Annotated in this window: 52 protein-coding genes (1 of these 52 cut by a window edge); 25 read left to right on the top strand and 27 right to left on the bottom strand. The window is 72.6% G+C overall.

All coding sequences use genetic code 11. The features are described 5' to 3' along the window. On the bottom strand, positions 1-105 hold the beginning of the coding sequence (locus ABZX22_RS41100; protein WP_354921317.1) for a BTAD domain-containing putative transcriptional regulator. Its footprint begins 3,138 nt before the window's first position; the window shows 105 of its 3,243 coding nt (coding positions 1-105); the start codon lies at positions 103-105; the stop codon falls past the left edge of the window. Positions 106-411: 306 nt separating this feature from the next. Next, positions 412-579, bottom strand: a complete 168-nt coding sequence (locus ABZX22_RS41095; protein WP_354921314.1) for a hypothetical protein — start codon at positions 577-579, stop codon at positions 412-414. A 465-nt stretch (positions 580-1,044) separates the two neighbouring features. Between ABZX22_RS41095 and ABZX22_RS41090 the strand changes: the two genes are divergently transcribed. The 4 genes from ABZX22_RS41090 (at position 1,045) to acs (ending at position 5,723) form a co-directional block, all read left to right on the top strand. Beyond that, positions 1,045-1,386: a metalloregulator ArsR/SmtB family transcription factor gene (locus tag ABZX22_RS41090; protein WP_354921311.1), complete on the top strand. Its 342-nt coding sequence runs from the start codon at positions 1,045-1,047 to the stop codon at positions 1,384-1,386. 68 nt (positions 1,387-1,454) lie between these two features. Next, positions 1,455-3,098: a SulP family inorganic anion transporter gene (locus ABZX22_RS41085; protein WP_354921361.1), complete on the top strand. Its 1,644-nt coding sequence runs from the start codon at positions 1,455-1,457 to the stop codon at positions 3,096-3,098. Between the two features lie 174 nt (positions 3,099-3,272). After that, positions 3,273-3,560 (top strand): hypothetical protein, encoded by a 288-nt coding sequence (locus ABZX22_RS41080; protein ID WP_354921308.1) that lies wholly within the window; start codon positions 3,273-3,275, stop codon positions 3,558-3,560. A gap of 57 nt (positions 3,561-3,617) precedes the next feature. Beyond that, on the top strand, positions 3,618-5,723 hold the full coding sequence (acs, locus tag ABZX22_RS41075; protein ID WP_354921305.1) for an acetate--CoA ligase: 2,106 nt from the start codon (positions 3,618-3,620) through the stop codon (positions 5,721-5,723). A gap of 124 nt (positions 5,724-5,847) precedes the next feature. Here the strand turns inward: acs and ABZX22_RS41070 are convergent, their stop codons facing one another. The 4 genes from ABZX22_RS41070 to ABZX22_RS41055 form a co-directional block, all read right to left on the bottom strand. Further along, on the bottom strand, positions 5,848-6,075 hold the full coding sequence (locus ABZX22_RS41070; protein WP_354921302.1) for a sialidase family protein: 228 nt from the start codon (positions 6,073-6,075) through the stop codon (positions 5,848-5,850). 54 nt (positions 6,076-6,129) lie between these two features. Further along, the gene (locus ABZX22_RS41065) at positions 6,130-6,570 is read right to left on the bottom strand and encodes a hypothetical protein (RefSeq protein ID WP_354921299.1); all 441 of its coding nucleotides are present in this window, start codon (positions 6,568-6,570) and stop codon (positions 6,130-6,132) included. 307 nt (positions 6,571-6,877) lie between these two features. Further along, positions 6,878-8,302: an NADP-dependent phosphogluconate dehydrogenase gene (gndA, locus tag ABZX22_RS41060; RefSeq protein ID WP_354921296.1), complete on the bottom strand. Its 1,425-nt coding sequence runs from the start codon at positions 8,300-8,302 to the stop codon at positions 6,878-6,880. Between the two features lie 57 nt (positions 8,303-8,359). After that, positions 8,360-9,049 (bottom strand): HAD family hydrolase, encoded by a 690-nt coding sequence (locus ABZX22_RS41055; RefSeq protein WP_354921293.1) that lies wholly within the window; start codon positions 9,047-9,049, stop codon positions 8,360-8,362. 84 nt (positions 9,050-9,133) lie between these two features. Between ABZX22_RS41055 and ABZX22_RS41050 the strand changes: the two genes are divergently transcribed. Beyond that, a complete protein-coding gene (locus ABZX22_RS41050; RefSeq protein ID WP_354921290.1) occupies positions 9,134-9,787 on the top strand; it encodes an NAD(P)H-binding protein in 654 nt (217 codons plus the stop codon). Positions 9,788-9,792: 5 nt separating this feature from the next. Beyond that, entirely contained in the window at positions 9,793-10,833 is a 1,041-nt protein-coding gene (locus ABZX22_RS41045) for an aldo/keto reductase (protein ID WP_354921287.1), read from the top strand. Here the strand turns inward: ABZX22_RS41045 and ABZX22_RS41040 are convergent. Next, the gene (locus tag ABZX22_RS41040) at positions 10,830-13,355 is read right to left on the bottom strand and encodes an ATP-dependent Clp protease ATP-binding subunit (protein WP_354921284.1); all 2,526 of its coding nucleotides are present in this window, start codon (positions 13,353-13,355) and stop codon (positions 10,830-10,832) included. The genes ABZX22_RS41045 and ABZX22_RS41040 overlap by 4 nt on opposite strands. Positions 13,356-13,502: 147 nt before the next feature. Here ABZX22_RS41040 and ABZX22_RS41035 point away from each other — a divergent pair, with 147 nt between their 5' ends. Then, on the top strand, positions 13,503-14,366 hold the full coding sequence (locus ABZX22_RS41035; RefSeq protein ID WP_354921281.1) for a hypothetical protein: 864 nt from the start codon (positions 13,503-13,505) through the stop codon (positions 14,364-14,366). Here ABZX22_RS41035 and ABZX22_RS41030 read toward each other — a convergent pair. Further along, positions 14,345-14,692: an MmcQ/YjbR family DNA-binding protein gene (locus ABZX22_RS41030; protein WP_354921278.1), complete on the bottom strand. Its 348-nt coding sequence runs from the start codon at positions 14,690-14,692 to the stop codon at positions 14,345-14,347. The genes ABZX22_RS41035 and ABZX22_RS41030 overlap by 22 nt on opposite strands. 52 nt (positions 14,693-14,744) lie before the next feature. Here ABZX22_RS41030 and ABZX22_RS41025 point away from each other — a divergent pair, with 52 nt between their 5' ends. Further along, complete coding sequence (locus tag ABZX22_RS41025) at positions 14,745-15,779, top strand: NAD-dependent epimerase/dehydratase family protein (protein WP_354921275.1); 1,035 nt, start codon at positions 14,745-14,747, stop codon at positions 15,777-15,779. A gap of 96 nt (positions 15,780-15,875) precedes the next feature. On the opposite strand, the gene ABZX22_RS41020 is transcribed toward ABZX22_RS41025, so the two are convergent. The 3 genes from ABZX22_RS41020 to ABZX22_RS41010 are packed head-to-tail and all read right to left on the bottom strand — an operon-like array spanning position 15,876 to position 21,391. Continuing rightward, complete coding sequence (locus ABZX22_RS41020) at positions 15,876-16,346, bottom strand: DUF6789 family protein (protein ID WP_354921273.1); 471 nt, start codon at positions 16,344-16,346, stop codon at positions 15,876-15,878. Positions 16,347-16,370: 24 nt separating this feature from the next. Next, positions 16,371-17,636, bottom strand: a complete 1,266-nt coding sequence (locus ABZX22_RS41015) for a M1 family metallopeptidase (RefSeq protein ID WP_354921270.1) — start codon at positions 17,634-17,636, stop codon at positions 16,371-16,373. Next, complete coding sequence (locus tag ABZX22_RS41010; RefSeq protein ID WP_354921268.1) at positions 17,627-21,391, bottom strand: Pls/PosA family non-ribosomal peptide synthetase; 3,765 nt, start codon at positions 21,389-21,391, stop codon at positions 17,627-17,629. Before ABZX22_RS41010 ends, ABZX22_RS41015 begins: the two co-directional genes overlap by 10 nt. A gap of 119 nt (positions 21,392-21,510) precedes the next feature. Between ABZX22_RS41010 and ABZX22_RS41005 the strand changes: the two genes are divergently transcribed. After that, positions 21,511-22,332: a methyltransferase domain-containing protein gene (locus ABZX22_RS41005; protein WP_354921265.1), complete on the top strand. Its 822-nt coding sequence runs from the start codon at positions 21,511-21,513 to the stop codon at positions 22,330-22,332. A gap of 6 nt (positions 22,333-22,338) precedes the next feature. On the opposite strand, the gene ABZX22_RS41000 is transcribed toward ABZX22_RS41005, so the two are convergent. Further along, positions 22,339-22,755, bottom strand: coding sequence for a hypothetical protein (locus ABZX22_RS41000; RefSeq protein ID WP_354921262.1), 417 nt, complete (start codon positions 22,753-22,755; stop codon positions 22,339-22,341). A gap of 74 nt (positions 22,756-22,829) precedes the next feature. Here ABZX22_RS41000 and ABZX22_RS40995 point away from each other — a divergent pair, with 74 nt between their 5' ends. Then, positions 22,830-24,059, top strand: a complete 1,230-nt coding sequence (locus tag ABZX22_RS40995; RefSeq protein WP_354921259.1) for a lanthionine synthetase LanC family protein — start codon at positions 22,830-22,832, stop codon at positions 24,057-24,059. A gap of 9 nt (positions 24,060-24,068) precedes the next feature. Here ABZX22_RS40995 and ABZX22_RS40990 read toward each other — a convergent pair whose 3' ends face one another. After that, complete coding sequence (locus tag ABZX22_RS40990; RefSeq protein WP_354921256.1) at positions 24,069-25,481, bottom strand: ATP-binding protein; 1,413 nt, start codon at positions 25,479-25,481, stop codon at positions 24,069-24,071. A 136-nt stretch (positions 25,482-25,617) separates the two neighbouring features. Here ABZX22_RS40990 and ABZX22_RS40985 point away from each other — a divergent pair, with 136 nt between their 5' ends. Then, the gene (locus ABZX22_RS40985; RefSeq protein WP_354921253.1) at positions 25,618-26,139 is read left to right on the top strand and encodes a hypothetical protein; all 522 of its coding nucleotides are present in this window, start codon (positions 25,618-25,620) and stop codon (positions 26,137-26,139) included. Positions 26,140-26,155: 16 nt separating this feature from the next. Here the strand turns inward: ABZX22_RS40985 and ABZX22_RS40980 are convergent, their stop codons facing one another. Both ABZX22_RS40980 and ABZX22_RS40975 read right to left on the bottom strand, forming a co-directional pair. Beyond that, entirely contained in the window at positions 26,156-26,902 is a 747-nt protein-coding gene (locus tag ABZX22_RS40980; RefSeq protein WP_354921358.1) for a nucleotidyltransferase domain-containing protein, read from the bottom strand. Further along, complete coding sequence (locus tag ABZX22_RS40975) at positions 26,902-27,588, bottom strand: nucleotidyltransferase domain-containing protein (RefSeq protein ID WP_354921250.1); 687 nt, start codon at positions 27,586-27,588, stop codon at positions 26,902-26,904. The genes ABZX22_RS40980 and ABZX22_RS40975 overlap by 1 nt, the downstream gene beginning before the upstream one ends. A gap of 145 nt (positions 27,589-27,733) precedes the next feature. Between ABZX22_RS40975 and ABZX22_RS40970 the strand changes: the two genes are divergently transcribed. Genes ABZX22_RS40970 through ABZX22_RS40960 form a run of 3 tightly spaced genes read left to right on the top strand, consistent with a single transcriptional unit; the run spans position 27,734 to position 30,457 of the window. Continuing rightward, positions 27,734-29,539, top strand: coding sequence for an AMP-binding protein (locus ABZX22_RS40970; protein WP_354921248.1), 1,806 nt, complete (start codon positions 27,734-27,736; stop codon positions 29,537-29,539). Between the two features lie 41 nt (positions 29,540-29,580). Further along, positions 29,581-30,213 (top strand): LysE family translocator, encoded by a 633-nt coding sequence (locus ABZX22_RS40965; protein ID WP_354921245.1) that lies wholly within the window; start codon positions 29,581-29,583, stop codon positions 30,211-30,213. Between the two features lie 10 nt (positions 30,214-30,223). Next, entirely contained in the window at positions 30,224-30,457 is a 234-nt protein-coding gene (locus ABZX22_RS40960; RefSeq protein WP_354921242.1) for a hypothetical protein, read from the top strand. A 16-nt stretch (positions 30,458-30,473) separates the two neighbouring features. Here ABZX22_RS40960 and ABZX22_RS40955 read toward each other — a convergent pair whose 3' ends face one another. From ABZX22_RS40955 to ABZX22_RS40945, 3 genes are all read right to left on the bottom strand, one after another. After that, on the bottom strand, positions 30,474-31,625 hold the full coding sequence (locus ABZX22_RS40955; RefSeq protein ID WP_354921239.1) for an MFS transporter: 1,152 nt from the start codon (positions 31,623-31,625) through the stop codon (positions 30,474-30,476). Between the two features lie 12 nt (positions 31,626-31,637). Next, positions 31,638-32,132 (bottom strand): FBP domain-containing protein, encoded by a 495-nt coding sequence (locus tag ABZX22_RS40950; protein WP_354921236.1) that lies wholly within the window; start codon positions 32,130-32,132, stop codon positions 31,638-31,640. Between the two features lie 183 nt (positions 32,133-32,315). Then, complete coding sequence (locus ABZX22_RS40945) at positions 32,316-33,047, bottom strand: SDR family oxidoreductase (RefSeq protein ID WP_354921233.1); 732 nt, start codon at positions 33,045-33,047, stop codon at positions 32,316-32,318. Between the two features lie 82 nt (positions 33,048-33,129). Between ABZX22_RS40945 and ABZX22_RS40940 the strand changes: the two genes are divergently transcribed. Beyond that, positions 33,130-33,708, top strand: coding sequence for a TetR family transcriptional regulator (locus tag ABZX22_RS40940; RefSeq protein ID WP_354921230.1), 579 nt, complete (start codon positions 33,130-33,132; stop codon positions 33,706-33,708). A gap of 103 nt (positions 33,709-33,811) precedes the next feature. Here the strand turns inward: ABZX22_RS40940 and ABZX22_RS40935 are convergent, their stop codons facing one another. Next, positions 33,812-35,518: an asparagine synthase-related protein gene (locus tag ABZX22_RS40935; RefSeq protein WP_354921227.1), complete on the bottom strand. Its 1,707-nt coding sequence runs from the start codon at positions 35,516-35,518 to the stop codon at positions 33,812-33,814. A gap of 167 nt (positions 35,519-35,685) precedes the next feature. Between ABZX22_RS40935 and ABZX22_RS40930 the strand changes: the two genes are divergently transcribed. Next, the gene (locus ABZX22_RS40930; RefSeq protein ID WP_354921224.1) at positions 35,686-36,156 is read left to right on the top strand and encodes a pyridoxamine 5'-phosphate oxidase family protein; all 471 of its coding nucleotides are present in this window, start codon (positions 35,686-35,688) and stop codon (positions 36,154-36,156) included. A gap of 45 nt (positions 36,157-36,201) precedes the next feature. Here the strand turns inward: ABZX22_RS40930 and ABZX22_RS40925 are convergent, their stop codons facing one another. Then, positions 36,202-36,963, bottom strand: coding sequence for an SDR family oxidoreductase (locus tag ABZX22_RS40925; RefSeq protein ID WP_354921221.1), 762 nt, complete (start codon positions 36,961-36,963; stop codon positions 36,202-36,204). Positions 36,964-37,062: 99 nt separating this feature from the next. Further along, entirely contained in the window at positions 37,063-37,506 is a 444-nt protein-coding gene (locus ABZX22_RS40920; protein ID WP_354921218.1) for a DNA-binding protein, read from the bottom strand. A 122-nt stretch (positions 37,507-37,628) separates the two neighbouring features. Here ABZX22_RS40920 and ABZX22_RS40915 point away from each other — a divergent pair, with 122 nt between their 5' ends. Beyond that, positions 37,629-38,933, top strand: a complete 1,305-nt coding sequence (locus ABZX22_RS40915; RefSeq protein WP_354921215.1) for an ion channel protein — start codon at positions 37,629-37,631, stop codon at positions 38,931-38,933. 282 nt (positions 38,934-39,215) lie between these two features. After that, the gene (locus ABZX22_RS40910) at positions 39,216-40,202 is read left to right on the top strand and encodes an NAD-dependent epimerase/dehydratase family protein (protein WP_354921212.1); all 987 of its coding nucleotides are present in this window, start codon (positions 39,216-39,218) and stop codon (positions 40,200-40,202) included. Between the two features lie 160 nt (positions 40,203-40,362). On the opposite strand, the gene ABZX22_RS40905 is transcribed toward ABZX22_RS40910, so the two are convergent. The 3 genes from ABZX22_RS40905 to ABZX22_RS40895 all read right to left on the bottom strand — a co-directional run bounded on the left by ABZX22_RS40905 (position 40,363) and on the right by ABZX22_RS40895 (position 43,463). After that, positions 40,363-41,073, bottom strand: a complete 711-nt coding sequence (locus ABZX22_RS40905) for an SRPBCC domain-containing protein (RefSeq protein ID WP_354921209.1) — start codon at positions 41,071-41,073, stop codon at positions 40,363-40,365. A gap of 98 nt (positions 41,074-41,171) precedes the next feature. Further along, on the bottom strand, positions 41,172-42,362 hold the full coding sequence (locus tag ABZX22_RS40900; RefSeq protein ID WP_354921206.1) for a sigma-70 family RNA polymerase sigma factor: 1,191 nt from the start codon (positions 42,360-42,362) through the stop codon (positions 41,172-41,174). A 102-nt stretch (positions 42,363-42,464) separates the two neighbouring features. Beyond that, on the bottom strand, positions 42,465-43,463 hold the full coding sequence (locus tag ABZX22_RS40895) for a helix-turn-helix domain-containing protein (RefSeq protein WP_354921204.1): 999 nt from the start codon (positions 43,461-43,463) through the stop codon (positions 42,465-42,467). A 108-nt stretch (positions 43,464-43,571) separates the two neighbouring features. Between ABZX22_RS40895 and ABZX22_RS40890 the strand changes: the two genes are divergently transcribed. Both ABZX22_RS40890 and ABZX22_RS40885 read left to right on the top strand, forming a co-directional pair. Then, entirely contained in the window at positions 43,572-44,438 is an 867-nt protein-coding gene (locus tag ABZX22_RS40890) for an NAD(P)-binding domain-containing protein (protein ID WP_354921201.1), read from the top strand. 177 nt (positions 44,439-44,615) lie between these two features. Beyond that, positions 44,616-46,895, top strand: a complete 2,280-nt coding sequence (locus ABZX22_RS40885) for an ATP-binding domain-containing protein (RefSeq protein WP_354921198.1) — start codon at positions 44,616-44,618, stop codon at positions 46,893-46,895. Positions 46,896-47,017: 122 nt separating this feature from the next. On the opposite strand, the gene ABZX22_RS40880 is transcribed toward ABZX22_RS40885, so the two are convergent. Next, on the bottom strand, positions 47,018-48,169 hold the full coding sequence (locus tag ABZX22_RS40880) for an MFS transporter (RefSeq protein WP_354921195.1): 1,152 nt from the start codon (positions 48,167-48,169) through the stop codon (positions 47,018-47,020). A 44-nt stretch (positions 48,170-48,213) separates the two neighbouring features. On the opposite strand from ABZX22_RS40880, the gene ABZX22_RS40875 reads away from it, so the two are divergent. Further along, entirely contained in the window at positions 48,214-48,591 is a 378-nt protein-coding gene (locus ABZX22_RS40875) for a MerR family transcriptional regulator (RefSeq protein WP_354921192.1), read from the top strand. On the opposite strand, the gene ABZX22_RS40870 is transcribed toward ABZX22_RS40875, so the two are convergent. Continuing rightward, positions 48,558-49,067 carry a MarR family transcriptional regulator gene (locus ABZX22_RS40870; RefSeq protein ID WP_354921189.1) on the bottom strand — a complete coding sequence of 170 codons (510 nt, stop codon included), beginning with the start codon at positions 49,065-49,067 and terminating at the stop codon, positions 48,558-48,560. The two genes, ABZX22_RS40875 and ABZX22_RS40870, sit on opposite strands and share 34 nt — an antisense overlap. A 112-nt stretch (positions 49,068-49,179) precedes the next feature. Between ABZX22_RS40870 and ABZX22_RS40865 the strand changes: the two genes are divergently transcribed. The 3 genes from ABZX22_RS40865 to ABZX22_RS40855 all read left to right on the top strand — a co-directional run bounded on the left by ABZX22_RS40865 (position 49,180) and on the right by ABZX22_RS40855 (position 54,603). Beyond that, positions 49,180-52,380 (top strand): efflux RND transporter permease subunit, encoded by a 3,201-nt coding sequence (locus ABZX22_RS40865; RefSeq protein ID WP_354921186.1) that lies wholly within the window; start codon positions 49,180-49,182, stop codon positions 52,378-52,380. Positions 52,381-52,447: 67 nt separating this feature from the next. Continuing rightward, positions 52,448-53,878, top strand: a complete 1,431-nt coding sequence (gene purB / locus ABZX22_RS40860) for an adenylosuccinate lyase (protein ID WP_354921183.1) — start codon at positions 52,448-52,450, stop codon at positions 53,876-53,878. After that, positions 53,875-54,603 (top strand): GNAT family N-acetyltransferase, encoded by a 729-nt coding sequence (locus tag ABZX22_RS40855; protein ID WP_354921180.1) that lies wholly within the window; start codon positions 53,875-53,877, stop codon positions 54,601-54,603. Before purB ends, ABZX22_RS40855 begins: the two co-directional genes overlap by 4 nt. On the opposite strand, the gene ABZX22_RS40850 is transcribed toward ABZX22_RS40855, so the two are convergent. Beyond that, on the bottom strand, positions 54,564-54,941 hold the full coding sequence (locus tag ABZX22_RS40850) for a DUF3817 domain-containing protein (RefSeq protein WP_354921176.1): 378 nt from the start codon (positions 54,939-54,941) through the stop codon (positions 54,564-54,566). The genes ABZX22_RS40855 and ABZX22_RS40850 overlap by 40 nt on opposite strands. A gap of 177 nt (positions 54,942-55,118) precedes the next feature. Here ABZX22_RS40850 and ABZX22_RS40845 point away from each other — a divergent pair. Continuing rightward, positions 55,119-55,897, top strand: a 779-nt coding sequence (locus ABZX22_RS40845; RefSeq protein ID WP_354921173.1) for a DUF4037 domain-containing protein, incomplete at its 3' end; no start/stop codon positions are given.

Genomic DNA, 55,897 nt, shown 5'->3' with positions numbered 1-55,897 from the left:
GACCCGCCCCGCCTCCAGCGCCAGGAGCACGAGCAGGCCGCTGAGTCTGGCGCCCCGCACGGGGACGCCGAACACCTCCGTGGGGCCGAGCACGCCGAATCGCATACCTAGATTGTCGTCGGCGGGGCGGAGCGCGGCGTTTTGGAATCCGGTTCTGTGGATAACCTCGGGGGCATTCTTCGCCGTGCCGACAGCGAGCACGTCCCTGCTCCGCATGGGTGACGGTCATCGCCGACCCGGCGACCGTGCCTTGCGACGACGGAGACAGCCGACGTGCTGGCCGGGTGGTCTGGACGATGGCGGCAGGCTCGCCGCGCGGGTCATGCCGGCAGCGATGGCCGGCCTCGCGATCGGCGATCCGATTCCGATCAGCCTTTACGGCAGAAGGCCCGGCTGGTCGATCACCCACAACTATGTGCCGTCATCCTGCCGAGGAGCCACCTCGACGGTGACACCGCCGCCGGGCAGGCGTACCGAGGTGAGCGCCAGGTCGCCGCTACGCGGCGTGGGCTGCTGTTGGCCAGGGGCAGAAGTGGGCGCATCGGCGAGCAAGCGCTCATACGCCTGGCGGATCTCCATGGCTCCCTTGGCGACCTGGCCGTTCGGCGCCGATCCGGGTGGCGAGCTGTCTGGTCGACAGGCCCGGCAACGGTGATCGCCGCCTGGGAGTGGTGGAGGTCGACTCCCCGTACATGGTCGCTCCGGCGCAGGCCGGCCAAGGTCGCGCTGTCGGCGACGGATCGGCCCCATCTACTTCGCGAATTGCGAATGTTCGCAATCCATTACATTATGGAGTGGACTTCGAGACGGTTCGACGGATAGGGGTGCTGTGAGCGGGTCTTTCGCTGCGGCGGTCAGACAGCGGGCACGCCGGGCGAGCGCGGCGTTGGAGGCGGCCCGCCACGGCGATGATGCCGACGCGCTCGCGTTGGCCGAAGCCGAATGGGAGCACGTGACACGGCTGGCGCGCACGCACGGCATAACGATCGGCTCGTCCGAGGCCGGGCAAGGTGAGGCTGATCCGGCCGGGGGGAGCGGGCTGTGATGTCGGTGCCGTTGTATGAGGCCAAGGCGGAGCTGTTCCGGCTGCTGGGCCACCCGGTCCGGATCCGGGTGCTCGAGCTGTTGCAAGACGGGCCGAAGCCGGTGCGGGACCTGCTGGCGGCCATCGAGGTCGAGCCGACCGGGCTGTCGCAGCATCTGGCCGTGCTACGCCGTTCGGGTATGGTCAGCGCGCACCGCGACGGCTCCACCGTCGTCTACGCCCTGGCCGGCGGGGACGTGGCCGAGCTGCTGCGCGCGGCCCGCCAACTGCTGACGCACAAGCTGTCGGGGCAGAACGAGCTGCTGAGCGAACTGATGCAGGCGGAGGCCGGCGCCTCGTGACCTCCCTGTTGCCGGCCGCCTGGGCCCGCCTCCGTTCTGTGCTGCCCGAACGTGGCGAGCTGGCCGCGATGGGCCGCCATCCCCGGCGTGATCTGCTGGCCGGGCTCACAGTGGCGATCGTGGCGTTGCCGCTGGCGCTGGGCTTCGGCATCTCCTCCGGTCTGGGCGCCGAAGCCGGGCTGGCCACCGCGGTGGTCGCCGGGGCGCTGGCGGCGCTGTTCGGCGGCTCCGGCCTGCAGGTGTCGGGGCCGACCGGCGCGATGACGGTGGTGCTGGTGCCGATCATGCACGCCCATGGCGCTTCGGGGGTGTTGACGGTCGGCGTGCTGGCCGGGCTGCTGCTGCTCGCGCTGGCGCTGGCGCGCGCGGGCAAGTACATGGCGCTGGTGCCGGCGCCGGTGGTGGAGGGCTTCACCGTCGGCATCGCCTGCGTGATCGGCCTGCAGCAGATCCCGGCCGCGCTGGGCGTGCCGGCCCCGGAGGGGGACAAGGTCATCGGCGTGTCCTGGCAGGCCGTCCAGGACTTCCTCGCCCATCCACGCTGGTGGGCGCCGGCGCTCACGCTGGCCGTGGCGGCGACGATGCTGCTGGGCGCACGCTGGCGGCCGACCCTGCCGTTCTCGCTGCTGGCCGTCACGGTGGCCACCCTCGTCGTCGAGCTGGCCGGCCTGCCGGTGGCCCGGATCGGCGACCTGCCTGCCGGGCTGCCCGCACCGTCGCTGGCCTTCCTCGAGGTGGGCGCGCTGGGTTCGATGATCGCCCCGGCGATCGCGGTCGCCGCCCTGGCCGCGCTGGAATCGCTGCTGTCGGCCGCGGTGGCCGACGGCATGAGCGTCAACCACAGGCACGACCCCGACCGGGAGTTGTTCGGACAGGGTCTGGCCAACCTCGTCGCGCCGCTGTTCGGCGGGGTGCCGGCCACCGGCGCCATCGCCCGCACCGCGGTCAACGTCCGCTCCGGCGCCTCCTCCCGGCTGGCCGCCCTGGCGCACGCGGGCATCCTGGCCGTCATCGTGTTCACCGCCGCCGACCTGGTCGCCAAGATTCCGCTGGCCGCGCTGGCCGGCGTTTTGCTGGCCACCTCGGTGCGCATGGTGGAGGTCGGCTCGATCAAGGCGATGATGCGCTCGACCCGCGGCGACGCCGTGGTCCTGGTCCTGACCGCGATCGCGACGCTGGCGCTCGACCTGGTCCAGGCCGTCATCGTCGGCCTGGCCGTGGCCGGGGCGCTGGCTCTTCGCGCCGTCGCCCGTGACGTCCGCCTCGATGAGATGCCGATCGCCCACGACCTGCCCGGCGACCACACCGAAGACGAGCACGCCCTGCTCGCCGAGCACATCGTCGCCTACCGGCTGGACGGGCCGCTGTTCTTCGCCGCCGCGCACCGTTTCCTGCTGGAGCTGTCGGAGGTCGCCGACGTCTCCGTGGTGATCTTGCGGATGTCCCGCGTCACCACCATCGACGCCAGCGGCGCCCTGGTCCTGGGCGATGCCATCGACCGCCTGCAACGCCGGGGCATCACCGTCTATGTCTCCGGCATCCGCGACGGCCACCATCAGCCCCTGCACGCCCTTGGCGTCATCGCCCATCTCGATCAGGCAGGCCGGGTCTTCGCCACCACCCCCGAAGCCATCGCCGCCGCTCGCGACCAACTCCACCACGCCGGCCTCCTGCCTGCTCCCTCCCGCCGCCACCCCGTCCTGCCCCACTGAGGCAGCCAGAAGGGGGGCCGGCGGGATCGCCCCGCCCGCCCACGGCGGCAAGACAAGGGACGGCTCGCCCGCGCTGGACAGGACGACGCGAATTCCTGCCAGAGCGCAGGTAGTCGCCGATCGGCCGGCGGAGTTACGATGTGCACCTCCCAGACTCTGGGAGGTGCGGCCGAGATGACACAGCAGTATCTCGCGGGCGAGTTGTCGCAGCTCTTGGGACGGTTGGGGGCCGCCACCACGAGCGAGGCGGCTGCGCGGGCGGTAGGCCTGCTGCGGCACGAGGCCGAGACACAACCGATCAGTGCGCTGACCGCGGTGACCGTGCAAGCCCTGGCATTGACGGACAGGCTGTGTTGGGAATCGCTTTCGCTGGCCGATACGTCTACCTTCGCCCGTCAGGCGGAGATCAGCGCCGCGCTGCACGAGTTCGGCGTCTGCGCGGGCTGGCTGGAGGACGACTGACGACACGGATCGTGGCGGCTGATCGGTCACACTCTTGACATAGCGGAGGGTTCCGCGATGACGGCAGAAAATCCCTCGGAAGCCCAGATCGCCGTCCACTGGCGCGAAGAGGACTATTACCAGCCCCCGGCGACCTTCATCGCCCAGGCCAACGCCGCGGATCCGGCCATCTTCGACCGGTTCGCAGAAGAGCGTTTCCCCGAGTGCTTCAAGGAATACGCCGATCTGCTCGACTGGGACGCCTACTGGCACACCACGCTGGACACCAGCAACCCGCCGTTCTGGAAGTGGTTCGTCGGCGGCCGGCTCAACGCGTCCTACAACTGCGTGGACCGGCATCTGGCCAAGGATCGCAACAAGGCCGCACTCATCTGGGTGCCGGAACCCGAGTCCGAGGACCCACAGGCCGTCACTTACCAGGAGCTGTACAAGCGGGTCAACGAGTTCGCCGCGCTGCTGCGTGACTTCTGCGGCCTCAAGACGGGCGACCGGGTCACCTTCCACCTTCCGATGGTGCCTGAGCTGCCCGTCTCCATGCTGGCCTGCGCCCGCCTCGGGGTGATCCACTCGGAGGTGTTCGGCGGGTTCAGCGGTACGGCATGCGGTGACCGCGTCGCCGACTCCGGCAGCCACATCCTGGTCACGATGGACGGCTACTACCGCAACGGTGAGCTGGTCGACCACAAGTCCAAGGCGGACGAGGCCGTGGAGGCCGCGGCCAAGCTGGGCGTCGAGGTGGAGAAGGTGCTCGTCTGGCGGCGGCGGCGCGGGCAGTACGCCTCCAAGGCGGCGATGATCGAAGGGCGCGACTTCTTCGTCGACGAGGTCATGGGCGACTACCGCGGCTCGCTCGTGGAGCCGGTCTCCATGCCCGCCGAGGCGCCGCTGTTCCTGATGTACACCAGCGGCACCACCGCCCGGCCGAAGGGCTGCCAGCACAGCACCGGCGGCTACCTGGCCTACGTGACCGGCACCTCGAAGTACTACCAGGACATCCACCCCGAGGACACGTACTGGTGCATGGCCGACATCGGGTGGATCACCGGCCACTCCTACATCGTGTACGGCCCGCTGTCGCTGGGGACCACCAGTGTCGTCTACGAAGGCGTGCCGACATATCCGGATCCGGGACGCCCATGGCGCATCGCCGAACGCCTTGGCGTCACGATCTTCCACACCGCGCCGACGGCCATTCGGATGCTGCGCAAGCTCGGCCCTGACGAGCCGCTCAGGTACAACTACCGGTTCAAGCACATGACCACGGTCGGCGAGCCGATCGAGCCGGACGTCTGGCGCTGGTACCACGACGTCGTCGGCAAGGGCCAGGCCGTCATCGTCGACACCTGGTGGCAGACGGAGAACGGCGGGTTCCTCGGCAGCACGCTGCCGGCCGTACATCCCATGAAGCCGGGCAGTTGCGGACCGGGGGTGCTGGGTGTCTATCCGGTGATCTACGACGAGGATCGCAACGTGGTCGAAGCAGGCAGCGGAAAGGCCGGAAACATCTGCATCCGTAACCCGTGGCCGGGCATCTTCCAGACCATCTGGGGCCAGCCGGAACGGTTCGTCGAGCTGTACTACGCCAAGTACTGCGCCGACACCGACAGCAAGGACTGGCACGACTGGCCGTACCTCGCCGGGGACGGCGCCACGCTCGGCGCCGACGGCTACTTCCGCATCCTGGGCCGCATCGACGACGTCATCAACGTGGCCGGCCACCGGCTGGGCACCAAGGAGCTGGAGTCCGCGGCCCTCACGGTCGAGGAGATCGCCGAGGCCGCGGCCGTCCCGGTCATGGACGAGCTGCGCGGCCGGGCGGTGGAGATGTACATCGCCCTGAAACCCGGCATCGCGGCCAGCAAGGACATCGAGGACAAGGTGGTCGCCGCGATCGACAGCCGGATCGGCAAGATCGCGCGGCCGAAGAACGTGTGGACCGTCGCCGACATGCCCAAGACCCGCTCCGGCAAGATCATGCGCCGGGTCATCGCCTCCATCTCCAACTTCGCCGACGTCGGCGACATCACCACGCTGGCCAACCCGGAGATCGTCGACGACATCCGCCACCGCGTCCAACGCGAGAAGAGCGTGCGCGGTGAGGTGCCCCGCGAGCTCACGTCCCAGGAACGCGAGGAGATCGAAGCTTACGGCCAGACCGACTAGCGACGCGGTCCTGGTCAGGTGGAGGTTGTGGCCGTTCTGGCGCAGGACGACGGCCCGGTGGGCATCGCGACCGCGAGCACGATCACCATCGGCATCCGGCGTCAGCTCCCTGCCCGGCGTGTCATCACGCGGCCCCGCCATCCATGGCAAAGAAGCCTTTAACGTAATAATTCGGGAGCTGGGGGTCCAAGGTCATCGGTGCCCAGGTGAGCCCCCCGTCCGCGCTCGTCGACGCCACCGCGTAGGCCGCGTGGGCACGGGACCTCGCGTCCCTGTCCTCCGGGGACGTGCCGCCCCGCAGGTCGAGCGCCCTGGCCGCCATCGCCAGGCCGCCCTCCTGGGAAGGCGTCACCCGGGGTTCCTCCACCCCGATGCCCGGCGGCGGCTGCGCCGATCCGCCCGGGCGTCAGGTCCGCGGGCCCGTCGAGCGGAGCACTCCTGCCCGCGTCCCGCCGCAGGTCCACCGCCAGTACGGCAGCAGCCACGCCCCGTCGTGCTTGATCGGTTTCCCGTCGACGACCACACGCCGGCTGTTGGGCGGCACGTCGACCGTGATGGGAAAGTCGTGCCAGCCGGCACCCGCGTCCGTACTGCGCCTGGCGACCATGCTGACAGGGAATCCGTCGACGTTCCCCGTCCGGTCGCGGTCCTCGGTGATCGTGATGCGTCCCAGGAGGGCGTAAATCACACCTGAGCCGTTGAGTAAGACGACATAGTGGCAGCGGTGCGTGGCCGCCAGCAGGTCGGCGTCCGGCACCGCGATGTCCCGCACCCTGTCGCCCTCGTGCGCCGGTTCCCCGTCGGCACACCTGTCCGCCGTGCTGAAGACCGTCACGGGCGTGCCCACGCACGGCCCCACCGCGTCCGACTCCGGCCAAGTCTCCCACCCGTCTTCCGTAGCCGCCCCGCCGCCGGGTGTCCGTGATCACCTGACGTTCACGTGCCCGTCCCCTGACGGCAAGCATCCGGAAGCCCACCGTAGTCACCGGTGACCCTCTGTCCATGCACGCCACTCCAGCGGGACGTCGGTGCTCGCCGTTACATCGGGCTCGTACCCCTCCACTCCTACAGGACGCGGGGTAAAGACGTGGAAGACCACAAAAAGCCCCGCAGCTCGGACGCTGCGGGGCTAGAAATCTACAACGTAAAGGCGCTCACGCCGGGTGCTCGGCCCGGTCTCCCGACCAGTCGGTGTGGAAGGCGCCCTCCTTGTCGACCCGGTGGTAGGTGTGCGCGCCGAAGTAGTCGCGCAGCCCCTGCACGAGGGCGGCCGGCAGCCGGTCCCTGCGCAGGCCGTCGTAGTAGGCCAGCGCCGAGGAGAACCCGGGCGTCGGCACGCCGATCCGCACGGCCGTGGACACCACCCGCCGCCAGGCGTCCTGCGCGGCGGCCAGCGCGCCCGCGAACCCTTCGTCGGCCAGCAGCGTCGGCAGCGCCGGGTCGGCGTCGTAGGCGGCGCGGATCCGGTCGAGGAAGCGCGCCCTGATGATGCAGCCGCCGCGCCAGATCGTGGCCATCGCGCCGAGGTCGACGTTCCAGCCGTACTCCTTCGAGGCCGCCGCGATCTGGTCGAAGCCCTGCGCGTAGGCGACGATCTTGGAGGCGTACAGCGCCTGCCGTACGTCCTCGATCAGCTCCTTGCCCGCGACGCCGGCCTGCGCGGGGCCGCGCAGGTCACGGGCGGCCGCGCGCTGCTCGGGGTGGCCGGACAGGGCGCGGGCGAAGACCGCCTCGGCGATGCCGGTGACCGGGATGCCCAGTTCGAGCGCGCTCTGGACGGTCCAGCGGCCGGTGCCCTTCTGCTCGGCGCGATCGACCACGACGTCCACGAACGGCCGGCCGGTCTCGGCGTCGACGTGGTCGAGCACCTCGGCGGTGATCTCGATGAGGTAGGAGCCGAGGTCACCCTCGTTCCAGTCGCGGAACACCTGGGCGAGCTCGGCGGGGGAGGCGCCGAGCGCCTGGCGCAGCAGGTCGTAGGCCTCCGCGATGAGCTGCATGTCGGAGTACTCGATGCCGTTGTGCACCATCTTCACGAAGTGGCCGGCGCCGTCCGGGCCCACGTAGGTCGCGCAGGGAACGCCCTCGACCTTGGCGGAGATGTCCTCCAGCATGGGGCCGAGCGCCTCGTACGACTCGCGGGAGCCGCCCGGCATGATGCTCGGGCCGAGCAGCGCGCCCTCCTCGCCGCCCGAGATGCCGGCGCCCACGAAGTGGATGCCGCGCTCGCGCAGCGCCGCCTCCCTGCGTCTGGTGTCCTCGAAGTGCGCGTTGCCGCCGTCGACGATCATGTCGCCCGGCTCCATGAGGTCGGCCAGCTGGTCGATGACGGCGTCGGTGCCCGCGCCCGCCTTCACCATGATGATCGCCCTGCGTGGTCGTTTGAGCGAGGCGACGAAGGCCGCCATGTCCTCCGCGGGCAGGAAGGTGCCCTCACCGCCGAACTCCTTGACCAGCGCCTCGGTACGGCCGTGCGAACGGTTGTGCACCGCGACCGCGTAGCCGTGGCGGGCGAAGTTGCGGGCCAGGTTGCGGCCCATCGTGGCAAGTCCGGTGACGCCGATGTCTGCCAGATCCATGTCAGCTCCTCTTGCGGAGATACGCATCCTTCACGTGATCGGTTTGGCGGTGCGCGGTTATTCCCTCAGGCGTACGCCCAGTTCGTCGAGCCGGTTGAGCATGTCGGCCGGGTCGGCGTAGACGCGGAAGGCCCCCGAGCGCTCGAGCTCGTCCCTGCCGTAGCCGCCCGACAGCAGGCCGACGCCCAGCGCGCCCGCCCTCCTGGCGGCCAGCAAGTCCCAGACGCTGTCGCCGACGACCATGGCGTGGTGCGGGTCGACACCGAGGAGGGCCGCTCCGGCGAGGAACAGGTCGGGGTCGGGCTTGGCGCGCCGTACCAGGTCGCGGGTGACCATCGGGGTGTCGTCGGGCAGCTTGAGCATGGACAGCGCCAGCCGGGCGGTCCGCGCGTAGCCGCTGGTGGCGATGGCCCAGGGGACCTGGCGCGCGGTCAGCTCGCGCAGCAGCTCCACCGCGCCGGGCAGCGGCCTGACCGAGTCGACCTGCTCGGTGTAGGTGTCGGCGTGGGCCCGCTGGAGGTCGTCGATCTGGTTCTGGCTGAGGGTGATGCCGGTCTCCCTCAGCAGCGCGGTGACGAACAGGCCGCCGCTCATGCCGATCCTGCGGTGGATCCGCCACACCGAGAGGTCGATGCCCATCCCCGACAGGGCGCTGCGCCAGGCGATGACGTGCTGGTAGACGCTGTCGATCAGGGTGCCGTCGAGGTCGAACAGGAAGGCGGGGCCCGGTGGCTCGGTGTAGTCCATCTGCCCATTCTCACCACGCCTGCCCAGGACCCCGCGGAGCGGGGCCTGACTGCGTCAACTACACCCGTGTGACACGCTGGAGGCATGCGTGTGGTGATCGCGGGTGGACACGGGAAGATCGCGCTGCGGTTGGCGCGGAGGCTGGCCGAGCGGGGCGACCAGGCCGTCGGGCTGGTCCGCAACCCGGGCCACCAGGCCGACGTGGCGGCCGCGGGCGGGCAGGCCGTCGTCTGCGACCTGGAGGGCGCGAGCGCGGAGGAGGTCGCGCGGGTGCTCGACGGCGCCGACGCCGCCGTGTTCGCCGCGGGCGCGGGCCCGGGGTCGGGCGCGGCCCGCAAGGACACCGTCGACAGGGCCGCCTCGGTGCTGCTGGCGGAGGCCGCCGAGCGCGCGGGCCTGCGCAGGTTCGTGCAGATCTCCTCGATGGGCGCGGGCGCGCCGCCCGCCGCGGGTTCCGACGAGGTGTGGGCGGCCTACATCGCGGCCAAGACCGCCGCGGAGGCCGACCTGCGCGGGCGCGACCTCGACTGGACGATCCTGCGGCCCGGCGGCCTGACCGACGAGGAGGGGCAGGGCCGGGTCCTGCTGGCGCCGCCGCCGGTGGCCAGGGGCACCGTGCCGCGCGACGACGTGGCCGCGGTCGTGGTGGCGCTGCTCGACGCGCCGGCCACGGTCGGCAGGACGCTGGAGCTGGTGCGTGGCGAGGTGCCCATCGCCGAAGCCGTTCGGGCACTCTAGGGAGAGTGACTGAATACCGCGTACTCGGCAGAACCGGTCTCAGAGTCAGCCCGCTGTGCCTCGGCGCCATGATGTTCGGCGGGTGGGGCGAGCCGTCGGTGGAGGAGTCGGCCAGGATCATCGATCGTGCCCTCGACGCGGGCGTCAACTTCATCGACACCGCCGACGTCTACTCGGCCGGCCAGTCGGAGGAGTTCGTCGGCCACGCCCTGGCCAAGTCGGGCAGGCGCGACGAGGTGGTGCTGGCCACCAAGGTGCACGGCGTGATGGGCGAGGGCCCCAACCAGCGCGGCAACTCCAGGCGCTGGATCTTCCAGGCCGTCGAGAACAGCCTGCGCAGGCTGGGCACCGACTGGATCGACCTGTACCAGATCCACCGTCCCGACCCCGACACCGACATCGAGGAGACCCTCGGCGCGCTGACCGACCTGGTACGGCAGGGCAAGATCCGCTACCTGGGCAGCTCCACGTTCCCGGCCCACCACCTGGTCGAGGCGCACTGGGCGGCCGAGCGGCGCGGTCTCGAACGGTTCGCCTGCGAGCAGCCGCCCTACTCGCTGCTGGTGCGTGGCATCGAGGCCGACGTGCTGCCCGTGGTCCAGAGCTACGGCATGGGCGCCATCGTGTGGAGCCCGCTGGCCGGCGGGTGGCTGACGGGCGCCTACCGCAAGGGCGCCGAGCCGCCGCGCTCGCGCAGGGCCGAGCGCCTGCCGGAGCGCTACGACCTGGCGCTGCCGGCCAACCAGCGCAAGCTGGAGGTGGTCGAGGCGCTGGCGCGGCTGGCCGAGGAGGCGGGGCGGACGCTGATCGAGCTGGCGCTGGCGTTCACGCTGCGGCACCCGGCGGTGACCTCGGCCATCATCGGCCCGCGGACGATGGCGCACCTGGACAGCCAGCTGCCCGCCGCGCAGGTGAAGCTGAGCGACGACGTCCTCGACCGGATCGACGAGATCGTCCCGCCGGGCGTCACGCTCAACCCCGGCGACCGGGGCTGGCAGCCGCCCGCGCTGACCGACTCCCGCCTGCGCCGCCGCCCCGCCTCCTAGAGGTCCGGGCGCCGGCCGTCCGCGCCGTGGGCGGCGAGCACCCGCAGCCGCAGCTCGCCGCCCTCCACGTCGGCCCGCACGGTGTCGCCCTGCCCCGCCTGGCCGCTCAGCACCAGCGTCGACAGCCTGTTGTCGAGCTCCCTGCGCACGGCCCGGGGCAGCGGCCGCGCGCCCCACTCGGGATGGTAGCCCTGCTCGACCAGCCAGTCCTTGGCCTGGTCGGTGACGGCCAGCTCGATGCCCCGGCCGCGCAGGCGCCGCCTGGTCCTGTCCAGCAGCAGGTCGACGATCTGGCGCAGCTGCTCTCCGTCGAGCCTGGCGAAGACGATGGTCTCGTCGACGCGGTTGAGCAGCTCGGGCCTGAGCCTCGAGGCCAACAGGTCCGTGAACCGTTCGCTGAGCGGCCCGCCGCCCTCCATGACGAGGTGGGCACCGAGGGTGCTGGTCATGATCACGACGGTGTCGGTGAAGTCGACGCTCCGGCCCCGCCCGTCGGTCAGGCGGCCGTCGCCGAGTATGCGCAGCACCAGGTTGGTCACGTCGGGGTGGGCCTTGTCGATCTCGTCGAGCAGCACGACGGCGTGCGGGCGGCGCCGGACGGCCTCGGTGAGCTGCCCGGCCTCCTCGTGGCCGGCGTACCCGGGCGGCGTGCCGGCCAGCCTGGCGACGGTGTGACGCTCCATGAACTCGCTCATGTCGATGCGCACCAGGTGGTCCTCGCCGCCGAACAGGGTCTCGGCCAGTGCTCGGGCCAGCTCGGTCTTGCCGACGCCGCTCGGGCCGAGGAACAGCAGGCCGCCGATCGGCCGGTGCGGGTCCGACAGGCCGGCCCTGGCCCGCCGTACCGCCTCGGCCACGGCGGTGACGGCTTCGTCCTGGCCGATGACGCGCTCGCGCAGGCGCTGTTCGAGCGTGATGAGCCGGGTGCGCTCGTGCTCGGTCAGCCGGGCGACGGGGATGCCGGTGCGGCGCGAGACCACCGCGGCGACGTCGGCCGCGCCGACCGAGGGCACGCCGTCCCTGTCGTGGCGCGCGCCCTCCAGCCGGGGTTCGAGGGCCTCGATCTCGGCCGTGAGCTGTTTGGCCCGGTCGAAGTCGTCGCCGGTGACCGCCTGGTCCTTGTCCCTGCGCAGGGACGCCAGCCGTTCCTCCAGCTCGCGTACGTCGGCGGGAGGCGTACGGGCGCGCAGCCGCACCCTGGCGGCGGCCTGGTCCATCAGGTCGACGGCCTTGTCGGGCAGGAACCGGTCGTCGATGTGGCGGGCCGACAGCGTGGCGGCCGCCTCGAGCGCCTCGTCGGTGATGCGGACCTGGTGGTGGGCCTCGTAGGCGTCGCGCAGGCCGCGCAGGATCTCCACCGTCTGCGCCACGGTCGGCTCGGGGACGAGCACCGGCTGGAAGCGGTGTTCGAGGGCGGTGTCCTTCTCGAGGGTGGCGCGGTACTCGTCGATCGTGGTGGCGGCGATGACGTGCAGCTCGCCGCGGGCCAGGGCCGGCCTGAGGACGCCCGCCGCAGTCGTGCCGCCCTCCGCGGGGCCCGCGGCCGTGCCGCCTCCCACCGGGCCCGCGAGCTCGCTGCCTGTCGCCGGGCCCGCGCCGGCCAGGGTGTGGACCCCGTCGACGAAGACCACGATCCCGTCGGCGTGCGCGCGCACCTCGTCGACGACCTTCCTGACGCGCTCCTCGACCTCGCCGCGGTACCGGGCGCCCGCCACCAGGCCGGTCAGGTCGAGGGCGATGACGCGGCGGTCCTTCAGCGTGTCGGGCACGCCGCCGTTGACGATGCGCTGGGCGATGCCCTCGACGACGGCGGTCTTGCCGACGCCCGGCTCGCCGATGAGGACGGGGTTGTTCCTGGTACGGCGCGAGAGCACCTCGATGGCCTGCTCGATCTCCTCCTCGCGGCCGACGACGGGGTCGATGTCGCCCTGCCTGGCCGCCTCCGTCAGGTCCCTGCCGTACTCGTCGAGCGCGGGCGTGCCGCCCGTCCCGCCGGTGACGTCCGCCGCCGGGCGCCCGATGGCCGCCTGCCGCAGGTCGCCGGGCGAGAGCCCCTGCTCGGCCAGCAGGCGGGCGGCGGCGGAGTCGGGATGGGCGGCCAGCGCGAGCAGCAGGTGCTCGGGGCCGATGTAGGAGGCGCCGAGGGCGCGCGAGATGCGCTGGGCGTCGAGAACGGCCCGCTTGGCGGCGGGGGAGAGGGCGGCGGGCGGCTCGCCCGGTGTCGCGCCGCGGGCCATGCCCTCGATGCGGTCGCGCAGCTTGCCGAGATCGGCGCCGGCGGCCGACAGCAGTCCGCGTGCCGGCTCGTCCTGCGTGGCGGCGGCCAGCAGGTCGAGCTCGTCCAGGTCGGTCGCGCCGCGGTGGGCCGCCGTCTCGACCGCGCGGGCGAGCAGGACCCTGGCCGGTTCGCTGAGCAGCCTGCCCACGTCGACCCGCTGGACGCTGGGATGCCTGGGGGGCCACGCGTCCGTGCCGGCACCGAAGGCCCGCCCGGTGAGCTGCTCGAATCCCCTGAACGGCATATCCGACATAAATAGCCGATTGCCTGACATTTCCCCGTGCAAGCCCAGGGGGTGGCAAAGTCCTACCGACCGGCCCGGCCGGGCCGGCGTACTCGGGCCCCAGCCGCCTGGGGAGGCGGTCGGTCAAGATCTGGTAGACATGGGCGGGTGCGAACCAAGCCCTGGGTGGCCGTGGCGGCCGCCGTACCCCTGCTCGCCGCGACCCCCGCGCCCCCCACGACGGCCGAGGTCCAGCCGAGGATCCCGCCGGGCACGACGGCCGCGTACGTGGTCTTCGACCGGGTGGCGGGGAAGATCGTCGCCCACCGCCTGGCGCACCGGGCCTTCAGGTCGGCCTCCGTGGTCAAGATCCTGATCGCGATCGACTTCCTGGAGCGGACGGCCCGGCCGGCGGGCCGCGACCTGGCCTCGCTCAAGATCATGCTGCGCTCCAGCGACGACGACGCGGCCTCGGCCCTGTGGGACAGGGGCGGCAAGGGGCAGATCATCACGCGGATGTCCAGGAAGCTGGGCCTGGCCGACACCAGCCCGCCGCCCGCCCACAAACCGGGCTTCTGGGGCTACACCTCGCTCAGCGCCTACGACGTCGCCAGGACCTACCGCTACCTCGTGGACCGGGCCGACGCCAAGGTCCGCGACCTCGTCGTCGGACACCTGCGCCAGGCCACCCCCTGCGGCACCGACGGCTTCGACCAGTACTTCGGCATCCCGCGCGGCCTGCCGAAGCCGTGGGCGGTCAAGCAGGGCTGGTCGGGCTTCGGCACCGTGCCGCCGGTCAGGTGCTCGCCCACGGGGGCGGGCGGCGCGCTGGTCACCCCGCGGACGCAGGTGCTCCGGCCGCTGGTGCCCGACCTCGGCAGGCCCGTCCTGCACACCACGGGCCTGGTCGGCGCGGGCGACCGGCTGATCTTCGTGCTGCTCACCGCGCACCCGGCGGGCGGCGGGTGGAACGACTCGGTCAAGCGCACCACGACCCTGGCGCGTGACCTCTACCGCAGCGTCTCCAGGTAGGCGGCGTAGACCTTCTTCGGCACGCACATCCGCCACGCCTCGGTCACCAGCTCGCGCATCTCGGGCACGTCGAGGGCGGCCATCCGCGCCTCCACCCAGTGGAAGCGCAGGTCGCTCTCGCGCGGCAGGAGGAATGTGCCCGGCTCGGCGGCCACCAGCGCCTCGCGCTCCTCCTTGGGGAAACCGAACCCCATGATCGTCTCGTCGCGGGAGAAGGCGACGTAGACGGTGGAGCCCACGCGGAACTTCACCCGGTCGTGGATCAGGTGCTCGGAGGAGCGGGGCAGTCGCGAAGCCAGGGCGCGCACGTCGTCGACGGTGACCATCCAGCCAATCTAGCGCCGGTTTGATCCCTTGGCGCCGGGGCAGTCGCGGTTCATGAGAGTCATCGTGGTCGGCGCGACGGGCAACGTCGGCACCAGCGTCCTGCAGGCACTCGAGGCCGAACCCCTCGTCACCTCCATCGTCGGCGTCGCCCGCCGCCGCCCCCGCTGGAGCCCGGGGCCCAAGACCTTCTGGCGTGCCGCCGACGTGGCCGAGGAGGACCTGACCGCGGTGTTCGAGGGCGCGGACGCGGTCGTGCACCTGGCGTGGCTGTTCCAGCCGACCCGTGACCCGCTCACCACCTGGCGGGCCAACGTCCTGGGCAGCATGTCGGTCTTCCGCTCCGTCGCCCAGGCCAGGGTGCCCACCCTGGTCCACGCCTCCTCCGTCGGCGCCTACTCGCCCGGCCCCAAGGAGGACGCCGTGGACGAGTCGTGGCCCACCCACGGCTGGCCCCGCGCCGCCTACGGCAGGGAGAAGGCCTACGTCGAGCGCGTCCTCGACGTGTTCGAGCGCGACCACCCGGACATCAGGGTCGTCAGGATGCGTCCGGCGTTCATCTTCAAGAAGGAGGCGGCCAGCGAGCAGCGGCGGCTGTTCGGCGGGCCGTTCGTGCCCGGCCGGATGATGCGCCGCGCGCCTCTCATCCCCGACATCCCGGGCCTGCGGGTGCAGGCGCTGCACGCGGCCGACGCCGCCCAGGCCTACCGGCTGGCCATCGTCTCCGACGTCTCCGGGGCGTTCAACCTCGCCGCCGAACCCGTCCTCGGCCCTCCCGAGCTGGCCGGGCTGTTCGGCGCCCGCCTGGTGCCGATGTCGCCGTGGCTGGCCAGGACCGCGGTGGCGGCCGGCTGGCACGCCCGTCTCATCCCCGCCAGCCCCGGCCTGCTGGAGATGGCGCTCAACCTGCCCATCATGGACACCACCCGGGCGCGCACCGAGCTGGGCTGGCAGCCGGCGTACGGCGCCGCGCAGGCGATGCGCGAGATGCTCGACGGCCTGGCGGACGGCGAGGGCATGGACACCCCGCCCTTGGCGCCCGGCCACCTGCGCACGGAGTTCACGACCGGGGTCGGCGCCAAGCCGTGACCCCCGAGTAGACCCCCGAGTAGACCCCCAGGAGCCCCCCGGACGCCCGTGGGCCCCGGAGCCATGGCCGGGGCCTCACGGTGCCCGCTCAGGGTCTCACGGCGCCGGCGGCGTCTCCTGTTCCTGCGCCCGGCGGTTCCGGCGGCGCAGGGACGCGGCCAGCACCGAGCCGAACACGACATGACCGAGCGCCATCACCAGCTGCCGGCCGGGCTGGTCGCGATGGGCGGGCGGCAGCCGGGTCAGCGACGGCACCCAGCCCTCGTAGCTGGCCAGCCAGATCGCCAGCCCGTAGGCCACGCCGACCGGCAGCGGCGCCCCCCTGCCGCGGGTCACGAGCGCCAGCAGCGCGCCCGCGCCGGCGCCGAAGGCGTAGTGGGCCAGCACCGCCATCGGCTTCTCGCCCGGCTTGGGCCGGTGCGGATGGCCGGGCAGCAGCGCGCGAGTGATGTGCTTGGGTGGGTGCTCGCGCATCAGCCCCACCTTGTCGCCGGCGAGCATGACCGCGCTCATCGCCGTCGTGGCGGTCGTCCCGGCGAACGCACCTCTGACCAGTTGGCTCATCATGGAGTGCCGCCTGCCCTGGCCGGCTCAGCGGAAACGGGGGAGCGTCCTGCCGTACAGCCAGCCGGAGAACACCGGATCGAGCGGGCGGGAGGTGTGGCGCTGCGCGTGGGCCACGAACGCCTCGGTCGTGACGGTGCCGTGACGGTGCTCGGAGGTCCACGCGCGCACCATCCCGAAGAACGCCGGATCGCCCATCTCCTCGCGCAGCCGGTGCACCGTGAGCGCCCCCCGCTTGTAGACACGGTCGTCGAACAGGCGGCGCGGGCCGGGATCGGCGAGCGTGAAGTCCTGCGGCATGACGGCCAGGCGCTGGTGCCAGCGCCTGGCGTGCGCGGAGGCGGGCTCGCCGCCCGAAGCCTCCGACCACAGCCACTCGGCGTAGGCGGCGAAGCCCTCGTGCAGCCAGATGTCGCTCCAGCTCCCGATCGTCAGGCTGTTGCCGAACCACTGGTGAGCCAGCTCGTGCGCCACCAGCCGCTCGAAGCCGCGCCTGCCGTCGACGTGGTTACGGCCGAAGATCGACAAGCCCTGCGCCTCGATCGGGATCTCCAGGTCGTCGTCGGCGACGACCGCGGTGTAGCCGTCGAAGGGGTAGGGGCCGAACCTGTCGCTGAACAGTGCCAGCATCTCGCCCTGACGGCCGAAGTCGTTCCTGGCGGGGGCGGCGAGCCTGGCGGGGCAGGCCAGCCCGTCACCGAGCTGGTAGCGGCCGATCTGCACGCTGGCCAGATACGTGGCCATCGGGTCGGTGCGGGAGAAGACCCAGGTCGTGTCGCCGCCCGAGCGCCGCTTGAGCACCAGCGCGCCGTTGGTCAGCACCTGGTACGGCGAGGCCGTCGTCACCGTCATGGTGTAGGTGGCCTTGTCGCCGGGCCTGTCGTTGCACGGGAACCACGACGGCGCGCCGATCGGCTGGCTGGCCACCAGCGCGCCGTCGGTCAGCTCCTCCCAGCCCACGCCGCCGAACGGGCTGGAGACCGGCCGTGGCTTGCCCGCGTAGGAGACCTCGACGCCGAACGCCGTCCCGCCCTGGCGTACCCGGCCGAGCGGCACTCTCAGCTTGCCCGCCCGGTGGGTGTGGCGGACGCGGACGCCGTCGACCTTGACCGCGTTCACCGTGAACGGGCCCAGATCGAGCGCCAGTTCGGTGACCGGCTCCGCGGCCTCGACCGACAGCGTGGCCAGGCCGGCCAGCCAGTTCGTCGAGACGCGGTAGCGCAGGTCGAGGTCGTAGTGCGTGACGCCGAAGCGCGGATCGCCGTGCCCGGGGAAGTAGGGGGTCACCGCCATGGCGAGATGGGGTTGCCGAACCAGCGCGTCCCCTCGGGCACGTTCTCTCCCCGCATCACCAGTGAGGCGGGGCCGACCGTGGCGTGCGCGCCGATCGTGGCGGCGGGCAGCACGACCCCGTGAGGGCCGAGTGTAGCGCCCGCGCCCAGCTCGACGGTGTCGATGCTCATGACGCGATCGTGGAACAGGTGCGTCTGCAGCACGCAGCCGCGGTTGACGCACGCGCCGTCGCCGAGGCTCACCAGGTCGGCTTCGGGCAGCCAGTAGGTGTGGCAGGAGACGCCGCGGCCGATGCGCGCCCCGAGCGAGCGCAACCACACGTTCAACGGCGCGGTGCCCAGCCACGGGTCGGCGAACCACGGCGCGGCCAGCACCTCGACGAAGTTGTCCGCCAGCTCGTTGCGCCACACGAACGAGCTCCACAGCGGCCGGTCGCCGGCGGTGATCCGGCCCAGCAGCGCCCACTTGGCCAGGCTCGCCACCGAGGCGGCCACGACGCCCGCCACCAGGAGCACCACGCCGCTCAGCAGGGCCGCGGCGGCCATGCCGTACCGCGAGGCGATCCACAGCAGCGCGCCCGCGCTCAGCGCGGCCAGCGCGGTCGTGCAGGTGGCGGGCAGCAGGCGGCACAGCTCGACCAGCGCGCGGGCGGCCTTCAGCCGCCCAGGCGGGTCGTAGGTGCGGCTGCGGTCGCCCTCCTGGCTGGTACGGCGCAGCTTCACCGGCGGCATGCCCAGGTAGGACGAGCCCGACTTGGCCTTCTTCGGCGTCGCCGACAGCACGCCGACCAGGCCGTCCTTGGGCACCTTGCGGCCCGCCGCGGTCATTCCGGAGTTGCCGAGGAAGGCGCGCTTGCCGATGCGGGCCTCGGCGATGCGCATCCACCCGCCGTCCAGCTCGTAGGGGGCGACCATGGTGTCGTCGGCCAGGAACGCGCCGTCGCCGACCGAGGTCATGGACGGCAGCGCGAGCACCGTGGACAGCTCGGCGTCACGGCCCACCCTCATGCCGAGGGCGCGCAGCCATCCCGGGGTCAGGATGCTGGCGTACAGCGGGAACAGCCACACCCTGGCGGCGGCCATCAGCCTGCCGGTCGCCCACGCCTGCCAGGCGGGACGGCTGTGCACGGGGTACCGGCCCGGGTGCAGGCAGATCGCCAGCAGCCGCACGCCCACCAGCGTCACCAGCGCGTAAGCCGCCATCCCCGCGACCGTCGCCACGGGTAGCGCCCCCATCGTGCCGGCGGCCGTCAGCACCGCCAGCCCGGCGCCGACCCCGAGTGCGGGCAGCAGGCTCAGCGCCACGGCTGTCAGCGCGTACACGCCCACCCAGAATCGCGACCTGGGCGGCCGCTCCTCGACCTTGCGGGCCTTGCCCTGCCTGGTGGCGGGCACGCCCGCCCACTGCGTGCCTGCGGGGACCGCGCCGCTGACGGCCGAGCCGGGCGCGACCTGCGCGTGCTTGCCGATCTTGGTGCCGGGCAGCAGCGTCGAGCGGGAGCCCACCGACGCGCCGGCGCCGATCCTGATCTCGCCCACGCGCACCTGGTCGCCGTCGTACCACACCCCGCTCAGGTCGACCTCGGGCTCGACGGAGGCGCCCCTGCCGATCCTGAGCATGCCGGTGACCGGCGGCGCCGAGTGCAGGTCGGCGTCCGCGCCGACCTGCGCGCCCAGCAGCCTGGCGTACCACGACATCAGCGGCGCGCTGCCCAGGTCGGGCAGCCCCAGCCTGGCCGCGAACTGCTCGGCGAACCACAACCTGACGTGGACGGCCCCGCCACGCGGATAGCGCCCCGGCGTGAGGCCGCGCAGCACCAGCCGGGCGACGGCAGCCGACAGCACGAGCCGGCCCGGCGGCGACAGCAGCACCAGCGCGCCCGCCGCGACCCACCACCACGACAGCACCGGCGTCCACAGCAGGTTGGCCAGCGCCGCCACCACGACCAGGAAGCGCAAGCCCGTCACGGTCATCAGCGGCACCATGAGCGCCGCCTGCGCCAGCGAGGCGCGCACCGGCATCGGTGCGATCTCGCGCGCCGGGCCCTGGGCCTGCTGCGGCTCCTCGTCGCCCAGCAACGCCACGAGCGCGCCGAACGTCGAGTGCTCGTAGAGGTCGGCGACGGTCACCGCGGGATGGCGGACGCGCAGCGCCGACACCAGCCGGGCCGCGGCCAGGCTGCCGCCGCCCTCGGTGAAGAAGTCGCTCTCGGGACCCTCGGGCGCCACGCCCAGCACGGCCGCCCACTGCTCGGCCGCCCAGCCGCGCTGCGCCTGCTGCCGGGGCAGCGGCCACGGCAGCGCGTCACGGTCGATCTTGCCGGAGGTCCGGGTCGGCAGGTCGTCGACGATCGCCAGCCTGGGTACGAGCGCTGCGGGCAGCCGGTCTTGCAGCAGGTCCCTGGCCTCGGCCGGGTCGAAGCTGTCCGCCACGACGAGGTAGCCGACCAGGAGCTGGCCGCGCACGGCCGCGGCCGCGCCCGCCACGCCCGGCAACGCCTGAAGGGCCGCGTCCACCTCGCCGAGTTCGATGCGCCGCCCGCCCAGCTTGACCTGCTCGTCGGCGCGACCAGCGAAGACCAGCCCCTCGGGTTCGGCACGCACGAGGTCGCCGCTGCGGTAGGCGCGCTCCCAGCCCAGGCTGGGCAGCGGCGCGTACTTCTCGGCGTCCTTGACGGGGTCCAGGTAGCGGGCCAGGCCGACCCCGCCGATGATCAGTTCGCCGGTGCCGCCCATCGGGACGGGCTCGCCCCGCTCGTCGACGACCGCCAGGTCCCAGCCGTCCAGCGGCAGCCCGATCCTGACCGGGCCCTCGCCGCTCATCAGCGCGGCGCTCGCCACGACCGTGGCCTCGGTGGGGCCGTAGGTGTTCCAGACCTGCCTGCCGGGCACGGCCAGCCGTGCCGCCAGTTCGGGAGGGCAGGCCTCGCCGCCGAAGATGAGCAGGCGGACCTCGTCGAGCGTCTCGGCCGGCCACAGGGCCGCCAGCGTCGGCACCGTCGAGACGACGGTGATGCCGTGGGCGACCAGCCACGGGCCGAGGTCCATGCCGGTGCGCACCAGCGATCTCGGCGCGGCGACCAGGCACGCGCCGTGCCGCCAGGCCAGCCACATCTCCTCGCAGGAGGCGTCGAAGGCCACCGACAGACCGGCCAGCACGCGGTCACCCGGACCGAGCGGGCGGTCGGCGAGGAACAGGCCGGCTTCGGCGTCGACGAAGGCGGCGGCGTTGCGATGGGTGACCGCCACGCCCTTGGGTTTGCCTGTCGAGCCCGAGGTGAAGATGATCCACGCGTCGTCGTCGATCGCCGGCCGGCCGCCCCGCGCTCCTGAGGCGGGCTCGCCGAACACGGTGATCTTGTCGGTGACGACCGCGCGCACGTCCGCCTCGGAGAAGACCAGCTCGGCCCGTTCGTCGGGATCGTCGGCGTCCACCGGCACGTAGGCCGCGCCCGCCGTCAGGACGGCCAGGATCGTGACGTAGAGGTCGATCGTGCCCGACGGCACCCGCACGCCCACCCTGTCGCCGCGCCGTACCCCCGCCTCGGCCAGCTCGCCGGCCAGCCGCGCCACGCGCGCGCCGAGCTCGCGGTAGGTCACCGAGACCTCCCCGTCGTCGAGCGCGGGCGCGTCGGGGTGGGCCGCCGTCGTGGTGTCGAGGATGTCGAGCAGGGTGCGCGGCGGCGGCGCCGAGCGGCCCGCGGCGTAGACGGCGCGGGTGGCGAGCTCCTGCTGGGCGACCACGGACAGTAACAAGGCGCAACTCCTGAGATCGACGGCAACAGGACGCAACGTGGCATTGTGCCGCGCTATTCCCTGGTCCATGAGGCCTCTTCCGAGACCGTCTCGTCATCTGAGACATATGTTCTCGGAATATGGGAATGCCGATAGTGTGCGACACCATGAACGCCGTCTACACCCACGGTCACCATGAGTCGGTGCTGCGCTCCCACCGCTGGCGCACCGCAGAGAACTCGGCCGCCTACCTGCTGCCGCATCTGAAGCCGCACATGAAGGTCCTCGACGTCGGCGCCGGGCCCGGCACCATCAGCGCGGACCTGGCCGCCCTGGTCGGCCACCTGACCGTCTCGGAGGTCACCGCCGAGGCGCTGGAGCTGGCCAGGGCGGAGGTGACGGCGCGCGGCCTGACCAACGTCGACTTCGCCGTCGCCGACGTGCACGCGCTCGACCATCCCGACGACACCTTCTGCGTCGTCCACGCCCACCAGGTGCTGCAGCACGTCGGCGACCCGGTCCAGGCCCTGCGCGAGATGCGGCGCGTCACCAGGCCGGGTGGATGCGTCGCGGTCCGCGACAGCGACTACGCCGCCTTCGCCTGGTATCCGAGGTTGCCGGAGCTGGATTCCTGGATGGAGCTCTACCAGCGGGTCGCCAGGGCCAACGGCGGCGAACCCGACGCCGGGCGGCGGCTGCTGTCGTGGGCCCGCGCGGCCGGTTTCACCGACATCACCGCCACCTCCTCCACCTGGTGCTTCTCCACCGACGAGGATCGGCACTGGTGGGGCGGGATGTGGGCGGAGCGGATCCTGCGCTCCGACATGGCGCGCCAGGCGCTGGCGTCGGGCGCGGCCACCGAGGCCGACCTGCGGCGCATCTCGGACGGCTGGCGCGCATGGGCGGACTCGGCCGACGGCTGGATCTCGATCCTGCACGGCGAGCTCGTCTGCCGTGCTTGAACGGCGTTAGACGCCCAGCGTGCGGGCCCTTTCCCAGGCCGGGTCCCGATGCAGCACCACCTCGGTGCCGTCGAGGAGCTCGTCGGGGGCCGACACCATCACGATCTCGCCCGCGGCCTCCAGCTCCAGGAGCAGGTCGCGCACCCGCGGACCCACGGGCAGGCGCCCGGCGGGCAGGTCGAGCATCGCCCTGACGGTGTCGGCGACCTGCGACAGGTGGAAGGGGCCGCGCGCCTGCCGTACGAGGTCGCGGACGACGGGCAGCGTGATGAGCTGCTCGGCCTCGAGATGGGCCAGCTGCCAGATCAGCTGCTCGCGGCGGCGCCCGGTCCCCGCGCACGCCCGGCACGCGCGGGTCACGCCGGGCGCGATCTCCTCCTGCGCAGAGCCCAGGCAGGCGGTGCACATGTCATCGTTCGTCATCGCCCACACTGTACTAAACCACATTAAACCTATTGGGTTTGCGGGTTATTGGGTGTGGTGGGAGACTGATGGCCATGAGCCCGATCGAGGCCCCTGTGCAGGCCGCCGTCGCGGCCGCGCAGTGGATCCGCGCGTGCGCCGTCGACGACGCCCGGGGCCGCCACTGGCACGCAGGCGAACGCGCCGCGCTCCCGCACCGGCCCGCCTCGCTCTACTCGGGCGCGGCGGGCATCGTGCTGTTCTTCCTCGAGCTGGCCGCCGCCACCGGCGACGACTCCTACCTGGAGGACGCCGCCGAGGGCGCCCGCTACCTGGCCGCCGTCTGGCCCGAGCAGCGCGACCCCACCTTCCACGACGGCCTGGCCGGCGTGGTGTTCGCGCTGGCCGAGGCGGGCTGGGCCATCGACGACGCCTTCACCGTCGCCGCCGCGCGCGCCGCCGACCGGCTGGCCGCCGCCGGCCCCGCCTGGACGGGCGATCCGTGCCAGCGCGGCGACGGCGGCATCATCCTCACCCTGCTGCACGCCTCCGCCCTGCTCGGCGAGCCCGCCTACGAGCGCGTCGCCGTCGAGGCCGGCCTGCGCGTCGCCGACCTGCCCGTGCCGGGCCACCGCTTCGGCGCCGAGCCGCCCGCCGACCTGCCCGTCGACGCCGTCACCCCCGGCTTCCTGTCCGGTACGGCCGGCACCGCCTTCCTCCTGGCCCGCCTCCACGCGGTGACCGGCGACCGGCGCTTCCACGACGCGGCCGCCAGAGGCGCCGGCTTCGTCAAGGCGATCAGCGAGGTCAACGGCTCGTGCGCGCTGGTGCCCCACCACCTCCCGCAGGGCCGCCACCTGCACTACCTCGGCTTCTGCTCCGGCTCGGCGGGCGTGGCCAGGATGTTCCACGAACTGGGCGACGACGACTGGGTGGAGCGCCTGGCTCACGGCATCCTCACCAGCGGCGTGCCGTACCGGCGCACTCCCGGGTTCTGGGAGGTCATGTGCCAGTGCTGCGGCGCGGCCGGGCTGCTGGAACTGTTCGTCGGGCTGTGGGCGGCCACCGGCGAGCAGGCGTACCGGGCCTTCGCCCTGACCCTGGGCGAGCACCTGGTCGGCGCGGCGCGCGAAGGCCGGTGGTGGCAGGCCTACCGCAGGTTGCGGCCCGCCGAGATCACCGCCGACACCGGCTACATGGTGGGCGCCGCCGGCATCGGCGCGGCGCTGCTGCACCTGGACGCGGCCGAGCGCGGCGACAGCCGCAGGCTCATCCTGCTGCCGGACAACCCCTTCCCGCTGACGGTGTGGTCGGGGCTGTCCTGACCTGGGCGGTCAGCAGAACCGCGAGGCGGTCCTGGCCTGCCGCCCGTCGCCCGCGCCGAGCAGGGAGCGGGTCAGCGCCTGCTCGTCGCCCGACATCGCCGCGAAGGCGGCGTCGAAGTGCGCGTCGGTCAGCGCGTGCTCGCCCGACCTGATCGCCAGCAGGATCACCCGGCGCAGCAACTCCTTGACGAAGGCCGCCGTCACGCCCTCGGTCGCCGCGACCACCTTGGCGACGTCCGCCTCGACCGGCCGGTTCCTGGCGTACAGGCGGATCAGCCGCTCCCTGTCGGCCCCGGACGGCGGTGGCACCTCCACCGCCAGATCCACCCGGCCGGGCCGCTGCACCAGCGCCTTCTCCAGCGTCTCGACCCTGTTGGTGGTCAGCACGAACGACACGTCGGCGTCGCCGGTGATGCCGTCCATCGCATCCAGCAGCGAGAACAGCAGCGGCGAGGTCTCGAAGTGGCTGCGGTCCTCGGCGATCAGGTCGACGTCCTCGATCACCACGATGGACGGCTGCAGCTTGCGGGCCAGCGCGACCGCGTAATCGAGGTGGCGCATCCCGGGGCCCGACATCAGGATCGCGGTGTGCTCGCGCAGCCTGCCCACCAGGTAGCGCACGGTGTGGGTCTTGCCGGTGCCGGGCGGGCCGTACAGGAGCAGGCCCCTGCGCAGGTGCTGCCCGGCCTCGATCAGCTGCTCCTTCACCGCCGCGATGCCGACGACGTGGTCCTCGACCGCGGCGAGGCGCCCCTCCGGCAGCACCACCTCCTCGGCCGCCAGCTCCGGCCTGGGCAGGAAGGTGAGCAGCTCGTTCTCCTTGTGCTCGCTGAAGCCGAAGCTCATCACCTGGCCCCTGAACGGGTCGTGCCGGCGCTTGAGCCGTTCGATCTCGTCGCGCGTGGCCGAGGCGGCGGTCCTGGAGGAGGACAGAACGGTCAGCATCGAGTGCCCCTGGTAGTCGTCGACGCTGGTGACCACCAGCACCACGGGCGTGCCGTCCGGCGCCCGGCTGGCCACCATGCCGAGCTGGACCACCTCCATGCTCTCGGCGGGCCCGACCGGGGCGCTGCCGTAGTCGGGCCTGCCGAGCAGGCGGCTGCCGTCGCGCAGGGCGTAGAGCAGCATGTTGATGACGCTCTCCCAACGGCGTTCGCCGCCCATCACGCCGAACCACTCGGCGCCGGGGGAACGAGCGGCCAGATAGCGGTCCGTGCCGGCCTGCAGCCCGGCGTGCTCCCACAGGCGGTACTTCGCCTCCACCACGACCGCCTCCGACAGCGAGCAGCCCAGATGCCCGGTCACCCTGGCGACCAGCGGGGAGGCGGCGTTGTCCTCGACGATCCTGGTGGACACGGCGTCGTAGACCTTGGCGAGGCTCACGGCGAGCGCCTGGGCGGCGCGGTGATCGAGATCAGTCACCCGCACACTGTCGCAGGCTCCCGTCGGCATGGCATGAGTAGCCCGTACTCACCCGATCACATCGGCGCCCGCGTGAACCAGGCGCGCGATGTGGTCATCAAACCGGGAAAAGGAATCATGACGACGGAGGATCACCATGACGCACACGGTTGCCACGAGGCTGGGCCGCTCGCTGCTGGCCGCCGCGCTCGCCGGCGGGGTGCTGCTGGCGGCGGCGCCCGCCGCCACCGCCGAGCCGGCCCTGCGCGCGGGGGAGAAGCTGGGCCCGTCCGGCTTCGGCGGCGTCCGGCTGGGGATGAGCGCCAAGGAGGCCAGGGCCACGGGGGCGATCGTGCCCAAGACGCGGGGTGGCAGCTGCTCGGGCTGGGACCTGAAGGCGCACCCGTCCGGCCAGGACCGGGTCGGGCTCTACATCTCCAAGAAGCTGGGCGTGGCCGTGATCTTCGCGCCCGAAGGGGTCACGACGCCCCAGGGCATCGGCCTCGGCTCGACCGGCAAGCAGCTGAAGGCGGCCTACCCCAAGCTGAAGCGGGCCGCCAGCGGCTTCCCCGTCGTCAAGGTCCCCGGCAACCCGAAGGCCTCCTACTACTTCCTGCTGTCCGACGACAAGATCTACGAGATGGGCCTGGCGCTCACCGACCAGGACTGCGTCAACTAGGGACCGGCCAGGAGCGTCAGGCTCGCGGCGACAGACCGGCGAGACGCGCCCGCACCACCAGGTCGTGCAGGGCCTGGCCCGCCGTGGCCGCCTCGGGCAGGCGCGAGGCCTCACACTCGCGCTCCAGGCGCGCCGTCATCCGCGCCACGTCGTCGGCGGCCGACGTCAGCGCCGGCGCGGGCCCGTGCTCGGCCTCCCGCTTGGCCGCCACCAGCTCGGGCAGGTAGGCGGGGCCGTACTCCAGCAGCCTGGTCAGGTCCGTCTCCAGGGTTCCGGTCCGCATCAGGTGGATGCCGGTGGCCAGGACCCTGAAGGTGTACAGCAGCGGCTTGAGCTCGCCGGTCCTGCCGAACAGCCGCCACTGGGTGCGCGCGAACCCCAGGTAGTGGTGGGCGTGGTTGCGGGTCACGCACGCCGGGGCGAGCGCGACCAGCTCCTCGTGCACCGGCGAGGAGAGCACCACCAGCGGGGACAGCAGCTGCTCCAGCACGTACCCGTTGCGCCGCAGCAGCAGCCCGCAGAACTTCGCCAGGTCGTGCGTGACCAGGTCGACCTCGACCCCCGAACGGGTCCACGACCTGTCGATGGTCTCCCGGCCGACCCGCAGCCCGACGACCTGCTCGACCGGCAGCACGTGCACGCCGCGCAGGTCGACGTCGGAGTCGGCCGAGGGAAACCCGTACAGGTGGGCGCCGCTGACCGTCGCGAACGCCAGCGGGTACGGCTGCTCGCCGGCCACCTCGGCCAGCCAGGAAGGAAGCATCACAGGCCGGCCCTGCGCACCTCGACCAGGAACTCCTCGACCGCCGCGCGGTCGGCCGCGGCGGGCAGCACGCTGTGCGGCGCCGCCCGCTCGAAGGTGGACATCAGCGCGGCGCGCCACTCCGACAGCTGCTCCCACGACAGCCGGCCCTCACGCACGTCGAGCAGCCGCCGGCGGTGGGCGCTCATGTCGACCAGAGGCTCGCCGTGCTCGACCAGGTGGATACCGCTCAACAGCAGCCTGATCATGTGCATGGCCTGCTTCCACCTGGGGGCGGCCGGGTCGAGACGGCGGAACTGCGCATCGGCGTAACGCGCGAACGTGGCGTGGGCCCGGCGCGACAGGAACGCCCCGCGCAGGTCCAGCAGCCGCCGACCCGTCGGGGTGACCACCTCGGCCAGCGGCGACCACAGCGTCTCCAGCACCGTGGGGTTGGCCTCCAGCGCCAGCGCGCAGAACCGCTCCACCTCCCACGAGAACTGCTCGGCCAGCGGCCCGTCACGGTGGGTGGGCGGCTTGTCCAGCCGCCAGAACGTCTCGGTGGGCGCCACGAAAACGCCCCTTCTGTCGGTGTCGGAGGCCGGGGTGTGGAGCCCGTAGGCCCGCGAACCGACGATCACCGACAGGATCAGGTCGTCCCCGCCCAGCTCCCCCGGCCCGCGGCCCGCAGCGGTGTCGTCGTCCAAAGGGCACCTCCTCGCCGGGCACGGAAAATCTTGATCGTGCACCCTATCGCCCGGTCTCGGCTGGTGTCGCCCGGGATACGGCCCCGTCCCGCCGGCAGGCCCCGGAGGGTTGCGCCTGCCCGCCCCGCCCTGATCTGATCGATGGGTGAGCGAGCTCGACTGGGGCGCCGCCGCCCGCGCGATCACCTGGGACGTCGAACCGCGCACCGTCTTCGCCGACGGGCGCTGGTTCCCCGACGGGCGGCTCAACACCTGCTTCAACGCCCTCGACCGGCACGTGGCCGCCGGCCGGGGCGAGCAGGCCGCGCTCATCTACGACAGTCCCGTCACCGGGGTCAAGCGCACCTACACCTACGCCGGGTTGCGCGACGAGGTGGCCAAGGCCGCGGGCATGCTGCGCGAGCTGGGGGTGGGCAAGGGCGACACGGTCGTCGTCTACATGCCGATGGTGCCGGAGGCGGCCGTCGCGATGCTGGCCTGCGCCAGGCTCGGCGCCGTCCACTCGGTGGTGTTCGGCGGGTTCGCCGCGGCCGAGCTGGCCGTGCGCATCGACCACGCCAGGCCCAAGGTCGTGCTCAGCGCCTCGTGCGGGATCGAGGTCAGCAGGGTCGTGCCGTACGCGCCGCTTCTGGAGGCGGCGCTGGAGCAGGCCGCCCACCGGCCCGACGCCGTCGTCGTCCTGCAGCGGCCCGAGCATCCCGCCGAGCTGGGCCGAGGCTGGCACGACTGGGCCGGTTTCGACAGCGAGCCTGCCGGTTGCGTGAGCGTCGCGGCGACCGACCCGCTCTACGTCCTCTACACCTCCGGCACCACCGGCGCGCCCAAGGGGGTGCTGCGCGACAACGGCGGCCACGCCGTCGCGCTGCACTGGAGCATGTCCCACATCTACGGGGCGGCCCCCGGCGAGGTCTTCTGGGCCGCCTCCGACGTCGGCTGGGTGGTCGGCCACTCCTACATCGTCTACGGGCCGCTGCTGGCCGGATGCACCAGCGTGCTGTACGAGGGCAAGCCGGTCGGCACCCCCGACCCGGGGGCGTTCTGGCGCGTGGTCGCCGAGCACGACGTGCGCACGCTGTTCACCGCGCCCACCGCGATCCGCGCCATCAAGAAGGAGGACCCGGACGGGGCCTACCTGCGCAAGCACAACCTGCGCCATCTGTTCCTCGCCGGCGAGCGGCTGGACCCCGACACCTACCACTGGGCCACCGGCCTGCTGGAGGTGCCGGTGATCGACCACTGGTGGCAGACCGAGACCGGCTGGCCGGTGGCCGCCAACTGCGTCGGCATCGAGACCCTGCGGATCAAGCCGGGCTCGCCCACCAAGCCCGTTCCCGGCTTCGACGTGCGCATCCTCGACCCCGACGGACGCGAGTGCCCACCGGGCGTCGAGGGCGCCGTGGTGATCAAGCTGCCGCTGCCGCCCGGCTGCCTGCCCACCCTCTACCGCGACGACGAGCGCTTCCACGCCGCCTACCTGTCGCGCTTCCCCGGCTACTACCTGACCGGCGACGGCGGCTACATCGACGACGACGGCTACCTGTTCGTCATGGGCCGCACCGACGACGTCATCAACGTGGCCGGCCACCGGCTGTCGACGGGGGCGATGGAAGAGGTCATCTCCGCGCACCCCGACGTGGCCGAGTGCGCGGTGATCGGCGTCGCCGACGAGCTGAAGGGCCAGCTGCCGCTCGGTCTGGTGGTGCTCAAGGCGGGGGCGAACCGGCCCGAGCACGAGGTGGAGGCCGAGCTGGTCGCCCTCATCAGACAGCGGATCGGCCCGGTGGCCGCCTTCCGCAGGGCGGTGGTCGTGGCCCGGCTGCCCAAGACGCGGTCGGGCAAGATCCTGCGCGGCACCATGCGGGCCATCGCCGCGGGCGACGACTACCCGGTGCCCTCGACGATCGAGGACTCGGCCGTGCTGGAGGAGATCGCCGGGGTGCTCGGCCGGTAAAGGCGTTGCCGTCCCGGGAGCGGCGACGTCAGGATCGGGACATGTATCTGATCGCTTTCATCGGAGCGTGCGTCCTCGTGGCGATGGTGCCGGGGGTGAGCACCGCGGTCATCCTGCGCCAGACGATCAGGTCGGGCAGGGGCTCGGGGCTGGCGGCCACGCTCGGCAACGAGACGGGCATCCTGCTGTGGGCGCTGGCCGCCGCCTTCGGCCTGTCGGCGCTCGTGCTGGCCTCCGAGCTGGCCTACGACGTCATGCGCCTGGCCGGCGCGGCGGTCCTGATCTGGATGGGCGTGCAGTCGCTGCGCCGCAAGCACCCGGGTGACCTTCCCGCTGACCTCGCCGGGGAGGTCACCGGGGACAAGGCCGTCGACGGTTGGCGCAGGTCCTATCTGGCGGGGTTCGGCACGTGCCTGGCCAACCCGAAGGCGGCGGTGTTCGCGATGTCGTTCCTGCCGCAGTTCGTGCCGGAGGGGCAGGACGTGCCGCTGACGCTGGTCACGCTCGCCGTGGTGTGGGTGCTGGTCGACACCCTCTGGTACGGAGCCGTCATCTGGGCGGTGGCCAAGGCCAGGGCGGTGCTGGGGCGGCCCGCCGTACGGCGCCGCCTGGAGCAGGCCTCCGGCGTGGTCCTGATCGCGCTGGGCGTGCGGCTGGTGGCCGAGGCCAGATAGCGTGGTCGGTATGACGGACGACCTGGCCACCCTGGTGCGGCAGACGGAGGACGACGATCCGCTCCTGGCGCTGCGGGCCACCGCGGCGCTGCGCCGCGAGATCGAGCGCATGGAGGCGGTCCAGGTGCGCAGGGCCCGCAACAAGGGGCTGGCCTGGTCGGTGATCGCCGAGGCGGTCGGCGTGACCAAGCAGGCCGTCCACAAGAAGCACGGCGGGCGGGGCCTGCTCGGCGGAGGGGCGTAGCCACCCGGGCTCGAATCTACTTTGTAAAGGGCCGGGGCCGGAGTGACACCGCCGACGCCGACATGAACAGGCAGCAGGCGACCGGTATCGCCAGCGCGAGCGGCAGCCCGGCCAGCTCGGCGACGCCGCCGATGATCACCGGCCCGAGCATGAGGCCGGCGTAGCCGAGCGTCGCGACCTGGGCGATCGCCGCACCGGCCCGCGCGGGGTCGTGGTTGCCGGCCGCGGAGAACACCTGCGGCACCATGGTGGCCAGCCCGAGGCCGAACAGGCCGAACCCGGCGATGGCCGCGACCGGCTCGGCCACCAGCAGCGCGAGGCCGAGCCCCGACGCGGCCAGCAGGCCCGACCAGCGCACCAGCGCGACGGGGCCGCACCACAGCGCGAGCCGGTCGCCGGCGAAGCGGCCCAGCGTCATGGCGGTGGAGAAGGCCGCGAACGCGATGGCCGCGAGAGCGGTCGCCGCGCCGAGCTCCTCGTGCAGGTAGACGGCGCTCCAGTCGCCCGCCGATCCTTCGCCGAGCAGCCCGGCGAAGGCCATCGCGCCCATGAACACCACCCGGCCGTGCCACCCGAACCCGGCCCGCCCGACTCTGCGCCGCTCGTGGCGGCAGGGCGCGGACGGCAGCAGCCAGGACCTCACCAGGACCGCGAGAGCCGCCAGGGGGACGGTGACCGTGGTGAAGGTGAGGCCGGGGGACAGCCCCAGCCACGCCGACAGCGCGCCGGCCGCGGCGCCGAGCAGCCCGCCCGCGCTGTACATGCCGTGGAAGGAGGACATCAGCGGCCGGCCGTAGGCGCGCTCGACCTCCACCGCGTGGGTGTTCATGGACACGTCGAGCGAGGCGTTGAGCAGGCCCCACAGGAACAGGGTGCCGACGAGGACGGCGAGGTCGGGGGCGACGCCGGCGGGGATCATCGCCAGGGCGCAGGCCGCCCCCGCGGGGGCGACGACCCTGGCGCTGCCGAGGCGGTCGGTCAGCCGTCCCGCGAACTGCATCCCGACGACCAGGCCGACGGCGACGGCGAGCAGGGCCAGGCTGAGCTGTCCGTCACTGAGATGCAGCGACTGCTTGACGGTCGGGATGCGGGCGGCCCACACCCCTGAGACGATGCCGAGCAGGGCGAAGGAGAAGCAGACGGCGACCCTGGCCCGGCGTGCGCTCACGTGGCGAGTCTGTCAGAGGAGCACCTTGGCGACGAAGTCCGCGAGCTTGCCGCGGGTGCGCTCGATCTGCTCCTCCATCGACAGCGACTCCTCCATCCTGCCGCCCGGGTCCGGGCTCTTCAGGCCGCGCACGTACAGCGAACAGGCCAGGTCGGCGCAGATGTGGACGCCGACGGAGTTGTTCTGCCGTCCCGCCTCGCCGGCCCTGCGCGCCGTCATCAGCGAGACGCCGGTGCCGGGGTGCGTCGTCAGGCACAACGAGCACATGCTGCGCTGCAGGAACCCGCGCTGCTGGGTGGGAAGCCTGAGCGCCACGCCGACGAGCCCGCCGTCGTGCTCGGCCACGATGTAGCTGCGCTCGGGCGCGCCGGGGTCGCGCCAGCCGAGGAAGTCCAGGTCCTCCCACGGCCGGTCGGTGAGATCACGCGGAACGGCCAGGCGCTTGGCCTCGCCTTTGGAACAATTGACGAACGACGCGCGAATGGCCTGTTCGGTGAGCTGTTTCATGCGTCGAACGGTACATTTGCCTAGGATCATTAGGCAAAACCTTTTAGGGGTTCAGATGGGGCGTGCGGGGCTGACGGCGGAGCGGGTGGCCCTGGCCGCCTTCGCCCAGGCCTACCGCGACCATCGACGCCGTCCACGCGATGCTGGAGCGCCGGCCCGGCTGATCGGGACCGCTCAGGCGGTTCAGGCGGTGGTGCCCGCGTCGACGGTGACGGCGGCGCCGGTGATGTTCCTGCCGCCTTCGCCCGCCAGATGGGCGACCGTCGCGGCGATGTCGCGGGGGTCGCAGTAGCGGCCCAGCGCGGTGTACGCGCGCTCCTGCTCGGCCTCGGGGCTGTCGGCCGGGTTCATCTCGGTGTCGGTCGAGCCCGGGTGGACGAGGTTGACGGTGATCCCGCGCGGGCCCAGGTCCCTGGCCAGCCCCTTGGTCAGGCCGATCAGCGCGGACTTGCTCATCGCGTAGAGCGTCCATCCGGGGTAGGGCACCCGCTCGGCCAGGCTGCTGCCGATGCTGATGATCCGCCCGCCGCTTCCCATGTGCCTGGCGGCGGCCTGGGCCAGGACGAACGCGGCGCGCGCGTGGACGGCCATCGTGGTGTCGACCTCCTCGAGCGTCACCTGCTCCAGCGGGCCGAACGGGGCGATGCCGGCGTTGTTGACCAGGACGTCGAGGCGGCCGAAGGCGGTGACCGTACGGTCGACGGCGGCGACCAGCTGGGCGGCGTCGGTGGCCGCCGCCTCCAGGGCCAGCCCGCGGCGCCCGGTGGCCTCGACGCGCCGGACGACGGCGGCGGCGCGCTCGGCCGAGCGGGCGTAGGTGACGACCACGTCGGCGCCGTCGGCGGCCAGCCTCTCGGCGATGGCGGCGCCGATGCCCCGGCTTCCTCCGGTGACGAGCGCGACTCTGTGCGGCATGAGTTCTCCTTATCCGGAACCTGTTCCGCTTGAGAGTAAGCGGAACGGGTTCCGGTTGCAAGGGGTCCAGTAGCCTGTGATCGTGAACGCCGTCGCCAACCGGCGCGAGCGGGTCGACGCCGCTCGCAACCGGGTCAAGATCCTCACCGCCGCCGCCGGCATCGTGGCCGCGAAGGGCGTCGAAGGGCTGTCCATGGCGGAGGTGGCCGCGGCGGCGGGGGTGGGCGTCGGCACGCTCTACCGGCGCTTCGGTGACCGCTCAGGGCTGGCGTACGCGCTGATCGACGAGCGCGAGCGGGAGTTCCAGGAGGCGTTCCTCGAGGGGCCGCCGCCGCTCGGGCCCGGCGCCGCCCCGCCGGAGCGGATCCGCGCGTTCCTGCACGGCCTGACCGACAGGACGGTGGAGCAGCTGGACCTGCTGCTGATGGCGGAGACCGCGGCGCCGCTGGCCAGGTTCGGCGGCGCGTACGCCGCCTACCACACCCACCTGTCGATGCTCATCGCGCAGGCCAGGCCGGGTGCCGACGGCTACGTGCTGGCCGACGCGCTGCTGGCGCCGCTGGCCGCGCCGCTGCTGGCCCACCGGCTGCGGGCGTGCGGGGTGACGGCCGAGCGGGTGAAGGCCGGGCTGGACGACCTGCTGGCCGCCTTCACGACCTGACCGGCCGCCTGCGCGGCCTGACCGGGCACCTGCGCGGCCTGACCGTCACCGTGCCGGACGGCGCAGGTGCCCGCGGAAACCCGCGCACCGGCGCGTACCGGCCTCACAGCGCCGCCCGGGGCCGCTGGGCCCGCACGTGCAGCATCTCGCGGGTGGGGGGCAGCGGCCGGGAGGGATCGGTGGCCAGCAGGCTCGCCACCGTGTACAGGTGCCAGACGAGCGGCGCCTTGGTGAGCCTGCCGCCCTCGAACAGCGCGGGCACCTTCTCCAGCCGCACGATCTCGCCGAGACCGGACGACGACATGATCGTCCGCTCCAGTTCCCTGGCGATCTCCTCGCCCGGTTCGGCACGCCAGTTCCACGGCTTGGCCTGCCTGGACGGCAGCCGCTGCGCCCTGCTCCACAGCCGGGCGAGGCGCCCTTCGGACCTGAAGCGCCACTGCCCTCCCTCCAGCGGCACCGCCGCCAGCGCCGGCGCGAACATCTTGATCAGCTTGTGGACCAGGCGCTCCGAACGCCGGAACCCCGGATCGAGCGCGAGCGCGGCGGCGACCACCCGGTTGTCCAGGAACGGCTGCACGGGCGTCCCCCTGCGCAGCATGGCCGCGCGGGAGGCCGCGTGCCAGCGGCCCACCCGGAAACGCAGATACAGATGGTCGGGCACGTGCAGGGTGTCCGAGCGCCAGGCCAGCTCCTCGGCGTGGGCGTTGGCCGCGTCGGTGAACAGGGCGCGGTGGGCCAGGAACAGCGACTGGGTCCTGCGCCGCACCGCCTCCGGCGTGGCCTCCTCCATGCCCGACAGGTAGCCGCCGCGCAGGATCTCCCCGTTGTGCCCGCCCAGCGAAGGGCGCCGGCTGTAGGGGCCGTCGCCGGTGATGTTCTCGTAGGCCGACAGCATGCCCTCGCACACCCGCAGCACGTTCTGGACGCGGTCGGCGGGATGGGCCACCCGCAGCTCGCTGCGCGGCGTCAGCGACGGGGCCTGCACCTCGTGCTCGATGCCGAGCGTCGCGGCCACCTGGCGGGCCACCACCACGTCGGGGTGGTCGTCGAAGCCGGAGGTGACCGCGTGGAACGGGATTCCCGCCGCGTGCAGCAGGGCCGCGACCAGGCGGCTGTCCCTGCCGCCGGTGAGCGTCAGCCGTACCGGGTCGGGTGTCTGCAGCAGCGGCTCCACCGCCGCGAGCATCCCGGCGGCGACCCGCTGCGTCCCGGTACGGCTCTCGCCCTCGGGCAGCGGGTCGGTGGTGACGGTCAGCCGCTCGCCCGCGACCAGCAGGGAGGCGGGCGGCAGCGCCCGGACGCCGGTGTAGGGCGTCTCCTCTGACAGGAAGTAGCCCTGGCGGGCGACCGACTGCAGGGCCGGCACGTCGTGGCGGACCTCGCCGAAGGCGGCCAGCCGTACCAGCAGGGCCCGGTTGCCTGCCACGTGGAGTTCGCCCGTCTGGGCGAAGTAGACCGGGTCGGCGGGGGCGAGCGACGTCGAGGCGCTGAACCCGTGCTCGCCGGCCTGGAAGAGGGCGAAGCAGCCCGGCTCGCCGGCCGCGGGGCCGTCCAGCGTGCGCGGGTCGCCCGGGTGGTGGCCCGCGACCGCGGTGACGCCGTCGGGGGTCGCGATCGGCGCCCAGTCCGGCTCGTTGGTCCAGGCCAGCAGGTGGACGCCGCCGTGCGAAGCCTGCCACTCGGCGGCGCGGACGCGCTCCGGCCTGACGGGGAAGGCCGCGCCGATCGCGTCCTTGGCCCGCTGGACGGCCTGCCGTACGGCCTCGCGCTGGTGCGGCTTTCCGGCCACGACGAGAAAGACCCTCATGATGCCCCCGGAGGTTGATGCCTTTCTAGGTATCCGCCGATGCGGCGTTCTCCTTTCGCACCCGGATGTCCGAGCCGGTGGCGAGGGCGGGCCGATGCGGGCCGGGGTTCCGCGCGCCGGGCGCAGGCCGCCCCGAACTGTCGGCGGCGGGGTGCACGATGGTCGGCATGAGTTCGTGGCAGGAATTCGAGAGACAGGCGCCCGGTCTGGCGGCCACGGTGCGGGCGCTGTTCGACGCCCACAAGCACAAGACGCTGGCCACCATCAGGAAGGACGGCTCGCCGCGCATCAGCGGCACGGAGGTCGACTTCAGGGACGGGGAGCTGTGGCTGGGGTCGATGCCGGGCGCGATGAAGGCGCTCGACCTGCGGCGCGATCCGCGGTTGGCGCTGCACGCGTGTCCGTCGCCGCAGGAGGAGGCGGATCCGTCCGCCTGGGCCGGTGACGCGAAGCTGTCGGGCAGGGCGGCCGAGGTCACCGATCCCGAGGTGGTGGCCGGGTTCGAGATGCCGGGTGAGGGGCCGCACCTGTTCCGGGTCGAGGTGACGGAGGTGGTGTGGACCAGGGTGGAGGGCGATCAGCTGGTGATCGACATGTGGCACGAGGGCCGCGGCGTCCGGCAGGTGAAACGCCAGTAGCGAATCTACTTTGTAAAGGCGTCGGGACGGTGACCCCGGCTCGGGTCAGTGCACGGAGAAACCGCCGTCGACGTAGAGGCTCTGGCCGGTGACGAAGCCGACGGCGTCGCCGGCCAGGAAGACGGCCGCGCCCGCGAAGTCGGCGGGCACGCCGTTGCGGCCGGCCATGTGGCGGGCGGCGAGCTCCTCTGTCCGTCCGGGGATCGCCTGGGCGGGCTCGGTGAGCGGGGTGAGCACGAACCCCGGGATGATCGTGTTCACCCGCACGCCGTACCGTGACCACGCCTCGGCCTGGGAGCGGGTCAGGCCGGCGATGCCCGCCTTGGCGACGCCGTAGACGCCGCTGTCGCCGAAGGCGCTGATCGTCTGCTGGGAGCCGATGTTGATGATCCGGCCCCAGCCCTGCTCGACCATGTGCCGGGAGAAGTGCTGGCCCAGCAGGTAGGGGGCGGTGAGGTTGACGGCGATGGTCTGCTCGTAGTCGGCGTCGGTGAGCTCGGCCATGGGCTTGCGGATGTTGTTGGCCGCGTCGTTGACCAGGATGTCGATGGCGCCCGCCTGCGCGCACACGCGGTCGACGTCGGCGCGCAGGCCGAGGTCGGCGCTGATCCACGAGGCCTTGACGCCGTGGTCGTGGAGTGCGGCGGTCGCCCGGCGCAGCTCGTGTTCCCTGCGGGCGACGATGGTGACCTCGGCGCCCGCGCGGCCGAGGGCTTCGGCGACGGCGTAGCCGATGCCGGAGCTGCCGCCGGTGACCAGGGCTGTTCGGCCGTGGAGGGAGAAGAGCTCGCGCAGGTAGTCGGACACGAGGCGACACGGTAGCACCCGGTCGGCCGCCGGTCGGCCGGCGCGTCCCCCCGTGGGCGTGTCCCGTGACAAGGGACTCCAGCGCCCACAGGAACGCCGTCAGGCGGGGTCGTCGGCGGTGGTGCGCTCGACCAGCCGCTCGTAGCGCTGCCTGGCGGCCTGGGGGGTGCCGAGCCCGAGGCCGAAGGCGATCTCCGGCCAGGTCATGCCGCGTCCGCGCGCCATCTGCAGCAGCCCGGCCTCCAGTTCGTCCATCTCCCCGCGCGCCAGCGGGATGAGGGTGAGGGCGGCGGTGATGTCCGCATGGTCCACCTCGGGCTCGCCGTCGTCGAGCTGTGCGGCCCCGCTGAGCAGGAAGGAGACGAGCCTGACGGCTTCGTGCGGGCCGACGGCCGAGGGGTGGACCTGGCGGCCGCGCTGGGCGTCGGTGGTGGCGTGCCGTTCGGCGATGCGGTGCAGGGAGGCGTAGACGCGGTGTGCGCGCGCCTGCTCGGGGCGCGGGGGAGTGAACGGGTCGGCGGCCTGGCCGGAATCAGTTGACATGGTGATCAGGATGCCGAAGACACGATTCGATGTCAACAAATCGTTGTGAACGACTTGTTTGCATAGCCAAGTCGTCACCTCCCTTTGCGAGCGCCTGACCCGGCCCGGGAACCCTCCCACTCATGACGCGGTGCGGCGGCTCCGGAGGCGAGCAGGGCGATCGCGCCGAGGACTCCGCCGGCGCGGCCGCGATGCCCTCGGCGCGCGGCCAGGCCTGGGCGCTGGCGCGGCTGGCGCTGCCCGCCCTGGTCGTGGGGGTGGTGTGCAGCGCTATCCTGCTGGCCGTCACGGCCGTGGAGCACCTGCTGCAGCAGGCGCTGTGGCATCACCTGCCGTCGGCTCTGGAAGTGGACGGCGCCTCCTGGTGGTGGACCATGGCCGTCCTGACGTTCACCGGGCTCATGGTGGGCCTGGTGGTGTGGAAGATCCCCACGGGGCCTGATCCGGCGACCGAAGGCCTGCTCGGGCCGCCGCTGCCGGTCAAGGTCATCCCGGGCATGCTGGTGGGGGTCATCCTGTCGATGGCCGGCGGCGTCAGCCTCGGCCCGGAGAACCCGGTCACCGCGGCCAACATCGCCCTGGCCGTGGCGATCGGCGGCCGGCTGCTGCCCGGCATCGTGGCGCAGACCTGGCTCGGTCTGGCGGCCGCCGGCACGATCGGCGCGCTGTTCGGCACGCCGGTCGCCGCCGCGCTGATCCTGTCGGAGCTGACCCTGGGCGGCCGGCCGACGCCGCTGTGGGACCGGCTGTTCGCCCCGCTGATCGCGGCGGGGGCCGGGTCGATCACCACCGTCATGCTCGCCGCCCCGGTCCTGTCGGTGCAGGTGCCGCCGTACTCGCCGCACGCCGGTGACCTGCTGGCCGCCGCCGTGATCGCCTCGGTCGGGGCAGTGCTCGGGCTGGCCGTCGTCCTGGCCTTCCCGCACACGCACCGGCTGGTGCACCGGATCAGGCACCCCGTCGTACGGCTGACGCTCGCCGGCGCGCTGCTCGGCGTGCTCGGCGTCGTCGGGGGCCGCATCACGCTGTTCCGGGGCGTGGAGGAGATGAAGGAGCTCACCGCCCAAGCGGCCGCCTACACCGCCGCGGGGCTGGCCCTCATCGTGGTGGTGAAGCTGGCCGCGCTGCTGCTGGCCGCCACGGCGGGGTTCATCGGCGGCCGGATCTTCCCGGCGGTGTTCGCCGGGGTGGCTCTCGGTCTGCTGGCCAACGCGCTGGTGCCGGCCGTCCCGGTGAGCCTGGCGATCGCCTCCGGGCTGCTGGGCGTGGTGCTGGCCGTCACCCAGCAGGGGTGGCTGAGCCTGTTCATGGCGGCGACCGTCGTGGCGGAGCTGCAACTGCTGCCGGTGCTGTGCCTGGCGCTGCTGCCGGCGTGGCTGCTGGTCACCGGCAGGCCGCAGATGGTCATCGAGGAGCGGGCCGCGTAGGACGCCCCCGAGGAGCGAGCCGCGGCGACCGTCCACACCTCGGCGGAGCACTGCCCGATCTGCGCCGCCGCCCACGGCAAGCCCTGGCGCGCCGGCTCGAACTCGGGGCGGCGGGTGCGGGGCGGCGCAGGTCGCTAGTCCTCACCTGCGGCGCGATGCCGCGCCGGCTGTCCTGGGCGGGGCGGCGTCCATGGCGGTGGGCGCCATCCGCTCTCGGCGAAGCGCGTGCGCCTGCAGCGAACCCCGCCCGGTGCCCGGAGGGCGCGGTGCTTGGGTGTCACCATGGAGATCTTGATTCTGGGTGGGACGGCATGGGTGGGCCGGGAGCTGTCGCGGCAGGCGGTCGCGCGGGGCCATCGCGTGACGTGCCTGGCTCGCGGCGAAAGCGGGCAGGTCGCCGACGGGGCGCGGCTGGTGGCCGCCGACCGGCGGGATCCCGCGGCGTACGAGCCGTTGCTCGACCGCACGTGGGACGCGGTGATGGAAGTCTCCTGGCAGCCTGGCTTCGTGCGTGAGGCGCTGGAGGCGCTGGGTGGCCGGGCCGGGCACTGGAGCTATGTCTCCTCCGTCAACGCCTACGCCGCTCATGCCACGCCGGGCGCCGACGAGTCGGCGGACCTCCTTGCTCCGACGGACCGGCGTGAGGTCGACCGCGCGCTGTACGGCGAGGCGAAGGTCGCCTGCGAGCAGGCGTCGGCGGGGGTGGTGGGCGACCGCCTGCTCATCGCGCGTGCCGGCCTCATCGGCGGACCTGGCGATCACACCGGGCGCACCGGCTACTGGGTGGCCCGTGCCGCGCGCGATCCGCACGGGCCGATGCTGGTCCCCGACTCGCCGGTCCAGCCGACGCAGACGGTTGACGTGCGGGACCTGGCCGCCTGGCTGCTCGACGCCGCGGAGAAGGGGATCGTCGGCACCTTCAACGCCGTGGGGCCGACCGTTCCGTTCGCCGAGTGGATCGAGCTGTGCCGCGCTGCCGGCGGCCACACCGGTCCGGTGGTGGCCGCCGACCCGGCCTGGCTGGTCGAGAACGGCGTGGCCCAGTACATGGGGCCCGAGTCGCTGCCGATGTGGCTGGTCGAGCCCGGCTGGGAAGGATGGTCGGCCCGTAGCGGTTCGGCGGCGGGCGCCGCGGGGCTGCGTCATCGGCCCCGGGCGGACCTGCTGGCCGACACGCTGGTCTGGGAGCGCGAGCAGGGCCTGGACCGGGTGCGGCGGGCCGGCCTCAGCGCCCAGCGCGAGCGCGAGCTGCTCGACGCTCTCGGCTGACGGCTTCGGCCTGTCGCCGGGGGTGTCGTCGTCACCGCCGCCGCCGCCGCCGACGGTGTCGGGTGAGGGTGCCGGGGTGATGACGGTGCCGGGTGATTCCGGGAGGGTGCCGGGTGACGGTGCCGGACGCCTGGGGGCGGTGTCCGGCACCGGCCGGTCGTCAGGAGGCGTGTTCGGCCAGCCACGCGGTCCAGGCGCGGTCGGCCTCGTCGGGGTCCGTGCCGGGGGCGAACAGGTGATGCTGGGCGACGACGCCACCGCCGAAGCCGTTGACGAAGCGGTACATCGCGTCGGCGGTGCGGATGCCGAGCGTCTGGGCGCTGGTGTGGTAGACGACCCCGCGGGCGGGCCGCTGCCCGGGCGGGGTGATGGTGACGGTGTCCCCGGTGGCGGGGTCGCCGAGGCGGTCGACGAGGGCGGCGTAGCCGCCCGTGCCGAAGGCGGTGACGGGTACGGCGGTGCGCCCGGTGAAGTGCGTGAGGTACTCGGCAAGGGTGGCGTAGAAGAGGGCCAGGCCGGTGCGCATGGCCTCGAACTCGTTCTCCCAGTCGTCGCCGGGAAGGAAGCCGCTGGTGACGATGCGGACGACCGTGCTGCTCTCGGAACGGCCCTCGATGAGGAACTCGTAGGCGATGAAGCGGCCGTCGTCGGCGGTGGGCGCCTTGCTGGCCAGGCGCTTGCCCGGTTCCCAGGCGGTGATGGGGTTGGCGGGGTTGTAGTCGCCGAAGGCGGTGCGCATGACGCCGTTGTCCACCTGGTTGCGGCCCATGAACCAGGAGTCGATGCCGGGTCCGGTGGCGATGGCCTCCCAGACCTGTTCGGGGGTCGCGGCCAGGGAGAGCTCGTGCTGCAGCTCGAACTCGTGTGACATCTCAGGACTCCTGGGTGTGCTGGGCGGCGCCCGCGTGGACGGCCCGTCCTCCGCGCGGCAAGAAGACGCCCCCACTCTCCCACCGACAATATTTGTTGTCAAAGCCTGCCGGCCTGCTCCCGCAGGAAGGCCCGTTCGGCGTCGTTGCCCGCCAGGTCGATCGCCGCCGCGTAGGCCGCTCCGGCCTCGGCCGTCCGGCCCAGCCGCCGCAGCAGGTCGGCGCGGATGGCGTGGAACAGGTGGTAGGAGCCCAGATCCAGCTCGCCGACCAGTTCCAGCGCCGCGGCCGGGCCGCTGACCTCGGCCACCGCCACCGCCCGGTTGAGCGCCACGACGGGGCTCGGCGCGATCGCCAGCAGCTGGTCGTACAGCGCCAGGACCTGCCGCCAGTCGGTGGCCGGACCGTCGCTGTGCACGGCGTTGATCGCCGCCTGGATCTGGTAGGGGCCCGGCCGGTCGCGGCGCAGGCACGCGCGCACGATCGCCTGGCCCTCGGCGATGAGGTCGCGCTCCCACAGCGAGCGGTCCTGCTCGGCCAGCCGTACCAGCCGGCCCTGGGCGTCGGCGCGGGCGGCGCGGCGCGCGTGCAGCAGCAGCATCAGCGCCAGCAGCCCCCACACCTCGTCCTCGTCGGGCATGAGCTCGGCCAGCAGCCGGCCCAGCCGGATCGCCTCGGCGCACAGGTCCTCGCGTTGCAGGCGCGCGCCCGCGCTGGCGGCGTAGCCCTCGTTGAAGATCAGGTAGATGACGGCCAGGACCGCGCGCAGCCGGTCGGGCAGGTCGGCCTCGCGCGGCACCCGGTAGGGGATGCGCGCGTCGCGGATCTTGCCCTTGGCGCGCACCAGCCGCTGGGCCATGGTCGCCTCGGGCACCAGGAAGGCGTGGGCGATCTCGGCGGTGGTGAGGCCGCCCAGCAGCCGCAGCGTGAGCGCCACCCGGGCGGCGGGCGCGAGGGCGGGATGGCAGCAGGTGAAGATGAGGTGCAGCCGGTCGTCGTGCACGGGCCCTTCCTCCGTGGGCTCGTCGGAGGCGCGCAGCAGCGCGGCCTGGGCGTGACGGTCCTGGCGGGAGGCCTCGCGGCGCAGGCGGTCGATGGCGCGGTTGCGGGCGGTGGTGATGATCCATCCGGCCGGGCTCGGCGGCGGGCCCGCCGCCGGCCAGCGGCGGACCGCCTCGGCGAAGGCGTCCTGGACCGCCTCCTCGGCGAGGTCGATGTCGCCGAAGTGGCGGACCAGGACGGCGACGGCGCGGCCGTACTCCTGGCGGAAGACGCCTTCCACGAAGGACATGTCAGTCGTGCAGCGGACGGACCTCGATCGGCAGCCTGGTGGCCAGGCCGGCCTTGCGGCCCCATTCGAGCGCCGCGTCGAGGTCGGCGGCCTGGATGACGACTACGAGGTGCGGGGAAAGGCGCGCCGGTAGTCGCTCGGCGAGACCCCCACGTGCTTGAGGAAGTGGTGGCGCAGGTTGTTGGCCGTGCCCAGGCCGCTCAGCTCGCCGACCTTCTCGACCGGCAGGTCGGTCGACTCCAGCAGGCTCTGGGCCCGGCCCAGGCGCTGGTTGAGCAGCCACTGCAGCGGCGTCATGCCGGTGGCGGCCTGCAGGCGGCGGTAGAGGGTGCGGGGGCTCATCGCGGCCCGGCGCGCGAGGTCCTCGACGGTCAGCGGCTGGTCGAGCCGGGCGCGCGCCCATTCCAGGACCGGCGCCATGCCGCCGTCGTCGGAGTCGGGCACCGACAGGTCGATGAACTGGGCCTGGCCGCCGGGCCGGTGGGCGGGCACGACCATGCGCCGGGCGAGCTGGTTGGCCACGTGCGCGCCCAGATCGCGCCGGATCAGGTGCAGGCACAGGTCGAGTCCGGCGGTCAGCCCGGCGCTGGTCAGCACGTCACCGTCGTCGACGTACAGCACCGAGTCGTCGACCTGGACCTTCGGGTAGCGCTGGGCGAGCTGGGCGGTGTGCATCCAATGGGCGGTGGCTCGGCGCCCGTCGAGCAGCCCGGCCTCGGCCAGGGCGAACGCGCCGGTGCACAGCGACACCATGCGGGCGCCGGCGTCGTAGGCGCGGCGCAGGGCGGTGATGAGCGCGGGCGGCAGCGGCGCGCCGTCCTCGACGCAGGCGTCGGGCACCGAGGGGACGATGACGGTGTCGGCGCCGGCGAGGTCGTCGAGCCCGTAGGGGGTGCGCAGGGCCAGTCCCGGTACGGCTGCGCCCTCGGGGCCCGCGCCGGGGGTGCCGCCCGTCCCGCACAGGCGCAGCTCGTACCACGGGTCGGCCAGGTCGGGCTGCGGCTTGCCGAAGACGGTGCACGGGATGCTCAGCTCGTACAGGTCCCAGGACGGGACGGCGATGTCGTCGGTGACGACCACGGCGACGGATCCGGCGCTCATGGCCTCAGCGTATGGCAGGAATTTGGTGGTCGCCGTCATGGGTGTCACTGTCGTGGTCCGGCGCGTGCCTGCGAACGTGGTCCGGCACACGAAACAAGGAGTTGTGACATGAGAGTGACCGTGCTCGGGCTGGGTTCGATGGGGTCGGCGCTGGCCGGCGCCCTGCTGGACAAGGGTGTGGAGACGACGGTGTGGAACCGTTCGGCCGGCAGGGCCGAGGCGCTGGTGGCGCGGGGCGCACGGGCGGCGGCCACGCCGCGGGAGGCGGTCGAGGCCGGCGACGTGGTGATCGCGTGCGTCCTGGACTACGGCGCGCTGCTGGAGGTGCTCGAGCCGGTCACCGGGTCGCTGGCGGGCAGGGAGCTGGTCAACCTCACCTCCGGTTCTCCCGAGCAGGCCAGGCAGATGGCGGCGTGGGCGCTCGCGCACGGCGTGGGCTACCTGGACGGCGCCATCATGACGACGCCGCCGGGGGTCGGCAGCCAGGAGATGATGTTCCTCTACAGCGGTTCGCGGGAGGTGTTCGAGGCTCGCCGTGAGGTGCTGTCGGCGCTGGGCGACCCCGTGCGTCTGGGCGACGACCCCGGCATGGCCTCGCTGTACGACGCGGCGCTGCTCGGGTTGATGTGGGCGACGATGACCGGCTGGTTGCACGGCACGGCGATGGTCGGCGCGGACAAGATCGCGGCCACCGCCTTCACGCCGGTCGCGATCCGCTGGCTGACGGCGGTGGCGGGTTTCGTCGCGACGTACGCGGCCCAGGTGGACGCCGGTCGTTACCCGGGTGACGACGCCACGGTGGACGTGCAGATCGCCGCGATCGACCACCTGATCCACGCGGCCGCGGAGCGGGGTGTCGACAACGCGCTGCCCGAGCTGTTGAAGGCCACGATGGTGCGGGCCGGGGCGGCGGGGCACGGCTCCGACAGCTTCGCCAGCGTCATCGAGGTGCTGCGCGGTCCGGCCGAGGGGTGACGCCGAGGGGTGACACCGAGGGGTGACACGGTGCCGGGCCCGGCCGTGAACAGGTGACCGGATCGCGGGGTGGAAGGCGGATCGGTGTGACGGCGGCCCCAGTGCGCGGTAAGCTGCGTCACTTAGGCACGCCAAAATGAGGCTGCTAAACCTCTCTACGAGGAGGTTAACAGTCGTATGTCGATTCGTCAAGAGGGCTTGGCTGAAGCCATCAGCGCCGAGCAGTCCCGCGTCACCATGCTCTACGGCTGGCTCGACGCCGCCAAGGCCCGGGCCGGGCGCGTCCTGCGCGAGGTGCTCGGCGGCGGCGGCGCGGTGGCCAACGTGCAGGGCCGGGTCGAGCGTGAGGTCGCCGCCGCCGAGCAGGCGCGCCGCCTGGCGCAGCTGACCGCCGTGGAGCGGGGGCTGTGCTTCGGCAGGATCGACGACCGCGACGGCGCCACCACCTACATCGGCCGGATCGGGCTGCGCGACGAGGAGCACGAGTCGGTGCTGATCGACTGGCGGGCCCCGGCCGCCCGGCCCTTCTACGTGGCCACCCCCGGCGCGCCCGGCGCCCTGGTGCGCAGACGCCACCTGCACCTGAAGGGACGCACCGTCGTCGGCCTGGATGACGAGGTGTTCGACCTGGAACGGATGAGCGACGGCGAGCGGCGCACGCTGGTGGGCGAGGCGGCGCTCCTGGCGGCGCTGCGGCGCGGCCGTACCGGGCGGATGGGCGACGTGGTGGCCACCATCCAGACCGAGCAGGACAGGGTGATCCGCTCGGGGCTGCAGGGCGCGCTGGTGGTGCAGGGCGGGCCGGGCACCGGCAAGACCGTGGCGGCGCTGCACCGGGCCGCCTACCTGCTGTACGCCCACCGCGAGACGCTGGAGCGGCGCGGTGTGCTCATCGTCGGGCCCAACAGCATGTTCCTGCGCTACATCGAGCACGTGCTGCCCGCTCTGGGCGAGACGCAGGTGGTGATGTCCACGGTGGGGGAGCTGTTTCCCGGCGTGCGGGCCGTGGCCGAGGACCCGCCGCGGGTGGCCGTGGTCAAGGGCGATCCGCGGATGGCGGCGGTGGTGGCGGCGGCCGTACGGGATCGGCAGCGGGTTCCCGACGGCGACCTCGAGGTGGAGGTGGACGGCACGCCGCTGCGGGTCGGCCACGAGACGTGCGCGCGCGTCAGGGACCGGGCGCGAGCCGTACGGCTGCCGCACAACATGGCGCGCAAGCTGCTGGTCACCGAACTGCTGCGGGAGCTGGCGCGCGACCTGCTGGAGGGCGTGGAGAGGTCGCTGGCGCTGGAGAACTTCCTGCCGGCCGAGGTGGTGGCCGAGCTGGAGCGGGAGCTGCCCGCCCCGCAGGAGCCCTACACCGAGCAGGACCTGGCCTACGAGGCCGCACGGCTGTGGTCCTTCCCGCAGGTGCGGGACGCGCTGGAGGAGCTGTGGCCGGAGCTGACGCCGCAGCGGCTGGTGAGCGAGCTGCTGTCGTCGCCGGAGCGGCTGGCCTCGGCCGCCGCCGGGCTCGACTGGGCGGTGCTGGCTCGGCCGGTGGACGCCCCGTGGACGGTCGGTGACGTGCCGCTTCTCGACGAGGCGGCCGAGCTGCTGGGCGAGGACGACTCGCCGGCCAGGCAGGCGGCGCGGCAGGCTGAACAGGCGCGCAGGGAGGCCGAGCGGTACGCCCGGGAGGTGCTGGTGTCGACCGGCCTGGCCGAGGCGGAGCTGATGGAGGCGGCGGCGCTGGCCGAGCGGCACGACGACGGTGGCGACGCGCTGACGACGGCCGACAGGGCGGCCGCCGACCGCACGTGGGCCTACGGGCATGTGATCGTCGACGAGGCGCAGGAGCTGTCGCCGATGGCCTGGCGGATGGTCATGCGCAGGGTGCCGGCCCTGTCGCTGACCGTGGTGGGCGATGTGGCGCAGACCGGTTCGGCGGCGGGGGCGCGCTCGTGGGCCGAGGTGCTCGATCCCTACCTGGCGGGGCGGTGGCGGGAGGAGCGGCTGCTGGTCAACTACCGGACCCCGGTGGAGATCATGGAGGTGGCGGCCGACGTGCTGCGCGCCGTCGATCCGGCGTTGCGGCCGCCGGAGTCGGTACGGCGGGGCGGGGACCGGCCGCTTGCCGTACGGGCGGGGCTGGGTGAGGTGCCGGCGCTGGCCGAGCGGGAGCGCGGCCGGATCGGCGAGGGCCGGGTCGGGGTGGTCACCTCCGACGGGGTCCACTCGCGGGTGGCGGCGCTGCTGCCGGGCGGCGACGACCTGGAGGCGCCGGTGGCGGTGCTGACGGTCACGCAGGCCAAGGGGCTGGAGTTCGACGCCGTGGTGGTGGTCGACCCGGAGGGGATCCTCGCCCAGTCGGCGCGGGACCTGTACGTGGCGATGACGAGGGCGACCAGGCGGCTGACGGTGGTCTACCAGGAGCGCCTGCCGGCCGTTCTCGCCCGCTTGGAATCTACTTTGTAAAGGCGCTGAACGGGGCGGCCGCTGGCCGCCCCTCATTCAAGGACTGAAGACCGCCTTCAACAAGCAGGTGCCGCGCCGTGGTGGTCAGGGGGAGGCCGGCGTCGCGGCGGGGGTGGCTGTGGTCACGTCGTCGCGGCTGGGGAGCGGGTGTAGGTGACGGTGGGCAGGATGCGCCAGGTGAGGGCGAGGATGGCGAGTGCGGCCCACGGGAGCGCGGCGGGTCCGGCGTGGTCGAGGACGAGGCCGCCGGTCAGGGAGCCGGCGGCGATGCCGAGGTTGTAGACGGTGGTCTGCATGGCGGTGGCGAGGTCGGCGTGCCGGGGTCCTGAGGCGCTGACGAGTGCTGCCTGCAGGAGGGTGGGTGCGGCGCCGAAGGCGGTTCCCCAGACGGCGGCGGCGATCAGGACGGCGGCGGGGGTGAGGGCGAGGGTGAGCATGGCTGCGGTGAGCAGGACGAGGGCGGTGGTGAGGGCGGCGCGCGGGTGGTGGTCGACGAGGGCGCCGGTGATGAGGATGCCGGCGACGGTGGCCAGGCCGAAGACGAGCAGGGTCAGGTCGGTGCGGCCGCCGGTGTGCTGGGTGTAGGGGGCGATGTAGGTGTACATGGTCTGGTGGCCGAGCAGGACGACGGCGGTGAGGGTGAGGACGCGTCTGATGCCGGGCAGGTGGCTGACCTGGCGGAGGGAGGGGCGGTGGGAGGTGGTCTGGTCGCCGGGCAGGGGTGGGACCTGCCAGCGGGTCCAGGCGGTGATCAGGAGTGAGAGTACGGCCAGGGCGGCGAAGGTGGCGCGCCAGCCGTACAGGTCGGCCAGGGCGGTTCCGGCGGGGATGCCGGCGCACAGGGCGATGGTGATGCCGGCGGAGACGATGGCGATGGCGCGGCCGCGGTGGGTGGGGGCGACGATGCGGGTGGCGTAGCCGACGAGCATGGCCCACAGGGTGCCGCCGAGGGCGCCGGCGAGCAGGCGGGCGGCGAAGGTGAGGGCGTAGGTGTCGGACAGGGCGGTGATGAGGTTGCAGGCGGCGAATCCGGCGAGGGTGGTGAGCAGGACGGGGCGTCGGGGCAGGGAGCGCAGGGCGGCGGTGATGGGGATGGCGGCGGCGCAGGAGGTGATGGCGTAGCCGGTGACGAGGTGGCCGGTGGCGGCGGGGCTGGTGTGGAGGTCGTGGCTGATGTGGGGGAGCAGGCCTGCGGGCAGCAGTTCGGTCATGACGGCGGTGAAGGCGGCGCTGAACAGGGCCGGTAGTGCGCCGAGTGGTGTTCGGGCGGGCATGCGGCCATGCTTGGACCTTCACATCAGTGTGAAGGCAAGGGGGTGTGGTGGTGCGGATCGGTGAGTTGTCGCGGCGTACGGGGGTGCCGTCGCGGATGCTGCGCTATTACGAGGAGCAGGGTCTGTTGGGGGCGTTGCGTTCGGACAACGGTTACCGGTGTTATGGCGAGGCGGCGGTGTCTCGGGTGCAGCAGATCAGGGGGTTGCTGGATGCGGGGTTGACGACGGAGATCATCCGGCGGATTCTGCCGTTCCTGGAGGGGCCTGAGGGGATCCATGTGCATCCGGCGTGTCTGACGCCGGAGCTGGAGGGGTTGTTGCGGGGGGAGGTGGCGCGGATCCAGGCGCGGATCGACTGTCTGGCGCGTAACCGGGATGCGTTGCTGGGTTATCTGGCGGCGGTGCGGCCGGGTTCGCCTTGAGTGGGGACGTGCTGGTCGTCGTCGTGCCAGGGGAGGTCGCGGGCGATGTCGGCGATCTTGGCGGTGATGTCGGCGAGGGTGCGCAGGGTGTCGAGGTCGAGGCGTTGCATGATGCGGCGGTAGTGGCGCAGGCCGGCGTCGTTGAGTTGTTCGATGAGGGTGCGGCCGGCGTCGGTGAGTTCGACGCGGCGGACGCGGCGGTCGTGGGGGTCTTCGTGGCGGGTGACCAGGCCGTGGCCGATGAGGCGGTCGACGATGCCGGTGACAGTGGCCAGGCCGACGCCGAGGTTGGTGGCGAGTTCCTGGCCTGAGGCGGAGCCGGTGTAGGCCAGCAGGATGATGACCTTGAGCTGGCTCATGGTGAGGTTGGAGCTGAACAGGGGTGAGGATCGGTCCTGCGCGAAGACGCGGCCGAGCTCGCGCTGGGTGTCGCTGATCTGTCGGATCAGCTTGTCGCGTTCGTCGTTCACTCTCACCTCTCGCTTCCTGAGAAGGTTATCAGGAAAGACGCCTGTGGCTAAATATTCGTGCGAGGCAAAGTGTTAGTCTGGGCCGAAATCTTTGTCCCGTTTGCCCTGTGAGGAGCGGATGACAGCTCTGGCCCGGTTGAGCCTTGCCAACCGCAGTCTGGTCATATTGATGGCGATCGTGTTGAGCGCGTTCGGCGCCTACACGATCCCGCAGCTGAAGCAGCAGTTGCTGCCGTCGCTGTCGTTTCCCGGCGCGTTCGTCGTCGCGTCCTACCCGGGGGCTTCTCCGGAGATCGTGGAGGATCAGGTCACCAAGCCGATCGAGGACTCCTTCGCCGGGATCGACGGCCTGGAGGAGATGACCTCGACCTCGAAGGAGGGGCTGGCGCAGGTCCAGGTCTCCTTCGCCTACGGCACCGACATCGAGGAGTCGGTGGCCACGATGCAGACGGCGATCGGCAAGATCAGGGCGCAGTTGCCCGATGGTGTCGATCCTCAGGTGGTGGCGGGTAACACCGACGACATCCCGGTCGTGGTGCTGGCGGTGGGCGACGGCGGCGACGAGCGGGCGATGGCCGACAAGCTGGACCGCGTGCTGGTGCCGCAGCTGCAGGGCATCGACGGGGTGCGCGAGGCGGAGGTCACCGGCGCCAGGGGCGAGACGGTGGTCATCACGCCGGACGCCGACAAGATGGCCGACAAGGGTGTGTCGCCGGCGCAGATCCCGGAGGTGCTGAAGGCCAACGGGACGCCGGTGCCGGCCGGCACGCTGAAGGAGTCGGGTACGGCGCTGACGGTGCAGGTGGGCTCGCGGATCGAGTCGATCGAGGCGCTGGGGAACCTGTATCTGGTGCCTGCGGCGCCGCAGGCCGCCGCCCCGGCTCAGGCGCAGGGGCAGGCGCGGCAGGTGCCGGGCAGGGCGATGCCGCCCGGTGCGGGGCAGGCGCCGGTGCAGGCCGCGCCGAAGGCGCCCAAGCCGGTCCGGTTGGGCGATGTGGCCGACATCGAGCGGCGCAAGAGCGAGGCGACGACGCTGACGCGCACCAACGGCGAGCCGAGCCTGGGTGTGTCGGTGACGATGACGCCGGACGGCAACGCGGTGGCGATCTCGCACGCCGTGCGGGAGAAGCTGCCGGCGATGGAGGCGGCGCTGGGCGCCAAGGCGACGGTGATCTTCGATCAGGCGCCGTACGTGGAGCGGTCGATCGAGGACCTGACGACCGAGGGGCTGCTGGGGCTGGTTTTCGCCGTCCTGGTGATCCTGGTGTTCCTGCTGTCGTTGCGTTCGACGCTGGTGACGGCGGTGTCGATCCCGCTGTCGGTGGTGATCGCGCTGATCGCGTTGTGGGCGGGTGACTACTCGCTGAACATGCTGACGCTGGGCGCGCTGACGATCGCGGTGGGCCGGGTGGTCGACGACTCGATCGTGGTCTTGGAGAACATCAAGCGGCATCTGGGCTACGGCGAGCCGAAGCGCACGGCGGTGACGGCGGCGGTGCGTGAGGTGTCGGGCGCGGTGACGGCCTCGACGCTGACGACGGTGGCGGTCTTCGCGCCGATCGCGTTCGTGGGCGGCATGGTGGGCGAGCTGTTCGCGCCGTTCGCGATGACGGTGACGGTGGCGTTGCTGGCTTCGCTGCTGGTGTCGCTGACGGTGATCCCGGTGCTGGCCTACTGGTTCCTGAAGGCTCCGGCGCTGGAGCCTGAGCAGGCGCGGGCGGTGCGGGAGGCGGCTGAGGCCAAGGAGCTGCGCAGCCCGTTGCAGCGGATGTATCTGCCGGTGTTGCGCTTTGCCACGCGCCGGCGGCTGGTGACGGTCTTGATCGGGGTGGTGGTGTTCGCGGCCACGATGGGGCTGGCCGGCAGGCTGGAGACGAACTTCATCGACTCCTCCGGTCAGGACACGATCTCGCTGAGCCAGAAGATGCCGGCCGGCACGGATCTGGCTGCCACGGACGCGGCGGCCAAGAAGGTGGAGAAGGTGCTGGCGGATCTGGACGGCGTGCAGTCGTACCAGGTCAACGTGGGTGGCGGCAACGCGATGCGGGGCGGGGCGGGCGGCGGTGCCGACCGTGCCTCCTTCTCGGTGACGGTCGCCGAGGGCAGCGACACGCCGGCGCTGGAGGAGCGGCTGCGCCAGGAGCTGGAGAGCCTGTCGGGTGTCGGTGAGGTGACGGTCGGCGGGCAGGGCGGCTCCGGGTTCGGCTCGGACTCGGTCGAGGTGATCGTGCAGGCGCCGGACACCGCCACGTTGCGTGCGGCGGCCGGGCAGGTGGCCACGGCTGTCGGGCAGGTGGAGGGGTTGCGGGACGTCTCCTCGGATCTGGAGTCGAGCGCGCCGCGGATCGAGGTGGTCGTCGACAGGAAGAAGGCGGCGGCCAAGGGTGTCACCGAGGCGCAGGTGGGTCAGGTGGTGGCGCAGGCCTTCCGTGGCGCGCCGCTGGGCCGGCTGACCTTGGACGGTGTCGACAGTGACCTGATCCTGCGGGGTGGCGACGAGCCGGAGGACGTCGAGGAGGTGGAGAAGCTCAAGGTCGGCGCGGTGAAGGTGTCGCAGGTGGCGACGGTGTCGCAGGTGGACGGGCCGACGCAGATCTCCAGGATCGACGGTGAGCGGTCGGCGACGGTTTCGGCCAAGGCTTCGGCCAGCGATCTGGGCAGGTTGACGCAGGCGCTGACGAAGAAGCTGGACGGGCTGGTGCTGCCGGCGGGTGCCGCTTTCACCATCGGGGGTGTGTCGGCTGACCAGGCCGACGCGTTCGCCGATCTGGGGGTGGCGATGCTGGCGGCGATCGCGATCGTCTTCATGATCATGGTGGCGACGTTCCGCAGTTTCGTGCAGCCGCTGATCCTGCTGGTGTCGGTGCCGTTCGCGGCGACGGGTGCGCTGGGGCTGCTGCTGGTGACGGGTACGCCGATGGGTGTGCCGGCGCTGATCGGCATGCTGATGCTGATCGGCATCGTGGTGACCAACGCGATCGTGCTGATCGACCTGATCAACCAGTACCGGGAGCAGGGCCTGGGTGTGGTGGAGGCGGTCATCGAGGGTGGCCGGCGCAGGTTGCGGCCGATCCTGATGACGGCGGTGGCGACGATCTGCGCGCTGACGCCGATGGCGCTGGGGGTGACCGGCTCGGGCGGGTTCATCTCGCAGCCGCTGGCGATCGTGGTGATCGGCGGGTTGATCTCCTCGACGCTGCTGACGCTGGTGCTGGTGCCGACGCTGTACACGATGGTGGAGCGGGTCAAGGAGCGGTGGGGCGGGCGTGGCGGGGCCGTGCCGGCGCCGGCCGCCGAGAAGGTGGGCGCGCCGGTCTAGGGCGCCGGGCCGTCCCGTCACCCCCGCTTGCCGGGCGGGGCGGGGCGGCCCCATACACTGGGGCAACGTGACTTCCAAGCCGCGCATCCCGAACGTTCTGGCCGCCCGCTACGCCTCCGCCGAGCTGGCTCGCCTGTGGTCTCCCGAGTCGAAGGTGGTCGCCGAGCGGCGGCTGTGGTTGGCGGTGTTGAAGGCGCAGGCCGAGCTGGGGGTGGCGGTGCCGCAGCAGGCGATCGACGACTACGAGAAGGTGGTCGAGCAGGTCGATCTGGCCTCCATCGCCGAGCGGGAGCGTGTCAGCAGGCACGATGTGAAGGCGCGTATCGAGGAGTTCAACGCGCTGGCCGGGCATGAGCATGTTCACAAGGGGATGACCTCGCGTGACCTGACGGAGAACGTCGAGCAGTTGCAGATCCGCGACAGTCTGCTGCTGGTGCGTGATCGGGTCGTGGCGTTGCTGGCCCGGCTGGGGGCGCTGGCCGAGCAGTACGAGGCGAGTGTGATGGCGGGCCGTTCCCACAATGTGGCGGCGCAGGCGACCACGCTGGGCAAGCGGTTCGCGAGCGCGGCCGACGAGCTGCTGGTGGGTTTCGCGCGGCTGGAGGAGTTGATCGGCCGCTATCCGCTGCGGGGGATCAAGGGGCCGGTGGGCACCGCGCAGGACATGCTCGACCTGCTGGGTGGTGATCGCGGCAAGCTGGCGGAGCTGGAGGAGCGGGTGGCCGCGCATCTGGGCTTCGAGCGGCGCTTGACCAGTGTCGGGCAGGTGTATCCGCGGTCGCTGGACTTCGAGGTGGTCGGTGCGCTGGTGCAGCTGGCGGCGGCGCCGTCCTCGCTGGCCAAGACGATCAGGTTGATGGCCGGGCACGAGCTGGTGACCGAGGGGTTCAAGGAGGGTCAGGTCGGCTCGTCGGCGATGCCGCACAAGATGAACACCCGTTCCTGTGAGCGGGTCAACGGGCTGACGGTGATCCTGCGCGGGTATGCGTCGATGACGGCCGAGCTGGCCGGTGACCAGTGGAACGAGGGCGACGTGTCGTGCTCGGTGGTGCGCAGGGTGGCGCTGCCGGATGCGTTCTTCGCCTTCGACGGGCTGATGGAGACCATGCTGACGGTGCTGGCCGAGTTCGGCGCTTTCCCTGCGGTGATCTCGGCCGAGCTCGACCGTTATCTGCCGTTCCTGGCCACGACGAAGATGCTGATGGCGGCGGTGCGGGCGGGGGTGGGCCGTGAGCAGGCCCACGAGCTGATCAAGGAGCACGCGGTGGCTTCGGCGCTGGAGATGCGTTCGCAGGGGTCGGCCAACCGGCTGCTGGAGCGGCTGGCGGCCGATGAGCGTTTCCCGCTGGATCGGGAGCGGCTGGAGGAGTTGCTGGCTGACCGGGTCTCCTTCACCGGCGCGGCCGGCGACCAGGTGCAGCGGGTGTGCGCGCTGGTCGGCGAGGTCGTGGCGCGCTATCCGCGGGCCGCCGGGTATGTGCCGGGCGCCATCCTGTGATCCGCGAGCTGTCCACGCCGGGTGAGCTGGCGGCAGCCTGCGGCGATGACGATCTGGTGATGTGGGCGGCTCAGGGCCTTGCGGGTGGTGGGCGGGCGTGGGCGGGCGGCCGGGCGGTGGTGGCGGGGGCGCCGGGCATCTCCCGCCGTGACCGGCTGGCGGTGTGGGGGGATCCGGCTGATGCCGCCGCCGTGCTGCGGCACGCGCTGGCCGAGCTGGGGCCGTCCTACCGGCCGCTGGGTGAGGCGGACCTGATGCGGCAGGTGGCGGAGCGGGTGCCGGGGCTGGGGCGGGTGGGGGTCTTCTCCTGGATGAGTCTGGAGCAGGTGCCGATCGGTCCCAGTGACGGGGTGTCGTGGCTGGAGGGTCGCTTCGAGGGGCAGATCGGCCGGTTGCTGGCCGAGCATGCCCCCGACTCCTATGCGGTGCCCGGTGGGCAGGGTGTGGCCCGCTGGGCGGGGGTGCGGGTGGAGGGCAGGCTGGCGGCGGTGGCGGCCGACGCGTGGAGCGCGCCGTCGGTCGGTTTCGTGGCGGGGGTGGCCACTGCCGCGCCGTGGCGGGGTGCGGGGCTGGCCGGGCGGGTGTGCCGGTGGGTCAGTGGCCGTCTGGTGGCCGCGCACGGCAGGGCGGCGTTGATGGTCGACGACGACAACGTGGCGGCGTTGCGGTTGTATGCGGGGCTGGGTTACCGGCGGCGGGCGGTGGCGGCCTGCGTGGTGTCCTGAACGCCGCCGTCCTGGCTCGTGCTGTTGTGCGCGGTGGCGGGCGTGGTGGTCTGCCGGGCGCGTTCGTGGCGCGTCTGGCGGCGTTCGAACCACACCGTGGCCAGCGGCGGCACCGCGCACATCAGGCCCACCACGACGGTGGCGCGTGACCAGCCCCGCTCGCGGGCGACCAGCAGCACGGCCGCCACGTACAGGACGAACAGGCCGCCGTGGATGGGGCCGAACACCTTCACGCCGACCTCGCCGGCCTGGAGGATGTACTTGACGTACATGCCGGCCAGCAGGCCGATCCAGGAGAAGGCCTCGGCGATGGCGACGGCACGGAACAGGCGCAGCACGGTGAACAGCCCTTTCGCTGGGTTTCGGGGTGGCCGCACGCCAGCCTAACGGCCGGGTGGGGCGGTCCGGCCCGCGGTCCGGCCTGCGGGCGGGACCGCCGCGAAAACCGGGTGAGGTTCCCGATGCCGTCAGGCACAGTTGACATAGTGATGTCTGGATTTGTGCCTGGAATTGAGTTGAGCCGCGCCTTCTACAACGAGGTGGTGGCGCCGCTGGCGGCCGGGGTGCGGCACAGCGCCGCGCTGATCGGGCCGGGGTCGGAGGTGCAGGCCTTCGACACCGAACGCAGCGCCGACCACGACTGGGGGCCGCGTGTGCTGCTGTTCGTGGCGCCGGAGGCGGTCGGCGAGGTGGAGGAGCAGGTCGCGGCCGGCCTGCCGGCGCGTTTCGGCGGGTATCCGACGGTGTTCGCCCAGAGTGGGTCGCTGCGCCACGGGGTGCGGGTGCACGAACTGGGCGGGTGGCTGGCAGGCAGGCTCGGTTTCGATCCGCGCGGGCGGGTGAGCACGCTGGACTGGCTGTCGGCGCCGTGGCAGGCGCTGGCCGAGGTGACGCGCGGGGAGGTCTTCCACGACGGGCTGGGCGAGCTGGCCGCGGTACGGCAGGCGCTGGCCTGGTATCCCGACGACGTGTGGCGGTATGTGCTGGCCTGCCAGTGGCGGCGGATCAGCGCGGAGGAGTCCTTCCCCGGCCGGTGCGCCGAAGTGGGTGACGAGCTCGGCTCGGCGGCGCTGGCGGCGGGCCTGGCGCGGCAGGTGATGCGGCTGGCGTTGCTGCAGCGCAGACGCTACCCGCCGTACGCCAAGTGGCTGGGCAGCGCGCTGGCCCGCTTGCCGGGTGCGGCCGAGCTCGGTCAGGCGCTGGCCGGGGCGGTGGCGGCCCGCTCCTGGGGTGAGCGGGAGCAGGCGCTGTGCTCGGCCTACGAGCGGCTGGCCGCCGTGCACAACAGGATCGC

Origin of the sequence: Nonomuraea sp. NPDC003804 (assembly GCF_040610675.1) — a bacterium.
GTDB lineage: Bacteria > Actinomycetota > Actinomycetes > Streptosporangiales > Streptosporangiaceae > Nonomuraea.
This window is presented reverse-complemented; position numbering and strand designations above follow the sequence as displayed.

Bases quoted from the DNA above. Each gene is read 5' to 3' on its own strand.
- ABZX22_RS40865 (WP_354921186.1), top strand. From the start codon at position 49,180: ATGACAGCTCTGGCCCGGTTGAGCCTTGCCAACCGCAGTCTGGTCATA.
- ABZX22_RS40930 (WP_354921224.1), top strand. From the start codon at position 35,686: ATGAGTTCGTGGCAGGAATTCGAGAGACAGGCGCCCGGTCTGGCGGCC.
- ABZX22_RS40945 (WP_354921233.1), bottom strand. From the start codon at position 33,047: ATGCCGCACAGAGTCGCGCTCGTCACCGGAGGAAGCCGGGGCATCGGC.
- ABZX22_RS40890 (WP_354921201.1), top strand. From the start codon at position 43,572: ATGAGAGTGACCGTGCTCGGGCTGGGTTCGATGGGGTCGGCGCTGGCC.
- ABZX22_RS41030 (WP_354921278.1), bottom strand. From the start codon at position 14,692: ATGGTCACCGTCGACGACGTGCGCGCCCTGGCTTCGCGACTGCCCCGC.
- ABZX22_RS41040 (WP_354921284.1), bottom strand. From the start codon at position 13,355: ATGCCGTTCAGGGGATTCGAGCAGCTCACCGGGCGGGCCTTCGGTGCC.
- ABZX22_RS41095 (WP_354921314.1), bottom strand. From the start codon at position 579: ATGGAGATCCGCCAGGCGTATGAGCGCTTGCTCGCCGATGCGCCCACT.
- ABZX22_RS40960 (WP_354921242.1), top strand. From the start codon at position 30,224: ATGACGGACGACCTGGCCACCCTGGTGCGGCAGACGGAGGACGACGAT.
- ABZX22_RS41055 (WP_354921293.1), bottom strand. From the start codon at position 9,049: ATGGACTACACCGAGCCACCGGGCCCCGCCTTCCTGTTCGACCTCGAC.
- ABZX22_RS41025 (WP_354921275.1), top strand. From the start codon at position 14,745: ATGAGAGTCATCGTGGTCGGCGCGACGGGCAACGTCGGCACCAGCGTC.
- ABZX22_RS41085 (WP_354921361.1), top strand. From the start codon at position 1,455: ATGGGCCGCCATCCCCGGCGTGATCTGCTGGCCGGGCTCACAGTGGCG.
- ABZX22_RS40910 (WP_354921212.1), top strand. From the start codon at position 39,216: ATGGAGATCTTGATTCTGGGTGGGACGGCATGGGTGGGCCGGGAGCTG.
- ABZX22_RS40915 (WP_354921215.1), top strand. From the start codon at position 37,629: ATGACGCGGTGCGGCGGCTCCGGAGGCGAGCAGGGCGATCGCGCCGAG.
- ABZX22_RS41005 (WP_354921265.1), top strand. From the start codon at position 21,511: ATGGGAATGCCGATAGTGTGCGACACCATGAACGCCGTCTACACCCAC.
- ABZX22_RS40905 (WP_354921209.1), bottom strand. From the start codon at position 41,073: ATGTCACACGAGTTCGAGCTGCAGCACGAGCTCTCCCTGGCCGCGACC.
- ABZX22_RS41015 (WP_354921270.1), bottom strand. From the start codon at position 17,636: ATGGCGGTGACCCCCTACTTCCCCGGGCACGGCGATCCGCGCTTCGGC.
- ABZX22_RS41020 (WP_354921273.1), bottom strand. From the start codon at position 16,346: ATGATGAGCCAACTGGTCAGAGGTGCGTTCGCCGGGACGACCGCCACG.
- ABZX22_RS41050 (WP_354921290.1), top strand. From the start codon at position 9,134: ATGCGTGTGGTGATCGCGGGTGGACACGGGAAGATCGCGCTGCGGTTG.
- ABZX22_RS41090 (WP_354921311.1), top strand. From the start codon at position 1,045: ATGTCGGTGCCGTTGTATGAGGCCAAGGCGGAGCTGTTCCGGCTGCTG.
- ABZX22_RS40995 (WP_354921259.1), top strand. From the start codon at position 22,830: ATGAGCCCGATCGAGGCCCCTGTGCAGGCCGCCGTCGCGGCCGCGCAG.
- ABZX22_RS40985 (WP_354921253.1), top strand. From the start codon at position 25,618: ATGACGCACACGGTTGCCACGAGGCTGGGCCGCTCGCTGCTGGCCGCC.
- ABZX22_RS40965 (WP_354921245.1), top strand. From the start codon at position 29,581: ATGTATCTGATCGCTTTCATCGGAGCGTGCGTCCTCGTGGCGATGGTG.
- acs (WP_354921305.1), top strand. From the start codon at position 3,618: ATGACGGCAGAAAATCCCTCGGAAGCCCAGATCGCCGTCCACTGGCGC.
- gndA (WP_354921296.1), bottom strand. From the start codon at position 8,302: ATGGATCTGGCAGACATCGGCGTCACCGGACTTGCCACGATGGGCCGC.
- ABZX22_RS41000 (WP_354921262.1), bottom strand. From the start codon at position 22,755: ATGACGAACGATGACATGTGCACCGCCTGCCTGGGCTCTGCGCAGGAG.
- ABZX22_RS40920 (WP_354921218.1), bottom strand. From the start codon at position 37,506: ATGTCAACTGATTCCGGCCAGGCCGCCGACCCGTTCACTCCCCCGCGC.
- ABZX22_RS40935 (WP_354921227.1), bottom strand. From the start codon at position 35,518: ATGAGGGTCTTTCTCGTCGTGGCCGGAAAGCCGCACCAGCGCGAGGCC.
- ABZX22_RS40885 (WP_354921198.1), top strand. From the start codon at position 44,616: ATGTCGATTCGTCAAGAGGGCTTGGCTGAAGCCATCAGCGCCGAGCAG.
- ABZX22_RS40895 (WP_354921204.1), bottom strand. From the start codon at position 43,463: ATGAGCGCCGGATCCGTCGCCGTGGTCGTCACCGACGACATCGCCGTC.
- ABZX22_RS41080 (WP_354921308.1), top strand. From the start codon at position 3,273: ATGACACAGCAGTATCTCGCGGGCGAGTTGTCGCAGCTCTTGGGACGG.
- ABZX22_RS40980 (WP_354921358.1), bottom strand. From the start codon at position 26,902: ATGCTTCCTTCCTGGCTGGCCGAGGTGGCCGGCGAGCAGCCGTACCCG.
- ABZX22_RS40950 (WP_354921236.1), bottom strand. From the start codon at position 32,132: ATGAAACAGCTCACCGAACAGGCCATTCGCGCGTCGTTCGTCAATTGT.
- ABZX22_RS40900 (WP_354921206.1), bottom strand. From the start codon at position 42,362: ATGTCCTTCGTGGAAGGCGTCTTCCGCCAGGAGTACGGCCGCGCCGTC.
- ABZX22_RS40880 (WP_354921195.1), bottom strand. From the start codon at position 48,169: ATGCCCGCCCGAACACCACTCGGCGCACTACCGGCCCTGTTCAGCGCC.